The organism is Streptomyces sp. 3N207, from assembly GCF_052246355.1.
Classification (GTDB): Bacteria; Actinomycetota; Actinomycetes; order Streptomycetales; family Streptomycetaceae; genus Streptomyces.
The window spans coordinates 1-57233 of record NZ_JBQQBV010000035.1 but is presented as its reverse complement, the minus strand read 5'-3'; the positions used below and the strand labels follow the sequence as shown (position 1 = coordinate 57233).

At 69.5% G+C, this 57233-nt stretch carries 49 protein-coding genes, 2 rRNA genes, 1 pseudogene and 1 riboswitch (1 of these 53 running past the window's edge); of the genes and pseudogenes, 13 read left to right on the top strand and 39 right to left on the bottom strand.

Features of this window, described 5'->3' with window-relative positions:
• Positions 1 to 975, top strand: the 3' portion of a protein-coding gene (locus ACTWP9_RS34155; protein ID WP_443250216.1) for a cation:proton antiporter. 393 nt of this gene lie to the left of the window's left edge; only the last 975 of its 1368 coding nucleotides appear in the window; its start codon lies off the left edge, out of view; the stop codon is at positions 973 to 975.
• 87 nt (positions 976 to 1062) lie between these two features.
• Here ACTWP9_RS34155 and ACTWP9_RS34150 read toward each other — a convergent pair whose 3' ends face one another.
• The 5 genes and pseudogenes from ACTWP9_RS34150 to ACTWP9_RS34130 all read right to left on the bottom strand — a co-directional run bounded on the left by ACTWP9_RS34150 (position 1063) and on the right by ACTWP9_RS34130 (position 7913).
• A complete protein-coding gene (locus tag ACTWP9_RS34150) occupies positions 1063 to 1422 on the bottom strand; it encodes a DUF190 domain-containing protein (protein WP_443250215.1) in 360 nt (119 codons plus the stop codon).
• Between the two features lie 377 nt (positions 1423 to 1799).
• A pseudogene (locus tag ACTWP9_RS34145) lies at positions 1800 to 1991 on the bottom strand (SAM-dependent methyltransferase); the annotation flags it as partial.
• A gap of 188 nt (positions 1992 to 2179) precedes the next feature.
• A complete protein-coding gene (locus ACTWP9_RS34140) occupies positions 2180 to 3967 on the bottom strand; it encodes an alpha-L-fucosidase (protein WP_443250214.1) in 1788 nt (595 codons plus the stop codon).
• Positions 3968 to 4086: 119 nt separating this feature from the next.
• Positions 4087 to 5931 carry an alpha-L-fucosidase gene (locus ACTWP9_RS34135; protein WP_443250213.1) on the bottom strand — a complete coding sequence of 615 codons (1845 nt, stop codon included), beginning with the start codon at positions 5929 to 5931 and terminating at the stop codon, positions 4087 to 4089.
• A gap of 47 nt (positions 5932 to 5978) precedes the next feature.
• Positions 5979 to 7913: an alpha-L-fucosidase gene (locus tag ACTWP9_RS34130; protein ID WP_443250212.1), complete on the bottom strand. Its 1935-nt coding sequence runs from the start codon at positions 7911 to 7913 to the stop codon at positions 5979 to 5981.
• A 653-nt stretch (positions 7914 to 8566) separates the two neighbouring features.
• Here ACTWP9_RS34130 and ACTWP9_RS34125 point away from each other — a divergent pair.
• Positions 8567 to 10699 carry a beta-glucosidase family protein gene (locus ACTWP9_RS34125; RefSeq protein ID WP_443250211.1) on the top strand — a complete coding sequence of 711 codons (2133 nt, stop codon included), beginning with the start codon at positions 8567 to 8569 and terminating at the stop codon, positions 10697 to 10699.
• Between the two features lie 101 nt (positions 10700 to 10800).
• Here ACTWP9_RS34125 and ACTWP9_RS34120 read toward each other — a convergent pair whose 3' ends face one another.
• The 12 genes from ACTWP9_RS34120 to ACTWP9_RS34065 are packed head-to-tail and all read right to left on the bottom strand — an operon-like array spanning position 10801 to position 22448.
• A complete protein-coding gene (locus tag ACTWP9_RS34120) occupies positions 10801 to 11652 on the bottom strand; it encodes an amidohydrolase family protein (protein WP_443250210.1) in 852 nt (283 codons plus the stop codon).
• A 4-nt stretch (positions 11653 to 11656) separates the two neighbouring features.
• Positions 11657 to 11974 carry an L-rhamnose mutarotase gene (locus tag ACTWP9_RS34115; RefSeq protein ID WP_443250209.1) on the bottom strand — a complete coding sequence of 106 codons (318 nt, stop codon included), beginning with the start codon at positions 11972 to 11974 and terminating at the stop codon, positions 11657 to 11659.
• Positions 11971 to 12624 (bottom strand): LutC/YkgG family protein, encoded by a 654-nt coding sequence (locus ACTWP9_RS34110; RefSeq protein ID WP_443250208.1) that lies wholly within the window; start codon positions 12622 to 12624, stop codon positions 11971 to 11973. The genes ACTWP9_RS34115 and ACTWP9_RS34110 overlap by 4 nt, the downstream gene beginning before the upstream one ends.
• Positions 12621 to 14084: a lactate utilization protein B gene (locus tag ACTWP9_RS34105; RefSeq protein ID WP_443250207.1), complete on the bottom strand. Its 1464-nt coding sequence runs from the start codon at positions 14082 to 14084 to the stop codon at positions 12621 to 12623. The genes ACTWP9_RS34110 and ACTWP9_RS34105 overlap by 4 nt, the downstream gene beginning before the upstream one ends.
• Positions 14081 to 14821 carry a (Fe-S)-binding protein gene (locus tag ACTWP9_RS34100; RefSeq protein WP_443250206.1) on the bottom strand — a complete coding sequence of 247 codons (741 nt, stop codon included), beginning with the start codon at positions 14819 to 14821 and terminating at the stop codon, positions 14081 to 14083. Before ACTWP9_RS34100 ends, ACTWP9_RS34105 begins: the two co-directional genes overlap by 4 nt.
• Positions 14812 to 15831 carry an aldo/keto reductase gene (locus tag ACTWP9_RS34095; protein WP_443250205.1) on the bottom strand — a complete coding sequence of 340 codons (1020 nt, stop codon included), beginning with the start codon at positions 15829 to 15831 and terminating at the stop codon, positions 14812 to 14814. The genes ACTWP9_RS34100 and ACTWP9_RS34095 overlap by 10 nt, the downstream gene beginning before the upstream one ends.
• Before the next feature lie 5 nt (positions 15832 to 15836).
• Positions 15837 to 16604 (bottom strand): SDR family NAD(P)-dependent oxidoreductase, encoded by a 768-nt coding sequence (locus ACTWP9_RS34090; protein ID WP_443250204.1) that lies wholly within the window; start codon positions 16602 to 16604, stop codon positions 15837 to 15839.
• The gene (locus ACTWP9_RS34085; RefSeq protein ID WP_443250203.1) at positions 16601 to 17953 is read right to left on the bottom strand and encodes an L-fuconate dehydratase; all 1353 of its coding nucleotides are present in this window, start codon (positions 17951 to 17953) and stop codon (positions 16601 to 16603) included. The genes ACTWP9_RS34090 and ACTWP9_RS34085 overlap by 4 nt, the downstream gene beginning before the upstream one ends.
• An 11-nt stretch (positions 17954 to 17964) precedes the next feature.
• Positions 17965 to 18816 (bottom strand): fumarylacetoacetate hydrolase family protein, encoded by an 852-nt coding sequence (locus ACTWP9_RS34080; protein ID WP_443250202.1) that lies wholly within the window; start codon positions 18814 to 18816, stop codon positions 17965 to 17967.
• Positions 18817 to 18830: 14 nt separating this feature from the next.
• A complete protein-coding gene (locus ACTWP9_RS34075; protein WP_443250201.1) occupies positions 18831 to 19874 on the bottom strand; it encodes an ABC transporter permease in 1044 nt (347 codons plus the stop codon).
• Complete coding sequence (locus ACTWP9_RS34070; RefSeq protein WP_443250200.1) at positions 19867 to 21387, bottom strand: sugar ABC transporter ATP-binding protein; 1521 nt, start codon at positions 21385 to 21387, stop codon at positions 19867 to 19869. Before ACTWP9_RS34070 ends, ACTWP9_RS34075 begins: the two co-directional genes overlap by 8 nt.
• Positions 21384 to 22448, bottom strand: coding sequence for a sugar ABC transporter substrate-binding protein (locus ACTWP9_RS34065; RefSeq protein ID WP_443250199.1), 1065 nt, complete (start codon positions 22446 to 22448; stop codon positions 21384 to 21386). Before ACTWP9_RS34065 ends, ACTWP9_RS34070 begins: the two co-directional genes overlap by 4 nt.
• Positions 22449 to 22640: 192 nt before the next feature.
• On the opposite strand from ACTWP9_RS34065, the gene ACTWP9_RS34060 reads away from it, so the two are divergent.
• On the top strand, positions 22641 to 23351 hold the full coding sequence (locus ACTWP9_RS34060) for a FadR/GntR family transcriptional regulator (RefSeq protein ID WP_443250219.1): 711 nt from the start codon (positions 22641 to 22643) through the stop codon (positions 23349 to 23351).
• A gap of 68 nt (positions 23352 to 23419) precedes the next feature.
• On the opposite strand, the gene ACTWP9_RS34055 is transcribed toward ACTWP9_RS34060, so the two are convergent.
• Entirely contained in the window at positions 23420 to 24805 is a 1386-nt protein-coding gene (locus ACTWP9_RS34055) for a tetratricopeptide repeat protein (RefSeq protein WP_443250198.1), read from the bottom strand.
• 225 nt (positions 24806 to 25030) lie between these two features.
• Here ACTWP9_RS34055 and ACTWP9_RS34050 point away from each other — a divergent pair, with 225 nt between their 5' ends.
• Positions 25031 to 26383 (top strand): M64 family metallopeptidase, encoded by a 1353-nt coding sequence (locus ACTWP9_RS34050; RefSeq protein WP_443250197.1) that lies wholly within the window; start codon positions 25031 to 25033, stop codon positions 26381 to 26383.
• A 70-nt stretch (positions 26384 to 26453) separates the two neighbouring features.
• Here ACTWP9_RS34050 and ACTWP9_RS34045 read toward each other — a convergent pair whose 3' ends face one another.
• Positions 26454 to 28115 carry a sigma-70 family RNA polymerase sigma factor gene (locus ACTWP9_RS34045; RefSeq protein WP_443250196.1) on the bottom strand — a complete coding sequence of 554 codons (1662 nt, stop codon included), beginning with the start codon at positions 28113 to 28115 and terminating at the stop codon, positions 26454 to 26456.
• 299 nt (positions 28116 to 28414) lie between these two features.
• Between ACTWP9_RS34045 and ACTWP9_RS34040 the strand changes: the two genes are divergently transcribed.
• Complete coding sequence (locus tag ACTWP9_RS34040) at positions 28415 to 28582, top strand: hypothetical protein (RefSeq protein WP_443250195.1); 168 nt, start codon at positions 28415 to 28417, stop codon at positions 28580 to 28582.
• A 136-nt stretch (positions 28583 to 28718) separates the two neighbouring features.
• Here the strand turns inward: ACTWP9_RS34040 and ACTWP9_RS34035 are convergent, their stop codons facing one another.
• A complete protein-coding gene (locus ACTWP9_RS34035) occupies positions 28719 to 29348 on the bottom strand; it encodes a cysteine hydrolase (RefSeq protein WP_443250194.1) in 630 nt (209 codons plus the stop codon).
• A gap of 146 nt (positions 29349 to 29494) precedes the next feature.
• Here ACTWP9_RS34035 and ACTWP9_RS34030 point away from each other — a divergent pair, with 146 nt between their 5' ends.
• The gene (locus tag ACTWP9_RS34030) at positions 29495 to 29956 is read left to right on the top strand and encodes a pyridoxamine 5'-phosphate oxidase family protein (RefSeq protein ID WP_443250193.1); all 462 of its coding nucleotides are present in this window, start codon (positions 29495 to 29497) and stop codon (positions 29954 to 29956) included.
• A gap of 24 nt (positions 29957 to 29980) precedes the next feature.
• Here ACTWP9_RS34030 and ACTWP9_RS34025 read toward each other — a convergent pair whose 3' ends face one another.
• On the bottom strand, positions 29981 to 31312 hold the full coding sequence (locus tag ACTWP9_RS34025) for an aminotransferase class I/II-fold pyridoxal phosphate-dependent enzyme (RefSeq protein ID WP_443250192.1): 1332 nt from the start codon (positions 31310 to 31312) through the stop codon (positions 29981 to 29983).
• A gap of 35 nt (positions 31313 to 31347) precedes the next feature.
• On the opposite strand from ACTWP9_RS34025, the gene ACTWP9_RS34020 reads away from it, so the two are divergent.
• A complete protein-coding gene (locus ACTWP9_RS34020; RefSeq protein WP_443250191.1) occupies positions 31348 to 32022 on the top strand; it encodes a pyridoxamine 5'-phosphate oxidase family protein in 675 nt (224 codons plus the stop codon).
• Here ACTWP9_RS34020 and ACTWP9_RS34015 read toward each other — a convergent pair.
• From ACTWP9_RS34015 to ACTWP9_RS34005, 3 genes are all read right to left on the bottom strand, one after another.
• Positions 32009 to 33163, bottom strand: coding sequence for an EamA family transporter (locus ACTWP9_RS34015; protein ID WP_443250190.1), 1155 nt, complete (start codon positions 33161 to 33163; stop codon positions 32009 to 32011). The genes ACTWP9_RS34020 and ACTWP9_RS34015 overlap by 14 nt on opposite strands.
• An 89-nt stretch (positions 33164 to 33252) precedes the next feature.
• Positions 33253 to 33789, bottom strand: coding sequence for a Clp protease N-terminal domain-containing protein (locus ACTWP9_RS34010; protein WP_443250189.1), 537 nt, complete (start codon positions 33787 to 33789; stop codon positions 33253 to 33255).
• A gap of 199 nt (positions 33790 to 33988) precedes the next feature.
• The gene (locus ACTWP9_RS34005; protein ID WP_443250188.1) at positions 33989 to 34585 is read right to left on the bottom strand and encodes a PadR family transcriptional regulator; all 597 of its coding nucleotides are present in this window, start codon (positions 34583 to 34585) and stop codon (positions 33989 to 33991) included.
• 137 nt (positions 34586 to 34722) lie between these two features.
• Here ACTWP9_RS34005 and argG point away from each other — a divergent pair, with 137 nt between their 5' ends.
• The 3 genes from argG to ACTWP9_RS33990 all read left to right on the top strand — a co-directional run bounded on the left by argG (position 34723) and on the right by ACTWP9_RS33990 (position 38338).
• On the top strand, positions 34723 to 36180 hold the full coding sequence (argG, locus tag ACTWP9_RS34000) for an argininosuccinate synthase (protein ID WP_443250187.1): 1458 nt from the start codon (positions 34723 to 34725) through the stop codon (positions 36178 to 36180).
• A 243-nt stretch (positions 36181 to 36423) separates the two neighbouring features.
• Complete coding sequence (locus ACTWP9_RS33995; RefSeq protein ID WP_443250186.1) at positions 36424 to 37284, top strand: endo alpha-1,4 polygalactosaminidase; 861 nt, start codon at positions 36424 to 36426, stop codon at positions 37282 to 37284.
• Between the two features lie 211 nt (positions 37285 to 37495).
• Positions 37496 to 38338 carry a PhzF family phenazine biosynthesis protein gene (locus tag ACTWP9_RS33990; RefSeq protein WP_443250185.1) on the top strand — a complete coding sequence of 281 codons (843 nt, stop codon included), beginning with the start codon at positions 37496 to 37498 and terminating at the stop codon, positions 38336 to 38338.
• Positions 38339 to 38421: 83 nt separating this feature from the next.
• On the opposite strand, the gene ACTWP9_RS33985 is transcribed toward ACTWP9_RS33990, so the two are convergent.
• Both ACTWP9_RS33985 and ACTWP9_RS33980 read right to left on the bottom strand, forming a co-directional pair.
• On the bottom strand, positions 38422 to 39219 hold the full coding sequence (locus ACTWP9_RS33985) for a CPBP family intramembrane glutamic endopeptidase (RefSeq protein WP_443250184.1): 798 nt from the start codon (positions 39217 to 39219) through the stop codon (positions 38422 to 38424).
• A 231-nt stretch (positions 39220 to 39450) separates the two neighbouring features.
• A complete protein-coding gene (locus ACTWP9_RS33980; protein WP_443250183.1) occupies positions 39451 to 40947 on the bottom strand; it encodes a glutamate--cysteine ligase in 1497 nt (498 codons plus the stop codon).
• A gap of 500 nt (positions 40948 to 41447) precedes the next feature.
• Between ACTWP9_RS33980 and ACTWP9_RS33975 the strand changes: the two genes are divergently transcribed.
• Positions 41448 to 42191, top strand: a complete 744-nt coding sequence (locus tag ACTWP9_RS33975; RefSeq protein ID WP_443250182.1) for a hypothetical protein — start codon at positions 41448 to 41450, stop codon at positions 42189 to 42191.
• Positions 42192 to 42485: 294 nt separating this feature from the next.
• Positions 42486 to 42692: a DUF5999 family protein gene (locus ACTWP9_RS33970; protein WP_443250218.1), complete on the top strand. Its 207-nt coding sequence runs from the start codon at positions 42486 to 42488 to the stop codon at positions 42690 to 42692.
• A 114-nt stretch (positions 42693 to 42806) separates the two neighbouring features.
• On the opposite strand, the gene gcvP is transcribed toward ACTWP9_RS33970, so the two are convergent.
• Positions 42807 to 45737: an aminomethyl-transferring glycine dehydrogenase gene (gene gcvP, locus ACTWP9_RS33965; protein ID WP_443250181.1), complete on the bottom strand. Its 2931-nt coding sequence runs from the start codon at positions 45735 to 45737 to the stop codon at positions 42807 to 42809.
• 183 nt (positions 45738 to 45920) lie between these two features.
• Positions 45921 to 46018: riboswitch (glycine riboswitch) on the bottom strand.
• Positions 46019 to 46153: 135 nt separating this feature from the next.
• On the opposite strand from gcvP, the gene ACTWP9_RS33960 reads away from it, so the two are divergent.
• Positions 46154 to 46531, top strand: coding sequence for a PRC-barrel domain-containing protein (locus ACTWP9_RS33960; protein ID WP_443250180.1), 378 nt, complete (start codon positions 46154 to 46156; stop codon positions 46529 to 46531).
• On the opposite strand, the gene ACTWP9_RS33955 is transcribed toward ACTWP9_RS33960, so the two are convergent.
• The 12 genes from ACTWP9_RS33955 to ACTWP9_RS33900 form a co-directional block, all read right to left on the bottom strand.
• Positions 46447 to 48015, bottom strand: coding sequence for a DNA polymerase IV (locus ACTWP9_RS33955; protein ID WP_443250179.1), 1569 nt, complete (start codon positions 48013 to 48015; stop codon positions 46447 to 46449). The two genes, ACTWP9_RS33960 and ACTWP9_RS33955, sit on opposite strands and share 85 nt — an antisense overlap.
• Positions 48016 to 48107: 92 nt before the next feature.
• Complete coding sequence (locus tag ACTWP9_RS33950; protein ID WP_443250178.1) at positions 48108 to 48764, bottom strand: MerR family transcriptional regulator; 657 nt, start codon at positions 48762 to 48764, stop codon at positions 48108 to 48110.
• 247 nt (positions 48765 to 49011) lie between these two features.
• On the bottom strand, positions 49012 to 49485 hold the full coding sequence (locus ACTWP9_RS33945; RefSeq protein WP_026004895.1) for a bifunctional nuclease family protein: 474 nt from the start codon (positions 49483 to 49485) through the stop codon (positions 49012 to 49014).
• A gap of 74 nt (positions 49486 to 49559) precedes the next feature.
• Entirely contained in the window at positions 49560 to 50306 is a 747-nt protein-coding gene (ftsR, locus tag ACTWP9_RS33940) for a transcriptional regulator FtsR (RefSeq protein ID WP_443250177.1), read from the bottom strand.
• Positions 50307 to 50326: 20 nt separating this feature from the next.
• Positions 50327 to 50854 carry an FHA domain-containing protein gene (locus ACTWP9_RS33935; protein WP_443250176.1) on the bottom strand — a complete coding sequence of 176 codons (528 nt, stop codon included), beginning with the start codon at positions 50852 to 50854 and terminating at the stop codon, positions 50327 to 50329.
• A gap of 432 nt (positions 50855 to 51286) precedes the next feature.
• Positions 51287 to 52168, bottom strand: coding sequence for a DUF881 domain-containing protein (locus tag ACTWP9_RS33930; RefSeq protein ID WP_443250175.1), 882 nt, complete (start codon positions 52166 to 52168; stop codon positions 51287 to 51289).
• Between the two features lie 5 nt (positions 52169 to 52173).
• Positions 52174 to 52506: a small basic family protein gene (locus ACTWP9_RS33925; RefSeq protein WP_019358093.1), complete on the bottom strand. Its 333-nt coding sequence runs from the start codon at positions 52504 to 52506 to the stop codon at positions 52174 to 52176.
• Positions 52503 to 53411: a DUF881 domain-containing protein gene (locus tag ACTWP9_RS33920; protein WP_443250174.1), complete on the bottom strand. Its 909-nt coding sequence runs from the start codon at positions 53409 to 53411 to the stop codon at positions 52503 to 52505. The genes ACTWP9_RS33925 and ACTWP9_RS33920 overlap by 4 nt, the downstream gene beginning before the upstream one ends.
• Before the next feature lie 94 nt (positions 53412 to 53505).
• Positions 53506 to 56004, bottom strand: coding sequence for a sugar phosphate nucleotidyltransferase (locus tag ACTWP9_RS33915; protein WP_443250173.1), 2499 nt, complete (start codon positions 56002 to 56004; stop codon positions 53506 to 53508).
• A 113-nt stretch (positions 56005 to 56117) separates the two neighbouring features.
• A complete protein-coding gene (locus tag ACTWP9_RS33910; RefSeq protein WP_443250172.1) occupies positions 56118 to 56729 on the bottom strand; it encodes a CDP-alcohol phosphatidyltransferase family protein in 612 nt (203 codons plus the stop codon).
• 168 nt (positions 56730 to 56897) lie between these two features.
• A 5S ribosomal RNA gene (gene rrf, locus ACTWP9_RS33905) occupies positions 56898 to 57014 on the bottom strand.
• A 122-nt stretch (positions 57015 to 57136) separates the two neighbouring features.
• A 23S ribosomal RNA gene (locus ACTWP9_RS33900) occupies positions 57137 to 57233 on the bottom strand; the annotation flags it as partial.

Below are 57233 nucleotides of genomic sequence, written 5' to 3'. Positions count from 1 at the left end.
CTGGCCGGCCCGCACGGATCCGCTCTGAACATCTCCCTGGTCCTGAGCCTGGCCATCGCGGTGACCAGCATCCCGGTGATCTCACGGATCATGATCGACCTCGGCATCATGGGCAGCCTCTTCGCCCGGACGGTGCTCACGGTCGCCGTCGTCGAGGATGTCCTCCTCTACGTCGTCCTGGCCGTGATCCTCGGCCTCGCCCATGTCCAGGCGGACACCTCATACGGCCTGGCTGCCGTGCTTCCTCTCGATTCGATCGGCTGGGACGTGGCCTACTACGCGGCTGCGTCGCTGCTGTTCTTCGCTGTCTGTCTTGCCGGCGGGCGGTCGGCGTTCCGTTGGCTCGTCTCGGGCCCGGTGGGTGTGCTGGAGCGGCGCAGTCCGGCGGCGTTCCGGATGGTGTTCCTGTTCGCCCTCTGCCTGTGCTGCATCGGCCTGGGGATCGATCCGATCTTCGGCGCGCTCATGGCGGGCATCGCCATGGCCGAACAAGCGGAGGGCAAGGAGACCGATTCACCCGGGCTGAGCGCGGTGCGGGGATTCTCGCTGGCCTTCTTCGTGCCGATCTACTTCGCGCTCGTCGGCTTCCGTCTCGACCTTGTGCATGACCTGGATCCGCTCTTCTTCGGCTGGCTGTTCGTCCTGGCCTGCGTGGTCAAGTTCGGTAGCGTCTGGGCGGGGGCGCTCCTGGCCGGCAAGAGCCCGTCGTGGTCGGCCCACTTCGCGGTGGCGATGAACGCCCGCGGCGGCCCAGGAATCATTCTGGCGTCGGTGACCTATGGCGCCGGGATCATCAACGGCCAATTCTTCGTCGCTCTGATGCTGCTGTCCATCCTCACCTCTCAACTGGCCGGCGCGTGGCTGACCCGGGCCCTGACAAGGGATCCCGGATTCGTCTCAGAGGGTCGGCCGAAGGCACCGGCGAAAGGCGATGGCGGGACAACGACCGCGAAGGAGCTCCCAGTACGGGATTGATACCGGGGGCGGCGTTGAAGGCCCGTCGTTGAAAACCTCGTTAATGAGTACACCGGCCCAGGCGTTGACCAGCAGACGGTTCATCCGTCATCCCGCGCGACCCTCGTCGGCCGAGCGCATCACCTCGACCTCATCGAGGACGACCAGACCGTCGCCCACCACCTCACTCAACTCCGGCAGGAATGCCCGGACGCGACTTTCCTCATCGACGATCACCACCGCGACGGGCAGGTCGTCGCACAGCGACAGCAGCCGGGAGGTGTGGATCAGTGAGGAGGTCCCGAAACCCTCCATCCCCCGGAACACACTTGCCCCCGCCAGCCCTGCCTTGCGGGCCCGGCGGACGATCTCGCTGTACACCGGCTTGCGGTTCCACAGGTCATTCTCCCCGGTGAAGATCATCGCCCGCAGCCCGCTGCCAGTCGAGCGCATCGTCGAAGGGACCATGCCTGCCTCCAGTCGCAGTCGATCAGGCGGCACCAACCCCGCCCCGCGTCTACCAGGTGCGGGCGGGAACTCCCAGCGTAGGGGAGGAACTTGTCGAAAACGCCCAACAGGCCGATATCCAGGAACAGTCACACAAGTCGGCGCACCTACCCCGCATGGCCCTCAGCAGCCCCATGAACGCACCGATCAACAAGCGTCCGAGGGCCATCGGCAGCCCGCTGCTGCGCATCGCTCCGCCCAGGCGAACCAGGTCTGCGGCCAGCCCTGCTTCGGTCTCGCTGCTTCCGGTCCGGGGTGGCGGGGTGTCGCTGCGGCGACGGGGGCGGGAGGCGGTGGGCATGTTGGTCTCCTTCGTGGGGCGCGGACCTGGCGCCGGTTCAGGCGGTGCGGCGGATGATCAAGACGTGGTCGGTGACCTCGGCGGTGCGCCCAGCTGGTCCGGTCGCGATCCGACGGGGCGCGTCGGCCCGCTCGACCGTCCATGTCGCCGGGTCCGGACCAATCTCCGCGGCGACCTCCTGCGGGGTCGGGTACCGGGCGTCGGGTTCCTGGTTCCACGACCACGTCGCCCGGCGGCAGACCGGTGACCGTCTCGGTGAGTCGTACGGCACCGTCCTGGTGAAGGCTTCCGGGACGACGTCCTACGCCGTGCGGACCGAAGGGTGGACCGAGGGAGAGCGAGCAACGGCCGTGCCGTCCCGCGGCTTTGCGAAGCCGTGATACGACGCGGCCGTCACCCGATGCCGAGAGTGCTGGGCTAGGAGTGATCGTTGTGAAGGCTGAGGGTGGCGATCGCCGGGGGGAGGGCCCGGGACGAGGTGATCCGCAGCCGTATCTTGCTGGTCGTGACCGATTCCGACAGCTTCAGGATGCGGCGGTAGCCGATCGTGGTGGCGCTGCCGGCCTCCTTCCAGGACCGGCCGTCCCAGACATCGACGGCGAAGCCGGACGTCCGCTGGCCCACCTTGATGTTCTCCTTCAGGTTCACCGTGTTGAAGGTCCTGTCGGAGCCCAGGTCCAGGACGAGGTCACCGGTGGTGCCCGTGGGCTGCCACGCGGTGTCATCGGTGTTGTCCAGCACGTTGCCCGGGTCGTTCCCGGGGGTGTGCGAGGTGCCTGCGTCGTCCGCGGCGGTCGCACCCTTGGCGAGGTTCGTGTCGAAGGTTGACCGGATCCACCTGCCGAACTCCTGCATCCGCTTCTCCTCCGCCTCGGGGACCCTGCCGCGGTTGTCCGGAGCGACGTTCAGCAGGAGCTGGCAGTTCTTGCCCACCGAGTTGCGGTACATGTTCTGCAGAGTGGCCAGGGAACTGGGCTGCACGTCCTTGTTCCAGAACCAGTTCTTGCCCTGCAGCCGGCCGTCGCACTCGGCCGGGTGCCAGGCCAGGTAGTCCGAATCCGTGGTCAGCTTGTCGTCTCCGGCGATGTTGTCGTCCTGATGGCCGTACGTCGGATTGCGTTCACCGTCCGGATCGGCTTTGCCGGTCTGGGGGACGACGCTCCACTCGCTGGGACGCGTGGTGAGCCCGTCCTCGTTGCCGACCCAGCGGATGTCCGGGCCGCCGAACACGCCGGCCGACGGCTGGAGCGTGCGGATCATCTTGAACCAGTCGGTGAAGTTGTAGCTCTGGTTGAGACCCGCCTCCTTCCAGGGGTTGGCTCCGTCCAACCACACCTCGTCGAACTTGCCGTACTTGGTGAGCACCTCATACAGGGTGTTCATGTAGTAGCGGTTGTAGTCGTCGGCCTCGAAGGTGAACTTCGGGCCGGATCCGCCGTTGCTCGGGATCGTCGTGGTTTTCTTCTCGCTGCCGTTGCCGTACCTGCCCTGTCCCCCTGGAGTCCGGTCGCGGTCGTCATAGGTCGACTGCTCGATCGTGGACAAGCCCTGTCCCGCATCGTGCTTCTTGACGATGTCCGGGACCCACTTCTCCATCCACCACTTGTGGGGCAGCTCCGCACCGTCGGCCGGGGAAACATAGACACCCACCTTGAGACCGGCCTTGCGCGCGGAGTCGGCGAACTCCTTGAGGACGTCGCCCTGCCCGCTCCTCCAGGAACTGGAGGCCACCCCGTGGCTGGAGTACTCCGAGGGGTACAGCAGCATCCCGTCATGATGCTTGGCGGTGAGGATGACCTTCTTGAATCCCGCTTCCTTGAAGGTGCGCGCCCACTGATCGGTGTCGAGGCTGGAAGGAGCGAAGACATCCGGGTCCTCGGCTCCCGAGCCCCACTCCCTTCCGGTGAAGGTGTTCGGCCCGAAGTGGACGAACCCGGTCAGCTCCTCGTACTGCCAAGCCAGTTGCCTCGACGTCGGCGTCACCTTCGCGGCCTTCTCGCGGATCTGCTCCGGGGAGTCCGAGTCGTTGATGGTGACGACGGGATTCTCCGGCTCGGCCGCACGCGTTGCGCGATTCTCCTGCGCGGCCGACGAGCCGGCGGGCAGTACGCCGCTTCCGCACGCGGCGAGAACGACGAGAGCAGCGGTCGCGGTCCGCCGAGCCCGCCGTCTGGCTTGGCTCGTACCGCCTGTGGGTCCGGACATGAACCGTCTCCTTGTTTTTTGGGGGGGGCGAACGGTCAGAGCGCGGGCGGATCGGTTCGGTGTGCTGGTGCTTCGTGAGGGTCTCCCGCCCGCGCCCGGTGGAGGCGAAGCACGGTCACTCAGCCCTTGTTCGGCGAGAGCTGGCTCTTCGGCACGATCTGCTGAGGCGTGTTGGGGCTGGACCAGAGCAGCTTCATATATGCCTCGCCGGTCTGCTGGGTGTGCTCGACCTTGATGGAGTACTTCTTGCCCGCCTGGAGGTCGACGGCGGCCTTGTCGACCGCCTGGTTGTGCGGGGTCGTGTTGTCGATGACGAGCTTCCCGTCGATCCAGACCCGCGCGGTGTCGTCCGACACGGTCGTGAACTGGTACTTCTCGCTGTAGCGCGGCTCGATCGTGCCGGTCCAGCGGGTACTGAAGTGGTCATCGGGGATGTTCTCGGCGGGCGAGCCACGGAACCGCCAGGCGTAGTTGACGGTCGGGTCGGTGCGGGTGACCTTCGGGCTCCCGGACAGCTGGTCGTTGTCGAAGATCTCCGCCTTCAGGCCGGTGCCGCTGCCCTCGGTCGTGGGAGAGGCCGGGGTGATCGACAGCTTGATCACCGTGGCGGCCGGGTTCGTGGCGTCACCGGAGGGGGTGATGTCGTATCCGTCGCCCGATTTGGTGACCGTGACCTTTTGATCGCTGCCGAGCACGCTCGCACTGTCGACCTTGAAGGGTGTTCTGGCGGTGAGATGCAGCGGCTTGCCGGCCCCGGGCCACTGGTAGACCGAGGCGTACAGATCGTTGCCCGACCGGCTGACCACACCCCAGTCCGGCTCGGATACGACGCCGGGGAAGCCCGCGTTGGAGACCGCGGCACCCTGCCCGGCGTGGTTCTGCCAGTCGCCCATCGCCTTCAGCGCGTCAGTGGCCGGAGCGGGCACGCGCCCCAGCTTGTCCGGGCCGACGTTGAGCAGGTAGTTGCCGCTTCGGCTCGAGGTGTTCAGCAGATTGCGGGTCAGCTCGGTGCCCGACTTCCACTTGTCGTCCCAGCGTGCGTAGCCCCAGCTGCCGTTGATGGTCATGCAGCTCTCCCACAGCTGCCCGTCCACGGGCGCCTCGGGGATCTCCTGCTCCGGTGTGCCGTAGTCGCCGTCGGCGACCTGGCGCTTGCCGACCCGGTTGTTGATGACCAGGTCCGGGCTCAGGCCACGCAGAGAGGACTCCAGCTCCTCGCCGTCGCGCGAGGACCACCGGTTGGTGGGGTTGTCCGTGTCCCACTCGCCGTCGAACCACAGCAGGTCCGGGTCGTAGTTGTCGATCAGCTCCTTGAGCTGGGCGTGCATCCGCTTCTTGTACTGGGGGAACGTGTCGGCGTTCGGGAAGTCGGGGTCGTGCCAGTCCCATATCGAGTAGTAGAGCCCCAGCTTGATGCCTGCGGCGTCGGCGGCCTTCTTCAGCTCGGCGAGGATGTCGCGGTTCTTGTCGAAGGACGAGTGGTCCCGCAGGTTCCACTTGTTCTGCTTGGTCGGCCACATCGCGTAGCCGTCGTGGTGCTTGGCGGTGATGACGATGTACTTCTGGCCGGCGCTCTTGGCCGCCGCGACGAGGGCCTTCGCGTCGAAGTCCTTGGGGTTGAAGGTCGCGGCCTGCTTTTCGTACTCGTCCTTCGGGATCTTGCACTCGCGCATGATCCACTCCGCGTTCCTGCACACCGTTCCATCGGGGCGCTTGTACTCACCTTCGAGGTTCGAGTAGGCGCCGAAGTGGACGAACATGCCGAACCTGTCGTTGCGGAACCACGAGGTGCGCTCGGAGGTGAAGGGGTCGTCGGTCGCGTAGTTCGTCCCCGGGCCGGGCTCGGCGGCAGCTGCGGCTCCCCGCCTCGGCTCGGCGGACGACGCCGTTGCCGGGACGAGCGCCAGTGAACCGGTGGCGAGCGCGACGGTCAGGGCGATCGCTCTGCCTCTTGTGGAAACCATGGTCGTGTACCTCTCCTGTTGTGCTGTCCGTAGCGACGGTGCCCTCATCAGGGCGAGGTGGTCAGGCTGGTGCTGAAGGGCCGGTCGTAGACTTCCAGGCTGCGGATGGAGGCCCAGGTGCCCGAGGGGCCGGTGACCGTCACCCGTACGTACCGGGCTTGCGCCTTGAACTGGGCCGCCTGCACCTGACTTGTGCTGTCGGTGCCGGTCAGATCGGCCAGAGTGCTCCAGTTGGCGTTGTCGTTGGAGCCCTCGATCTTGTAGCGGTAGTTCGTCTTGTCGAGTTCCCAGATGATGCGTGTTCCCGTCAGGGACTTACGTGCGCCGAGGTCCACCGTGAGCCACTGCCCGGTGCTGTCGTCGGCCGCGGCCCAGCGGGTCGCCGTCGAGCCGTCGACGGCCTTCGCCGCGGTGTTGCCGTGGTTGACTTCCTCGCTGGCGGCCGTCGCCTTCGCCCCGACAGCGATGTTGGCAGGCTGTACGGAGCGGTCGAGCTCGACTCCCACCACGCTGTCCTCGGGGGTACGGCCGCGGTCGATCCCGGTGATCTTCACCTTGCCGTCCGCGTCGACGCTGAACCGCAGGTCGCCGCCCGATGCCACGTCAAAGACCCGCTTCACCTTTGCGTCACCGGTCGAGGGGGTGATGAACTCGGTGCCGCTGTGGCCGGGCAGCAGGTGGACGTAGAAGGTGTTCTCCTTGTAGGTGAAGCCGTATTTGCCGTCCTCCGGATTCCAGGGCCCGCCGCGGGTGCCGTACACGGCCTTGCCGTAGGTGCCCAGGAAGGAGCCGATCCTGCGGGCCAGGGCCACCTGGGAGGGGGGTACCTTCCCGGTGCGGTCCGGTCCGACATTGACGAGGCACGTCATGTTCCGCACCCAGCAGTTCACCAGGATGTTGACGGCCTGGCCGAAGTCCATCGCCTTGTCACCGGCGTAGCCCCAACGGTCGCCGAGGGAGAACGCCTTCTCCGACAGCTCGGTGGTCCGGACAGCGCCGGAGGGGACGCCCGGCCCCTCGTCACCGGGGTGGCTGGTGTAGTCGCCCATCCAGCCGGATCGCGTGTTGACGATGATGTCCGGCTGGTGCTTGCGGACCACGCCCATGAGGCCGAGCGGCCGGCCGGTCGCGGGATCGGTCTCGCTGAAGGCGTCGTCCACCTGCCAGTCGTTGGAGGTGTCCCGCAGCTTGCCGGGCTCCCAGAAGAAGGCGGAGTCCCGGTCGGTGCCCTGCTGGCCGAGCCAGCCGCCGTCCCACCAGATGTCGTCGATCTCGCCGTACTTGGTGACCAACTCGCGGACGGACTGGTACACCTCGTTCTTCATGACCCGCGCGTTCTCCTTGTGCGCGGGGTCTGTGGTGTAGCCCCAGGCGTTCTCCACCGCGCCGGTGCCGTTCCAGTCGTAGTAGCCGGGGTAGCGCCAGTTGATCGGGGAGTAGTACAGGCCGACCTTGAGCCCGGCGTTGCGAACGGCCTTGACGTACTCGTCGATGAAGTCCCGCTTGAGCGGCTCCTGCCCGGAGTGCCAGGCACGAGGGTGCCCGGTCGGCCACAGCGCGAAGCCGTCGTGGTGGCGGGTGGTCAGCACGGAGTACTTGGCGCCCATGTCCGTGGCCAACTGCGCCCAGTCGGCCGGGTTGTAGGCGCTCGCGGTGAACTGCGCATCCGATGCGTCGGTGAGGTACTTCTTGTAGTCGTCCGGCGTGATGGCGTCGTTCTCCATGTGCCACTCGCCTTTGGCCGGGCCGGCGTAGACACCCCAGTGGATGAACATGCCGAGCTTGGCGTCCTGCATCCACTGGATCTTCTCGTCGGACTGCTGCTGGATGCCCATGTCCCCTTGGGGAACACGCGGCGGCAGGATCGGCAACGGCTGAGTGGCGGCGAACGCGGGTGTCGCCGACGTCGGCGTGACAGCGGCGGCGGCCGTCATGGCAGCCATACCGGCCAGCACTCTTCTGCGCGTCATGTGCTCGGTCATCGTGGTCGCTCCTGTTTGCTTTTCGGGTCACAGCTCGCGCTGGGCGCTCTGGCTGCGGCCCGGTGACGAACAGATCGGGTGGGGGGACCCACGAGGGCGGGCGCGGGGAGAGCCACACGAGATACGCGCTCCGCCGAAGAGTCATCAGATGTATTAACGGGCATCGCGTCGTCCCCCGTCCAGAGGGAAGGCAAAATCCGTTGTTAATTAGCCGGTTACCTACCCGCACCCGGAGTGTCGTTCGCAGAGTGATCTGATGTCCTGTGCACTACGGCGGAGATCCGACGGACCCTCATCACTCCACCTCCCCACAACTTCCGGTCGCCTCTGAACCGTTGACGCAGGCGCGCTTCGGCTCCTACGGTCCCAACAGAGCCGCACACGATCCAACAGCGAGTCGCCGCGCGGATCGGCGATCGACGCGCCGACCCGGTCGGCATGCGCCCGTGCGCGGGGGCTCGACATGCGGGGCTGCCGACTGCGCCGGCCACCTGTCTCGCGGGGCGCCGCCACCTCTCTCGCGGGGCACCTGGTGCTCAAAAGCGCTCTTCCGGCGCTCACCGGCTCCGCCATTCGAGGCCGTTGTGCACGCGCGATGCCGGTGGGCCACGAGCACGTGCCACTCATTCATGCAACGGAGCACTGGAGGTTCCATGACCAGAACGCATCGGCGCGGAGTGACAACCCGACGCCTGCTCATCGGAGTGGCGAGCATGGCCGTCGCATCGGCCGGGCTGCTCGTCCCCGTGCACTCCGCGTCAGCCGACGCACACCCCTGGATGAACCAGGACCAGCCCCCTGAAGAGCGCGCGAACGACCTGCTCAAGGAGATGACCCTCGAAGAGAAAGTGCACATGCTGCACGGGGTCGAGCAGTTGGAGTCACCCATCCCCACCGTCGGCTACCTCCCGCCGATCCCGCGGCTGAAGGTCCCCGGCATCACCATGACCGACGGCCCGGCAGGCGTGCGGGACAGCAATTCCGTCGACAACCAGGACAGGGCCACCGCACTGCCCTCCCCGTCAGCCCTGGCTGCGAGCTTCGACACGGAGCTCGCCGAAGAGCACGGCTCTGTCCTCGGCTCCGAGGCACGGGCGCTCGGCCAGGCCCAGGTGTTCGCCCCCGGGCACAACATTCAGCGGGTGCCGGCCAACGGCCGCAACTTCGAGTACTACAGCGAGGACCCGTATCTCTCCGGCACCCTGGCGGGCGCGAGCACACGCGGCATCCAGGGCCAAGGGGTGATCGCCACCCTGAAGCACTACGCGGCCAACAACCAGGAGACCGACCGGATGACCGGGTCGTCGGAGATCGACGACCGAACGCTGCACGAGATCTACGAGAAGAACTTCGATGTGGCCATCGCCGACGGGAAGCCCGGCTCCGTGATGTGCTCGTACAACAAAATCAACAGCGTGCACGCCTGCGAGAACAACGAGACCCTCGGTGACCTGCGCTCGAAGCTGGGCTTCGACGGCTACGTCGTGTCCGACTACCCGGCCACCCACAGCACCAGGTCCGTCAAGGCCGGGCTGAACGTCGAGTTGCCGACCGGGGTGCACGCCACCCTGCCCAAGGTCCAGTCCGCGCTGAACGACGGCTCGATCACGATGCATGACGTCGACACCCGGGTACGCGAGACGCTCACCACGCTGTTCCGGTTCGGGATGTTCGACCGCGATCCCATGGCACGGGGTCAGATCGACGAAGGCAAGGACAGCGCGGCCGCCCGGAGGATCGCGGCCGAGAGCGCGGTCCTGATGAAGAACGACGATGCCGCTCTTCCCCTCAGCTCCTCGACGGACAGCATCGCGGTCATCGGCGGCCCGGCGAAGCAGACGGCGATCGGTGGCGGCAGCAGCGCGGTCAAGCCGCTGTCGATGGACAACGCCTACGACGCCATCGCCGGCCGTGCCGGATCCTCGACCAAGGTCTCGTACGCGGACGGGGCCGATCGGCGGAAGGCGGCGGAGGAAGCGAAGAATGCCGAGACCGCCGTGGTCTTCGTCAAGGACGAAGCGAAAGAGGGCGAGGACCGGAAGAACCTGAGCCTGCCGGGCAACCAGGACGCTCTGGTCAACGCGGTGGCGGAAGCCAATCCGAACACAGTGGTCGTACTCCAGACCGGTGCGCCCGTCCTGATGCCGTGGCTGCCCAAGGTCAAGAGCGTGCTCCAGACCTGGTACCCCGGCGCCCGGGGCGGTGCGGCCACCGCACAGCTGCTGTGGGGCGACGTCAATCCCGGCGGCAAGCTCCCGCAGACCTGGCCCAAGGCCGACGAGCAGACACCGGTGAGCACGCAGGAGCAGTTCCCGGGCGTCGACGGCAAGAGCAGGTACACCGAGGGCGTCTACGTCGGCTATCGGTGGTACGACAAGGAGAACCAGGCCCCGCTGTTCCCGTTCGGACACGGCCTGTCCTACACCGCCGGCTTCTCCTACCAGGACCTGAAGCTGGAGAAGCCCTCGGGCGGCCCCGATGATCCGGTGACCGTGTCGTTCAAGCTCACCAATGCCGGTGAGCGGGCGGGGGCTGAGGTTCCACAGCTCTACGTCGGCAAGCCGGACACGAAGGCACAGCCGCCGCCCAAGGAACTCGGCGCCTTCACCAAGGTCCACCTCGAACGTGGCGAGACGAAGACGGTCACTCTCAAGGTCGACCCGCGGGAGCTGTCGTACTGGGACAGCGAGGCGAAGGACTACCGCGTCCAGAGCGGTGAGTACGGGATCTCGATCGGCGGCTCCTCCCGGTGGCTGCCGCTGCACGGCACGTATCACGTGAAGTAGACCAAGAGCCAACAGCCGGTCCACGCAGCGGGCCTTGGGGCTGCGAAGAATGCGCTCGACAGCCCCAAGGTCTTCGCGCGGCTGCACCTCGAATCCGGTGTTCAGCTGCCGTACACCCGCCCCGCCGTGCCCGACCAGAGCCAGGCCTGCTCGGTGGGTGTGAGGCCCGCGATGAGCAGCATGGCTGTTTCGACCACCTCGGCGTAGGTGGCTGCCAACCGGCACACCGGCCAGTCCGAACCGAACATCAGCCGGTTCGGCCCGAAGGCATGCAGCACGGTGTCGGCGTAGGGGCGGAGGTCGCGCACCGACCAGGTGCCCCAGTCGGCCTCCGTCACCATGCCTGACAGCTTGCAGACCGTGTTGGGGAGGGCCGCGAGCTCCCGGACATGCCGGGCCCAGGGCTCCGGTGCGCCGGCGGCGATGGGCGGCTTGCCCAGGTGGTCGAGGACGAAGGTCAGGCCGGGCAGCTCGTTCGCGGCTTCGATCGCCGCGGGCAGTTGATGGGGCAGCACGACGAGGTCGTACACGAGGTCCGCGGCCTCGATGGCGCGCAGGCCACGCAGGACCTCGGGGCGGGTGAGCCACTGCGGATCGGGCTCGGCCTGGACCTGGTGGCGGATGCCGCGCAGCTGGTCGCCTCCGGGCAGCGCGGCGAGGCGTGCGAGCTCGTCGGCGATCCCGGGAGCGGTGAGGTCGGTCCAGCCCACGACACCGGCCACCAGCTCGCTGTGCGCCGCCAGTGCGAGGAGCTCGGGGGTCTCCTCCGGCACGGTGACCGTCTGGACCAGCACCGTGCGGGTGACGCCCGCCGCGCGGGCCTCCGGCTCCAGGTCGACGAGGGAGAAGTCACGGCGGATCGGGGCGAATTCGGGGCCGCTCAGCCAGTCCTGGTCGCGGACGGACAGGTCCCAGACGTGATGGTGCGCGTCAGTGATCGGCGGGCGTGACATCGGCTCACAGCTCCCAGACGACCGGGAGCGAGGCGTCCGCGCCCTCGGACGAGTAGTCGTGGACGACGTCGAGCAGCTCGGCCATGCGGGCCTGCCAGGCGATGTTCACCGGCAGCTCGTTCAGTTCGGCGATCATCTTCGGATAGTCCTCGACCTCGATCAGGTGGAAGAGGTCGGTGCCACTGCGCCAGATCGTCCACGACGTGGCCCCGGCCGCGCGAATGGCCTCCCGCAGCTCGGCGGGGACCTCACGGTGGGCGGCCTCGTACTCCTGGATGCGGTTGGCACGGACCTTGGTGTGCAGGGCGACTCGGGTACTCATGACGGCTCCTCGCTCGACGGCTCCTCGATGATGACGACGTCCAGGGTGCGTGGGCCGTGTACGCCTTCCACCCGGTCGAGTTCGATGTCGCTGGTGGCCGACGGGCCGGAAATGAACGTGAGCGGACGGGTCGGGTCCAGGCGGACCAGCGCCTCGGGGACGTCACCGGCGATCTGCGCCTCCCGCACGACGCACAGGTGGTGGTCGGGCAGCAGCGTCAGGGCCCGTCGTCCCTGCCCGGGACCGGCGTCCAGCACGAGGGTGCCGGTGACGGCGATGCCGACGGCGCAGGTGGTCAGCACTGCGTCCGCCATGTCCAGATGCTGTACGTCGAGCCGTGGCTCCTCGGCCAGCACCCTCCACTCCCCCGTCGGCAGCAGCTGCGGCGGGAAGCCTTCGGGCACCACCAGGGAGCCGACGCCGCGTCCGGACAGCGCCTCCGCGACGACGGCGCGTGCTCCGTCGGCGGAGGTGCGGGTGACCGTGGCGCGGTAGTCCGCGACGCGCTCGGCGAAGAGCGGTACAGGGTCGCGTCCGGCGTGGCTGGACATATATGCACGCGGCACCGGCACGTCGTCCGGTGTCTCCGACGCCGGTACGTCCGTCAGCGCGACCCGTATGCGCTGCAGAACGGTGTCGCGGGGGTTCACCGTTCGCCGCCTTGCGTGCTATGCGTGCGCCGCCACCACGCCCGGAAGGACTCCCGGGCCGGTGGCGCCGTGTCCCGGGTGTCCGACCAGCGGCGCAGCGGCCCCGGCAGCCTGCCGATCCGGTCGCGCCGCGCCAGCAGCCGACCGCCCATCGAGCCGAACCGCTGCGCCCAGGCCAACCGTCGCGGCGACCCGAGCGTCGCCGCTGCGGCCTTCATCACCATGGCCTCCGGGGTCGGTACGGGGCCGCGCTTCGCCTCGACCGCCTCGGCGCGCAGGTGGACCAGTACCTCCGGAATGTTGATCTTCACCGGGCAGGCGTCGTAGCAAGCCCCGCAGAGTGTGGAGGCGAAGGGCAGCGAGGCGGCGTGCTCGACACCCACCAGCTGCGGGGTGAGCACGGCCCCGATCGGCCCGGGGTACACCGAGCCGTACGCGTGACCGCCGGTCCGTTCGTACACCGGACAGACGTTGAGGCAGGCGGAGCAGCGGATGCAGCCGAGTGCCTGCCGGCCGACGGTGTCGCGCAGCGTGGCGGTGCGGCCGTTGTCGAGGAGGACGAGGTGGAAGTCCTGCGGCCCGTCGCCGGGCGTGGTGCCGGTCCACATGCTCGTGTACGGGTTCATGCGCTCCCCTGTGGACGAGCGCGGCAGGAGCTGGAGGAAGACCTCGAGGTCGGCGAAGGACGGCAGGACCTTCTCGATGCCCATGACCGTGATCAGCGTCTTCGGGAGGGTCAGGCACATCCGGCCGTTGCCCTCCGACTCGACGACCCCGACCGTTCCCGTGTCGGCGACCGCGAAGTTGGCCCCCGAGATCGCCACCTTTGCCCGCAGGAACTTTTCGCGCAGATGCAGCCGGGCCGCCTCCGCCAGGTCCTCCGGATCGTCGGTCAGTGCGTCGGGCGCCGGCCGCCCCCACTCGGCCATCACGTCCCGGAAGATCTCGCGGATCTCGGCCCGGTTGCGGTGGATGGCGGGGACCAGGATGTGGGACGGACGGTCGTCGCCGAGCTGCACGATGAGCTCGGCGAGGTCGGTCTCGTACGCGCGGATGTCCGCTGCCGCGAGGGCCGCGTTGAGTCCGATCTCCTGGGTTGCCATGGACTTGACCTTGACGGCCTCCCGCTCGCCCGTCGCCCGTACGAGATACGTCACGATGCGGTTTGCCTCGGCAGCGTCGGTGGCCCAGTGCACGGTGCCCCCGGCCTTGGTGACGGTCTCCTCCAGGCGGAGCAGATACGTGTCCAGGTGGCGTAGCGTGCGCCGCTTCAGCGCGGCCCCGGCCTCGCGCAACTGTTCCCAGTCGCCGAGTTCGCCGGTGGCAGCGAGGCGCTTGTCGCGGATGGTGCCGGTGGCCTTGCGCAGGTTGGCGCGCAGTTGGGTGTCGGCGAGGGCGGTGCGGGCGGCGTCGGGGAACGCGGGCGTCCCCAGCCAGGTGATGTTGTCGGCTCCGCTCACGGCAGTTCCCTTTCCGTGGCTGCGAGGATCTCCGCGAGGTGCCGCGTCCCGACGCCGGTACGCAGCCGGGTGAGGGCACCGGCGAGGTGCATCAGGCAGGAGTTGTCGCCCGCCGAGAGCACCTCGGCGCCGGTGCCCAGGACGTTGCACACCTTGTCGGCCAGCATGGCAGCCGAGGTGTCGGCGTTCTTCAGAGCGAAGGTGCCGCCGAAGCCGCAGCACGACTCGGCGTCCGGCAGCTCGACCAGATCGATCCCTTTGACCGCGCGCAGCAGTTGCAGCGGCCGGTCGCCGACGCGGAGCATCCTCAGCGCATGGCAGGTCGGGTGATAAGTGACGCGGTGCGGGAAGTACGCCCCGACGTCGCGGACGCCGAGGACGTCCACCAGCAGTTCGGAGAGCTCGAACACCGTCGGGGCCAGTTGTTCCACCGCCGCGGCGAGCGAAGCGTCGCCGTGCTGCTCGGCCAGCACGCGGTGATGGTCGCGCACCATCCCGGCGCACGAGGCGGAAGGCGTCACCACGGTGTCGTACGTCCTGAAGGCGTCCACGAAGCGGCGCACCATGGGAAGAGCCTCGCGGCGGTAGCCGGTGTTGAAGTGCATCTGCCCGCAGCAGGTCTGCTCCGGTGGGAACTCCACGGTGTGGCCGAGGCGTTCGAGGAGCTTGACGACTGCCTTGCCCGTGTCCGGGAACATCGTGTCGTTGAAGCAGGTGATGAAGAGCGCTATACGCATGGCTCCTCCGTGCCTCCGGCCGCCGGGACCGGCACTTCGCCGGGCAGTAGCCCCTCCGCCCGCAGTCCGTCCCACAGCCCGTCCGGTATCTCGAGGCGCAGCATGGCGGCCGCGTCCTGCACCTCGGCCGCCGACCGTGCCCCGGTCAGCACGCTTGCCACCGCCGGATGGCCGAAGGGGAAGCGCAGTGCGGCGGCGCGCAGCGGGACACCGTACGCCTCGGTGACGGTGCCCATGCGCAGGGCCCGGGCGCGTATCGCGTCGGGTACGGCCGTGTAGTCGTACGTGGCGTCCGGCCGGCCGGGGTCGGCGAGGAGACCGGAGTTGAACACGCCGCCGATCACGACGCGCTTGCCGCGCTCCGCCGCTGCGGGCAACAGCTTGCGGAGGCCGGTCTGTTCGAGCAGCGTGTAGCGGCCGGCGCAAAGCACCAGGTCCACATCCGTTTCGGTGACGAAGCGCGTCAGCATCCCGGCCTGGTTCATACCGGCGCCGATCGCCCGGACGATGCCCTGGTCGCGCAGCCGCTCCAGGGCGGGGTATGCCTCGCGCAGCGCCTGTTCCCCGTGGTCGTCGGGGTCGTGGAGACAGACGATGTCGATGTGGTCGAGGCCGAGTCGCTCCAGGCTCTGCTCCAGGCTGCGCCGCACGCCGTCCGCGCTGAAGTCCCAGACTCGGCGGTGCGTCGCCGGGACGGCGAAGCCGTTGGCGAGGTCGTCGCCGGGCCCTTCACCTGCGGCGTACGGCACGAGCAGCCGCCCGACCTTGGTGGAGAGGGTGTATGCGTCGCGTGGCTTGTCCCTCAGCGCGGCCCCGAGGCGGCGCTCCGCGAGGCCGAGGCCATAGTGCGGGGCGGTGTCGAAGTACCGCACGCCCGCGTCCCAGGCCGCCGCGACCGTGGCCGCGGCGGTGTCCTCGTCCACCGGCTCGTACAGGCCGCTGATCGAGGCGCTGCCGAAGCCCAGTTCCGTCACCTTCACGGATGCCGCCCCGATCGGGTGCGTACGCATACACATCACCGGTCCGTGCTGTCCGCCGACGGGCGCGGGCGCAGGCCCTGCATTCCGCCGTCGACCGCCAGCGCGGTGCCGGTGACGCTCCCCGCTGCGGGGCTCGCCAGATACGCGATGGCGGCGGCGACCTCGTCCGCGGTCACCAGGCGGCCCATCGGCTGGCGGGCGTTGAGGGCGGCCCGCTCCAGTGCGGGGTAGTCGGCGGCGGCGAGCAGCCTGCCGATCCAAGGAGTGTCGGCTGTGCCGGGGTTGACGCAGTTGACGCGGATGCCCTCGTGGATGTGGTCGGCCGCCATGGCCAAGGTGAGTGACTGCAAAGCACCCTTGCTGGCGCTGTACAGGGCGCGCTGCGGCAGGCCGGCGGTCGCGGCGATGGAGCAGGTGTTGACGATTGCGGCATGGGCGGAGCGGCGCAGATGGCTCAGGGCGGCGCGCGTCGTACGCACCACGCCGAGGACGTTGACATCGAGTACCCGGTGCCACTCGGCGTCGTCGTTGTCCTCGACCGTCCCGACGGCCCCGATGCCGGCGTTGTTGATCAGGATGTCCAGGCCCCCCAGGTCGTCGGCGGCCGTGCTGACGGCAGCCGCCACCGCAGCCCCGTCGGAGACGTCGGCGGTGTAGCCCTGCAGCGGCGCCTCGACATCGGGGTTCAGGTCGAGTACCGCGACGCCGGCGCCGCGCTCGGCCAGCAGCCGGGCCGTGGCCAGGCCGATGCCGCTTCCACCTCCGGTGACGAGCGCCTTCAGACCGTCCAGTTCGCCACTCATGCGGTTGCCTCCTCGTTGTCGGCGGCGTCAGCAGTCCAGTAGGTGCCGCCGGGGTAGCGGAAGGTGGTGATCGACTGCGTCTTCATCTGCGCGGAGAATCCGGGTGCAGTGGGTGTCGCGTAATGGCCGTGCTCCACGTGCACGGGGTGCTCGAAGTGCTCGTGCAGATGGTCGACGTACTCGATGGCCCGGTTCTTCGTGCTGCCGGACAGGGCCACGTAGTCGAACATCGACAGGTGCTGGACGAGTTCGCACAGGCCCACGCCGCCCGCGTGCGGGCAGACCGGAACGCCGAACTTGGCGGCGAGCAGCAGGATCGCAAGGTTCTCGTTGACGCCGCCCACCCGGGCCGCGTCCAGCTGGAGGATGTCGATGGCCCGTGCCTGGAGGAGCTGTTTGAACACGATGCGGTTCTGCACATGCTCGCCGGTGGCAACCTGCACCGGGAAGACACCTTCGCGGACGGCGGCGTGCCCGAGGACGTCGTCCGGGCTGGTCGGCTCCTCGATCCAGTACGGGTCGAACTCCGCCAGCGCCCGGACCCAGGCGATGGCCTCGTCCACGTTCCACCGTTGGTTGGCGTCGATGGCAATACGGATGTCAGGCCCCACGGCGGCGCGCGCGGTACGGCAGCGGCGGATGTCGTCGTCCAGGTCGGCACCGACCTTGAGCTTGATCTGTGTGAAGCCCTCGGCGACGGCCTCCTCGGCGAGCCGCTTGAGCTTGGCGTCGGAGTAGCCGAGCCAGCCGGGTGAGGTGGTGTATGCGGGATAGCCTCGCTCACGCAGCGCCGCTTCCCGTTCGGCGGCGCCCTCGCGCCCGTTCCTGAGCAGTGCGAGCGCTTCCTCGGGGCCGAGTACATCCGCGATGTAGCGGAAGTCGATCTGGTCGACCAGCCATTCCGGTTCGGCGTCTGCGAGCAGTTGCCACAGCGGTTTGGCCTGCTGCTTTGCCGCCAGGTCCCAGACGGCGTTGACGACAGCGCCGATCGCCATGTGCATCACGCCCTTCTCGGGACCGAGCCAGCGCAGTTGGCTGTCGCCGTTCAAATCTCGGCTGAGGGCGCCGGGGTCGGCGCACAGCTCGTCGGCGGACCGGCCGACGATGTGCGGCCGCAGGGCCTCGATGGCGGCGATCTGGACCTCGTTGCCGCGCCCGATGGTGAAGGTGAAGCCATGCCCCTCATGTCCGTCGCCAGCGTCGGTGCGCAGCACCACGTAGGCGGCGGAGTAGTCGGGGTCCGGATTCATCGCGTCGGAGCCGTCAAGCTCGCGAGAGGTGGGGAAGCGGATGTCGTACGTGTCGACGGCGATGATCCGCGTGGCCCGGGGGGCTGTGGATGCTGTCACTGTGGCGCCTCTCACGCTTGCGCAAAGGTCTGGCGCTGGCCGCCGAGCCCCGTGATGGTGAGCTCGGTGGTGTCGCCGGAGCGGAGGAAGGGGCTGTCGGGCCGGCCCAGGGCGACGCCGGCCGGGGTGCCGGTGTTGATGACGTCACCGGGCTCCAGCACCATGTACTGGCTCAGATAGGTCACGAGATGAGCGACGTCGAAGATCATGTCGCTGGTGCGGCCGTGCTGCCGCTCGATGCCGTTGACGGCCAGCCGCAGCGTGAGCTGCTGCGGGTCGGGCACCTCGTCAGCGGTGACGAGGAAGGGGCCGAGCGGGTTGAAGGTCTCGCAGGACTTGCCGAGGTCCCACTGGGGGGAGAAGTCCAGCTGGAACTCGCGCTCGGAGACGTCATGGCTGATCGCGTAACCGGCGACGTGGCGGAGGGCTTGCTGTGGTCCGGTCAGATAGCGGGCCCGCGCGCCGATGACGACGGCGAGCTCGACCTCCCAGTCGGTCCGGGTAGAGCCACGCGGGATGAGCACCTGGTCGTAGGGGCCGATGACGGTGCCGGGGTCCTTCATGAAAACCACGGGCCGCCCCGGGATGTCGGCGCCGGTCTCGGTTGCGTGGTCGACGTAGTTCAGGCCGATGCACACCACCTTGCCGGGGCGGACGACGGGCGCGCCGATGCGCAGCCCGGTCGGGTCCAGCTCCGGCAGTGTGCCGGCCTCGGCGGCGGCGCGGACCCGGTCGAGGCCGCCGCCTGCGAGAAGGGTGCCGTCGATGTCGGCGGTCAGGGAGGACAGGTCCAGCGTGCGGCCGTCTTCGGTGCGGAGGGCTGGGCGTTCGCAGCCCGGATCGCCCAGGCGCAGCAGCTTCATGGTGTTCCGTACTCCTAGTCCTGCGCGCGGCCGGTCGTCACCCGGGCGAGCATGAGGGCGATGAGGATGATTCCGCCGTAGATGGCCTGGATCCAGAAGGACGGCACCTGGGCAAGGGTGAGCAGGTTCTGTACGACGCCGAGCAGCAGGACACCGGTGAGGGCGCCGAACATCGTGCCCTTTCCGCCGTCCAGGCTGATGCCGCCGATGACCGCGGCCGCGAACACCGTGAAGATCATGTTCTGGCCTTGGTTGGCGTTGATGGCGCCGACGTAGCCGGTCTGCATGAGTCCGCCGATCGCGGCGAGCACACCGGCGACGACGAACACACCGAGCATCACCCGCTCGACGCGGATCCCGGCGGCACGCGCCGCTTCCGGATTGCCACCGATCGAGTACAGCGCGCGCCCCACGCGGTGGTACTTGAGGATGAAGCCCGCGATGCCGAACGCGGCCGCAGCGAGCCAGACCGACAGGGGAATGGTGAGAAAGGTGGAGGTGGCGAGGGTGTAGAAGGCGTCGGGCATCCCGAAGAGTGTCTTGCCCTTGGTGGCGCCGACGAGGAGACCGCGCAGCACGATCAGCATGGCGAGCGTCACGATGAACGCGTTGAGCTTGAACTTCACCACAAGCACGCCGTTGAACGCGCCGACTGCCGCCCCGGCTACGACGATGGCGAGCAGGCCGAGCGCCGTCGGCCACTCGGTACCGAACCCGGCATTCGCCGCCGGCAGTACCAGCAGCGCCCCCAGCGCGGGGGCAATGCCGAGGACCGACTCCAACGAGAGGTCGAACTTGCCGGTGATCAGCACCAGCGACTCGGCCAGCACCACCATGGCCAGCGCCGCCGAGGCGCCGAGGATGGAGATCAGGTTCCGCTCGGTGAGGAAGGAGTCGTTGACCACGGACCCCAGGACCAAAAGGACGAGCAGCGCCGGTACAAGGGCGAGTTCGCGAGCTCGGCGCAGCAGTACGTTCTTCGGGGCGCTGTGGGGCGCATCGGCGACGACCGGCCCGCGGGGGGCGGCCACGGCCGCCGAAGGCTTGGTGTCAGCCATGGTCCACTCCTTCTATCGACGCGATCAGTTCGTGGTCGTTCCAGCCCGCGGGGTACTCGGCCACCACCTGTCCGTGGAAGAGCACCAGCACGCGGTCGCACCGGCGCAGGTCGTCGAGTTCGTCCGAGACGACGAGCACCGCGGTGCCGTCCTCCCGGGCGCTGTCGAGGTGGGCGAGCAGCGACTCCTTCGACTTCACGTCCACGCCCGCGGTGGGGTTGATGAGGACGAGCAGCCCCGGGTCGGAGGCGAGGGCGCGGGCCATCACGACCTTCTGGGCGTTGCCGCCGGAGAGATCGGAGAGCGGCTGCTCGGGTCCCTCGGCGTGGATGTCGAGCCGCTCGATGAGCTCACCGGCGAAGGCCCGCTTCCGCTCGGTGCCGACGAACCCGTACCGCCCGAGCCGGCCGAGCACGCTCATGGTTGCGTTGTCCCCGATGGTCATCCCCGCGACCATGCCCTGCTCGTGCCGGTCCCGCGGAACACACCCGACGCCCGCCTCGAGGGCCGCGCCGACATCGCCGAACGGCAGTCTTTCCCCGTCGAGTTCCGCCTCGCCCCCGGCCGGGGTGTGCAGCCCGGCAAAGCTCTCGGCGAGCTCGATCTTCCCGCTGCCGCTGCTGCCTGCGAGGCCGACGACCTCGCCGCGGCGAATGGCGAGATCCACGTTCGTGAAGCTGCCGTCGGCCCCCGTCAGTCCGCGTGCCCGCAGCCGTACGGGGGCGTCGCCCGGCGGAGGCACCGTACGCCGGGCACCGCTCTCGGCGACCGCCTCCCCCGCCATGGCCTCGACCAGGGCAGCGCGCGGCAGTTCAGCGACGGGGGCGGTCGTGATCCAGCGGGCGTCGCGCAGGACGGTGACGGTCTGGCACACCTCGTACACCTCTTGGAGGTGGTGGGAGATGAACAGGAAGGTCACACCGGACTCCTGCAGCGTTCGCATCCGGGTGAAGAGTCGGTCGATCTCACGGTTGTCGAGTTGCGCGGTCGGCTCGTCGAGAACGATGAAGCGTGCCCCGAAGCTCAACGCCCGGGCGATCTCCACCATCTGGCGGTCCTCGACCTTGAGGTCACGGGTGGAGACCTCGGGGTCGACACGCACGTCCCAGGTGTCGAGGACATCGGTGGCCTCGGCGCGCAGCTTGCGCCAGCTGATGAAGCCGCCGCGTCCGCGGGGCTGCCGGTTGATGAAGAGGTTCTCGGCAACCGTCAACTCCGGTACAACAGTGGGCCTCTGGTAGACGCAGGCCACCTTGCGGCGCCAGGCATCACGGTCGGCCAGCGGCGGGGCCGGCGCGCCGTCGAACGCAACGGTGCCGGAGTCCGGTCCCTGCAGTCCGGTGAGGATGGACACGAGGGTCGACTTTCCGGCGCCATTACGTCCCACCAGGGCGTGGGACTCGCCCGGTAGTACGGTCAGCCGACCGTCGGCGAGGGCCACGGTGGGGCCGTAGCGCTTGGTGATGCCCTCGGCTGTCACGAGCGGCCGGGGCAGGGTGTCGGCGGTGCTCATTTGACGGTGTTCCCCCACAGGCTCTTGTCCCCGACGTTCTTCCTGGTCACCAGCGGGGCGGGGAGCTGGTCCTCGAGCATGCCGTTGGGCAGCTTCACGATCTCGGAGCCGTGGTCGGTCTTGCCCGGCTTGAACTTCTGCCCCTTCATCGCCGCCTTGATGTAGTGCATGCCGTACTTGGCGTAGGCGTCGGCCGGCTGCGAGACGGTCGCATCGATCTGGCCCTTGCGGATGGCGTTGAACTCTTGCGGGATGCCGTCGTTCGAGACGACGGTGATGTGCCCCTTGCCGCCCGCCTTCTTCAGCATCCCCTTGGACTTCAGGGTTTGCAGGGTGGGCGCGAGATACACCCCGCCCGCCTGCAGATAGATCCCCTTGATGTCGGGGTTGGAGTTGAGGAGCGTGTCGAGTTTGGAGGCGGCGGTGTCCGACTCCCACTTGGCGGGGATCTCCAGCACCTTCAGCTTCGGGTACTTCTTCTTCACACATGTGCGGAATGCCTGGGAGCGCTCACGCCCGTTGACGGAGGCGAGATCGCCCATGACTTGGACGACTTTGCCGCTCTTGACCTTTCCGCCGAGGTACTCGCATGCCTTCTGGCCGTACGCCACGTTGTCGGCCCGCACCACCATGGCGACCTTGCCCTCCTTGGGGGCGACGTCCACAGCGACGACCGGGACGCCCTTGCGCTCGGCCTGGTCGAGCCCGGCGGAGATGGCGGTGCTGTCGAGCGGGGCCACGACCAGGCCCTTCACACCCTGGTTGAGCTGGTTGTTGATGTCGGTGATCTGCTGCGCCGGGTCACTGTTGGAGTTGACGGTCTTACGTGCGTCGACGCCCTCGGACTTCGCCTTCTTCGGCACGTAGTCGTTGTACGCCTGCCAGAACGGCGAGGTCAGCAGCGGCAGAACCACGCCGACCTCGCCCTCGCCGCCGCTCTTGCCACCGGACGCGCCGGTGTCCTTCGTACTCCCGCACGCCGAAAGCGCCACGGCGGCGCCGACAGCAACCGCCGCTGCGCGCACGGCCTGTGATCTGGTTCCCGAAGTTCGTCCGGCCATGGCTCGGCTCCAAACAAGTGGTGAGGTGGAGGACCGACGTCCCAGCGTCGGCCGGACCCGAATATTCATCAGACCACTTATCCGCGTCAACGCCCATGCATGGCCAATTTTGCGTCATCCGGAGATACTCATCCGAGCACTTCCGAGGCTAGACTCCAGCGCACCGGACAGGGAGGAACTGCTGTGGAAGGTCTGCACGAACCCGTCGCGCCACAGAAGGGCACGGTGACGCAGCGCGCCATAGACCAGATCAAGGCGCTGATCGCCGAAGGCAGGCTGAATCCCGGCCAGCGGCTGCCCACCGAACGGGACCTGGCCGCCCAGCTGGGTGTCTCCCGCAGCTCGATGCGCGAGGCCGTACGCGCACTGACCTTCATGGGCGTGCTGGAGGCACGGCACGGATCAGGGGTTTACGTCACCCAGCTCGATGCCGGTGACCTGCTGGAATCCCTCGGGGTAGTCGCCGACCTCTCCCGCGGACCGCAGCTGGGCGAACTGCTGGAAGTGCGCAAGATCCTGGAGTCCACCGCGACCGCGCTGGCCGCCGCCCGCATCGACGCCGAGCAACTCGCCGAAGTCGAACGGCATTTGAGGGCCATGGACGCCACCGACGACATCGAGGCGATCCTCGCCCACGACCTCGCCTTCCACCGGGCCATCGCCCAAGCCGCGGGCAACGACACCATGGCAGCAGTCCTCGAGGGCCTGTCCTCCCGCACCTTCCGTGCCCGGGTATGGCGTGGCTTCCAGGAGGAGGGCGCCATCGACCGCACCCGCCGCGAACACGCCAGCATCTACCGCGCCCTCGTCGACCAGGACCCGGAGTCGGCCCGGACCACGGCCGCAGCACATGTCGGCGAAGTCGAGCGGTGGCTCCGCGAGAGGCTCGACACGAACGGATAGAGCCTCAGCCTCCGCCACCTCACCGGGCTTGCCGTCGGCCCGTGCGCCGTGGGCTCCGTACCTGATCGTCACATCGGCGGGCCGGCCGGCGCGGGCCCCAGGGTGGTCGTGCCGGGCGTGGCCCGGTGGCCGAGGCCGGTGCGATAGGTGTCCAGGGCCTCCTCCACGCGTCCGGTACGGCGCAGCAGATCGCCGAGGAGTCGGCACAGGTCGGCGACGTCACCGGCGGCGTCCGCTTGTTCGAGCAGCGGGAGGGCCGCGCGGTAGTGCTCCTCAGCGGCCGAGTCGGCACCGCGCTGCTCTTCGATGAGACCGAGCAGCCGGTGTGCGGCACCCGCATGCACCGCGCCGCGTCCGGGGCGCAGGATCCCGGTGTCCGGCTCTCCCGCGGTGAGCAGCGGTCGTAGCAGTTCCTCCGCCTCCTGGACCTTGCCGCGGCGGCGCAGTACGTCCGCCAGTTCGACCTCGACCTGTTCGGTGAAGAGCGCGGCCCGCTTCGAGGCGAGCATGGAGCGGGCGGTGCACAGTTCGCTCTCGGCGCGCTCCAGGTCGCCGTGCTGGGCGTGCACGTAACCGCGCATCCAGTGGCAGTGGGCGAGGTCGGTGCGGATGTGCAGTTGCTGGTAGAGCTCCTGGGCCTTGGCGAGTGAGAAGTCGGCCTCGGTGATGCGGCCCTGGGCGATGAGCGTGCGGGCCACGCCGCGGTGCATCCCGGCGAGCAACGCCGGGTCGTCCACCCGCGGCGCGAGCGCGAGCGCCAGCTCAGCGGCGCGCCCGGCCCGCGTCCGCGCGCCCATGTCCAGGTACGGCGCGATGGACGCCGTGTAGAGGAGCAGCAGCGAGTCGGGGTCGTGCAGCCCTGAAGCGTTGAGCTCGTCGAGGGTGGTCTCCAACAGATAGCAGGCATACCGGAGTTCCCCGCTGAGGCGGTGGGCAGCCGCACGTCCGCGCACGGCGGGGACCCGGCGGGTCAGCGGCTCGTCTGCCAGCAACTGCTCGACGGCACCGAAGCACTTGCGCGCCTCGGCGAGGTCGCCGGATTCGAGCAGGCAGTCGCCCAGGCCGAGGAGAGCGCCGGCCTCCTCGGCGGGGAGCCTGTGCTCGACGGCCTCGGTTCGCAGGGCCCGAAAGAGCGTGGCCGCGTCCTCGGGGGCCCCGGTGGCAAGGGCGTGCCGCGCATCGGTCAGGCGCAGTCGCAGATCGGCGGCGAGGTGCGCCGGGCGGCCGGTGGCGAGCTCCTCGGGAGTGGTGCCGAGCCGTGCCGCCACATGCCGCAGGGCCGCCTCGGAGGGGCGCACCTTGCCCGATTCCAGCGTGGAGATGTAGGCGGGCGTGTACGCGGGCTCGGCCAACTGCCGTTGGGTGAGGCCGCGCTCGGTCCGCAGGCGCAGCACCCGTTGCCCGATGGCGGTGGGCTCGTCAGGCCATACGCCGGCAGGTCCGTTCTTGGCCACCTCTATCTCCCCCGGCTCCCCGGCACTTGAGCCGCGTCCTTCGAAGTCCGGAGCGAAGGCCGCGGAACACCTGGCGCGAACTCGCCGTCCGCACAGTCACCTTATGCCCGACCGTTGCCCCGGGCTTCGGCACCGCCTATGTTAATCGACGCGTTAAGCGTGCTTATCCCCCCACTTAAATGCGCGCCGGTTCGACCAGGTCCGCGCAGCTCACGGAGGTCTCCCATGCCTGGACACGCTCCCCGCAGATCCCGCACCCGGCTGACCGTGGCCGCCGGCATCGCCGTCGTGGCGACGCTCGCCGCCACAGCACCGGTAGCCGCGAGCCAGGGCTGGGGCGACAGTGCCCCAGCCGCTCAGACCGACAACGACCGCGGCGGCTCCCCGTCCAGCGACCGCGTCGAAGTCGAATACTTCAGCGGCCCCGGCCGCCACCCCCGCCACACCCGCATCCCCGCCTCCGCTCCGCTCACCAAGAAGCAGCAGAACAAGATCGAAGACGACGGCGACGTGGTACCGATCGAGGAGACCGGACCGAGCGACGCCAAGGTCGACGTCGTCTTCATCGGCGACGGCTACACCGCCGGCCAGCAGGAGGACTTCCACGCCGACGTGCGCCGCAACTGGGAGCAGGTCGCCAAGGTCGAGCCGTACGCCCAGTACAAGGACCTCTTCAACGTCTGGGCGGTCGACGCGCACTCGAAGGATTCGGGTGTCTCCGGCGACCCGACCAGCGATGTCCGTAAGGACACCGCCCTGGGTTCACACTTCTTCTGCGACGGCATGGAACGGCTGCTGTGCGTCGACGAGAACAAGGTCGAGGCATACGCGAGCAAGGCCGCCGACCCCGACCTCGTCGTCGTCCTCAGCAATTCCACCAAGTACGGCGGCGCGGGCTACAACGACATCTCCTCGCCGTCCGGATACGACGGTATCGCCACCGCCTCGTCCGACAACGCCGAGGCCGTGCAGCTCGTCGTGCACGAATCGGGCCACTCGTTCGGCAAGCTCGCCGACGAGTACTGGTACAGCGAGAACGAGCACACCGGCCCCGAGCCGGGCGAACCCAACCTCTCCACGCTCAGCGCCGAGGAGATGGCCGCGCAGAAGACGAAGTGGCACCGCTGGCTCGGCCAAGCCTCGCCGGACGGCGGCACCGTGGGCACCTACGAGGGCGGCGGCTGCTGCGCCCGCGGCGTCAACCGGCCCACCGAGAACTCGATCATGCGCACGCTGGGCCGGGAGTTCAATCTCCCCGGGCGCGAGGCCATGATCGCGGGCTTCCACAAGCACGCACCAGCCGTCTCCAGCACCACACCCACCGGCCGACAGGTGCGCGGCGCAAAGCGCATACGCATCGAGGCATCCGAAAAGGCGCACGTGCGCTGGCTGGTCGACGGCCGCGAAGCCCGGAAGGCCCGTGGCGCTCGTTCCGTCACCCCTGGCACGCTCGGCGTCCCGGACGACGGTCGCGCGCACACCGTGAGCGTGCGCGCCACGGATCCGACCGACGCGGTACGCGATCCGCAGCTGCGCAAGCTCCTGAACGGCACGCTCCAGTGGAACGTCAAGCGCTGACACCCGGTATGCGACAGAGCGGGGCACCGCCTCGACATCGTTCGCCCGTCCACCCGGCCGTGCGCAAGGCTCAGAAGCCGAACAGCTGGGTCCAGGTCCGGTCGTCCTCGACCAGGCCGAGGCCCATGGTGGTCACGTCGCAGTTGAGGATGTTCGCGCGGTGGCCTTCTGATTTCATCCAGGCCGCCATCACGTCCTCCGGGGAGTTCTGTCCCCGGGCGATGTTCTCACCCCCGGGCGACTTGTAGCCCTGGGCCATGGCCCGGTCGCTGAAGCTGCGGCCGTCCTGGCTCGTGTGGTCGAAGTAGTTTTTCGCCGACATGTCCTCGCTGTGCAGTTGCGCAGCGCGGGTGAGGCGGTCGTCGAGCTTCAAGGAGCGGCACCCGGCCTTGGCCCGCTCCTTGTTGACGAGCGCCAGGACCTGCTCGGCCGGGGCGTCCGCGGGGTCGGCGGTGGTGGGAGTGGGAGTCGGCTTGGAGCGGGGCGGCGCCGACTTGGTCTTGGACGGTGCCGCCTTGGGCTTCGGCTTCTTGTGAGTCGCGCGCGGCTTGGGCGAGTGCGACGTGCTGGGTGAAGGCGAGGTCGAGGCCGTGGGTGAAGGCGATGTCGGGGACTCGGAGTCGGCCGCGGACCGCACCGTGTCCCCGTGCCCGTCCTCGTGCGACGGTAGCCCGTTCACGACCGCGATCGTCCCCCCAGCGAGCAGCGCGGCGATCCCGGCGGCCAGGCCGGTCGTCCGCCGCCGCCTGCGTATTCGCTCCTGTACGCGGCGGCTGCGCCGACTTCCCTCTTGTACACGGCTGCGCCGACCGTGCGAGTCAGCGCCGCGCGCAGCCCGTAGCACGGCCGTGTCATCACCGCCGCTCTCGAACGACTCGGCCGCGTCACCGTGTGCGCTGAACGCCATCGGCTCGACGGGATCCGCGGCGGCATAGAGGGCGGCCATCGCCCCCGTACCGGTCAGCGCGGCGGCCACGGGCACCAGGCCCAGGCCCACCAACAGCCCCTCGGCGGGCACCAGTCCGGCCTGGTACCCCGAGCAGACACCACACTCCCGGGCGTGCCGTGCGATGCGCTTGCGCCACAGCGCCGACGGGCGCCGGTTCCAGTTGTCCGTCACTTGGTCGAGGCGAGCACACATCGGTGTGGCGGACAGCGCACGCACCACCAGGCGTGCGGTCTCCAACTGCGCCTTCATCCGCTGCACACGCACCCCTGTGTGCTCCGCAGACAGCTCCAGAGCGGCGGCCACCTCGGCCCGGCTCAGCTCACCCGCCGCCTCCAGCCACCACAGCGAAAGCAGCGCACGGTCGTCGGTGTCCAGCCAGCGGGTGGCCTGCGCCACTTCCCGCCGCTGGCCTTCGAGTCCGAGACGGACGATCGTCAGGTCCACGAAGTCCGCCCCAGGGTCGGCCACCTCGTAGGCATCCTGCAGACCGAGATCGGACGGTGCGGCCTGCCGCTTGGACCAATAGGTACGGATCTGGTTCATCGTGATGGCCACCAGCCACGACCGGAAGCGGAGAGGGTCGCTCAGCGAACCGAGACCGCGCAGCGCACGGAGCATCGTTTCCTGCACGACATCATCGACGTCGGCATGCCCGTTCAGCGCCCGGCCGACGATGTTGTACACCAGGGGCAGATACGAGCTGACCAGCTCATCCTGTGCCCACAGCGCACCGCGCTGTGCCGCCTCGACCACTGCACGGTCGGTTTCCCCTGTCGCTGCCACGCCCGTCCACGTCCTTTCCCAGTCCCGACATTCTCTGTCCGACACAAGGGGGACCTCGGACCGGGGGCCGTCATAACAGAAACGCCCTGCAACGGATTCAGCGCTCGCAGAGTGATCTCCGCCGTAGCTCGGGGGTAACGGCCTTGCTGTCCTGGCGTCGGGCCAGGGATGCTGGGCCGGTGCCAGGACAGCGGAAGAGAAGACGCCGACAGCAGGAGGCGAGTCGCCGGGATACCGCTCGCACCGCTCCTGGCACGGGCCGCTGGGCAGTGTTGTTCGAAACCGAGAACGAGTCGGAATTGCGTGCTTACGTACGCCGTCTGCGCTCCGCGGAGGAGCGGATCGACTGGGCGATGACCCGGATCGACACGCTCTGTGGCCGACTGGTGCAACCGACCACCTACCGGCTGAGCCTGTTCGTGCCGACTCAGGAGCGCAATCCGAACCGGGATCACCCCGATCACTGATCTTGTTGTGGGCCGTTGAGTTGTAGTCCCCGGTGAGTAGCAGCGGGATCTTGTCCTCGTCCGCCACCATCGGCTCCGGCGCCGCCCCGACTCCCCCAGGCTCTGCCGGGAATGGCCACGGCCCGGGGCGGTTGGCTCAGCCCGCCCAGCGCTCGTGGATCTCGTCGGCCGTGGTGACCGTCGCGACGAGCGCCAGGGTGTGGCGGACCAGCGCGGGCGTGTAGTCGGCCGGTACTCCGGCGATGGCGTCGGCGGGCACCACGGCCGTGTAGCCCAGGTTGACGGCGTCGAAGACCGCGTTGGGCACCGCCACGTTCGCCGAGACACCGGTGACGACGAGCGTCCGGACGCCGAGGTTCCGCAGCAGGGCGTCCACGTCCGTACCGGCGAGCGGCGAGAGACCGTGCAGCCGTCGTACGACCAGGTCCTCGTCCGCGACCGGGATGGGCTCGGCGATCCGCACGGCGGACGAGCCCGTCAACTGCCTCACGGGCAGCCGTTCGGCGGCGTGGAAGAGCCGGGCGTTGCGGCTGGCTCCCCTGCCGTCGGGGCGGCGCTCGGCGACGGCGTGCACGACCTGGACGCCTGCCTGGTGCGCGGTGGCGGTCAGCCGCGCGATGCGGTCCAGCACTCCCGTGCTCCGTACCTGGTGGGCGAGTTCGGGCAGGGCGCCGTCCGCGCCGACCACGCCTCGCTGGCACTCGACCGTCAGCAGCGCGGTGGTTGCCGGATCGAGTTGAGCGGCGAGGCGGTCGAGCGGGGGCATGCGCGCTCCTTTCCGTCGTCGAGGCGCCCGCAGGATAGGGAGCATTGCGCAAGACAGGAAGAGCCTTCATGATTTCCTGACGGGTAGTCAGCAGACGTTGGCAAGCAACCCAGTCAGCAACGCCCGGCTCGGGAAAGCGGGGACGCATGGCCGACACACAGCAACGGCGGGGACGCCGGATCATGATGACGCCCGAGGAGCAGGACACCTTCCTGCGCACCCGGCGCACCTGCCGGGTCGCCACGGTGGGCCGACGGGGCGCACCCCACCTGGGCGCACTGTGGTTCTGCTGGGACGGCGCCGCGCTGTGGCTGTACTCGCTCACCCGCAGCAGGAGATGGGCGCAGCTGCGGCACGACCCACGGCTCGCAGTGCTGGTGGACGACGGCGAGGAGTACGGGGAACTGCGCGGCGTCGAGCTCTCCGGCCGGGCCGAGTTCGTCGGCGAGGCCCCACGCACGGGCGAGCCCTGCCCGGAGCTGGCCGAGGCGGAGCGGCTGTTCCCCGTCAAGTACTTCGGCCTGGAGCGGATGCCGTACGACGGACGGCACGCCTGGCTGAAGCTGGCCCCTGAGTCGGTGGTCTCCTGGGACTTCCGCAAGCTCTGAACCGGCCGCAGCCGCAACCCCGTATCAGTCGTACCGTCCGCCCTCGGCCGGGCGCAGCGCCGCCGCGAGGTCGTCGGCGAGGCGGTCGATGTCGGCCGCGGACAGCGGCGAGACGGTCAGCCGCAGTCCGGGCGGTGAGGCGAGCCGGAAGCGGGCGCCGGGAGCCGCCGCCCAGCCCGCCTGGAGCAGCCGCGCCACCGGGCCGGTCTCCTCCCGCACCGGCACCCATACGTTCATCCCGCTGCGCCCCCGAGCGGCGACGCCCCGGGCGGTGAGCGCTTCCAGCAGGGCAGTACGCCGCACACCGTACGAGGCAGCCACCCGGGCCGGGTCCGCCGCGCCGGTCTCCCACAGGTGTGCGACGGCACGCTGCAGCAGGTGACTGACCCAGCCTGGCCCCAGCCGCTGACGGCCGCGGACCCGGTCGACGGTGAGCGGGTCACCGGTCAGCACGGCGAGGCGCAGATCGGGCCCGTACGCCTTGGCGGTGGAGCGCACCAGCGCCCAGTGCCGGGTGGTGCCCGCCAGTGGGCGCAGGGGGAGGTCGGCGATGCCGTGCCCGTGGTCGTCCTCGATCAGCAGCGTTGCCGGGTGGTCCGACAGCACGGCGCGCAACTGGCGGGCGCGTGCAGCCGAGACGGCCGCGCCCGTCGGGTTCTGCGCGCGGTCGGTGACGATCGCCGCCCGCGCGCCCTGCCCGAGGGCACGCTCCAGCTCTGCGGGCTGCGGCCCGTCGTCGTCCACGGCGACGGGCAACGGGCGCAGCCCGAGCGCGGGTACGAGGTCGAGCAGGCTGCCCCAGCCGGGGTCCTCCACGGCCACGGCGTCGCCGGGGCGCAGATGCGCCGCCAGCACGCGCTCGATGGCGTCGAGCGCGCCGGACGTGACGGCGAGCGGCCCGGCGGGCACCCCGTCGGCATCCAGCGCCGCGCGGGCCGTCGCCGCGAACCCGGGGTCGACGTCCGCCGCGCCGTACAGCACGGGATCGCGTACGGCGCGGTTGGCCGAGACGGCGAAGGCGGCGGCGAGCGGCGGGAGCAGCGCGGGGTCGGGGTTCCCTGTCGAGATGTCCACTCCGCCTGCGGGCGGCTCGACCCGCAGGGACTCGCGGGGTGCGGTGGCGGGCCGCTGCCGTACCCGGCTGCCTCGTCGGCCGGCTGTCTCGATGACGCCGCGGTCGCGCAGCGTGCGGTACGCCGCCGCCACGGTGTTCGGGTTCACTCCCAGTTCGGCCGCCAACTCCCGCAGCGGCGGCAGCAAGTCACCCGGCGCGAGGGCGCCGTTGCCGACGCCGCGTTCCACGCTGTTCGCGATCTCCGCTGCTCCCCGGCCTTCGATCCGGTAGCCTCCTAGCACAAACGCAATTATGCACTAGTGCAATAGGGAGCGCAATGACCGGCTCACCGTCCACCCCGACGACCTACGCCCCGACCCCACGCACCACCGGCAGCCGGGCGCGCGAGCGCATGGCCTACGACCGGGAGCTGGTGCACGCCATCCTCGACGAGGGCTATCTGTGTCACCTCGGCTTCGTCCGCGACGGCGCACCCGTCGTCCTGCCCACGCTGTACGCGCGGGTGGGGGAACGGCTGTATGTGCACGGCTCCACGGGCTCCCGTCCGCTGCGCGAGGCGGGCCGGGACGACGGTGGGATGCCGGTGTGTGTGACGGTGACCCACGTGGACGGGCTGGTGCTGGCCAAGTCCGCCTTCCACCACTCCGTCAACTACCGCTCGGTGGTGGCACACGGCCTCGCGTACCAGGTGACGGAGCACGAGGAGCGGCTGATGGCGCTCGACGCGATCGTGGAGAACGCCGTCCCGGGCCGGGCCGAGGACTCACGCAGGGCCAACCCGAAGGAGCTGGCCGCGACCGCAGTCGTCCGGGTGGACCTGGAGGAGGTGTCGGCGAAGGTCCGCTCGGGCGGACCCAGCGAGGAGCCGGAAGACCTCGACCTGCCGTACTGGAGCGGTGTGCTGCCCGTCTCCCCCGCCTACGGCGCCCCGATACCGGCGGACGACCTCGCGCCGGGCACCCCCGTCCCCGGCTACCTCACCGCGCGCTGACATCGACGGCCGCGTCGGCGGACCCGGACCCGGCCGTCCCGGTGGACCCGGCGACCGGCGCGGCATCGTCGGCCTGCGCCTTGGGGGTGGAGCGCTGAGCGATGAAGGCGCCCAGCAGCACGACGGCACCGCCCGCGAGCTGGACCGCGCTCAGGTGCTCCCCGAGCAGCACCCAGGCGAGCACGGTTGCGATGACCGCCTCCAGGCAGGCCACCACGCCCGCGACCGGCGGTGAGAGCCGCCGTACCGAGACCACCCCGGTCAGATACGCGGTCGCGGTGGCCACCAGCACGATCCAGACCAGCAACACCAGTCCGTGCACCGCGGTGCCCTGCAGCTGGGCACTCCGGCCGAGAACTGACCAGTCGGTATGCCAGGGCCTGGCGACGACGGTCAGCGCCAGCGCACCGATCAGCAGTCCGTAAGCGATGACGCCCATCGGGTCGGCCGGCGGCCTGGCCGCGGCCCGCTGCTCGCCCGTGCCGTCGCCGCGCCCGGCGCTGTTGCCACGCTCGGCGCTGTTGCCACGCTCGGCGCCGTTGCCGCCCGTTCCGGCCGTACCGTCGGCCTCCTCGGCCGTGCTGCCGTGGTCCGAGAGTACGAAGTAGCCCACCTGGCAGCAGGCGGCCCCCAGGGCGAGTGCCAGACCGAGCCCGTCCAGCCGTAGCCCTGACCACACCTCCACGACACAGCTGAGCCCGCCCACCGCCAGCACCATGCCGACCGCGGCGGCCCGGGTCACCGCACGGCGCTGGACGAACCGCACCCACAGCAGCACCAGCGCGGGCGCCAGATACTCGATCAGCAGCGCGACGCCGACGGGGATGCGGGAGAGCGCGGTGAAGTAGAAAGCCTGCACACCCGCGACCGCGAGCAGCCCGAAACCCACCAGCAGCCACGGCCGTTGCCGCACCAGCGCGCGGTGCCGCCAGGCGAGCGGCAGCAGCACGAGCGCTCCGCCCGCGGCGCGCAGCCAGGTGACATGGAGCGGTTCGAGCCCGGCCTCGATCAGCGGTTTCGCCGCGACACCCGAGCTGCCGAACGCGCACGCGGAGACCAGAGCGAGGACGAGACCCGAGGTCCGGGCCCGGGAGATGTCCGTGGCAGCGGACGCGGCGGAGCGGGAGGACTGGGTAGGCATCGCCGCATCATCTCAAGCACCGACAGGAGTGTCACCCCCGATACCCCTGTCATCCCCGGCTCCGCGATCGGCGCCCGGCCGCCCACGGGTCAGGCGTCGTCGGCCACTCCCAGCCGGTCGGCCAGCTGCGCCACATCCACTCCCGCGCGGCGCAGCACCTCCACCCCCCGGCACTCCGGGTCGGCGACCACACCGGCGAACAGGTCCACTCCCTCGGTGCGCTCCTTCGCCAGCCGCCGGGCGCGGCGAGCGGCCAGCTCCAGGGCGGCCTGCGCGCTGGGCGACCAGCCGGGCACGCCACCGGGCTGCTCGGAGACGGCCGGTACGGCGCCGGAGTCCTCCACGGTGCTCTGCCAGCGCAGGCCGTAGCCGATGCTGCGCTGGACGAGATAGCCGAGCAGCTTGCCGAGCTGCGGGCCGCCGCCCTCCAGCAACTCCCAGGTGCCCCCGTCGGACTCCAGCAGGCTGTGCAACAGATGCGCCGTGTCGATCTGCCGGTCCCCGTCCCGCGCCGCGCGCCGGCGCGCGGTCGCGATCACGTCGGCCAGCGCAGCACTGACCTGCGGATCGACGGCGACGTCGACTCCCGCTTCGGCGGAGGGGCTGGGCCGTGTAGAGCTGTGCACCGAACCACCACATCACACGCACCTGTGAGAAATCATCAGCGTGCCGTGGCATATGCCGGTCCCCCCATGGTTGGGGAGGGATGTCGGACGTCTCCTCCTTGGGAAGGAGGCAGAACGCACCAATCCCCGCCGGGCTCCCATGGAAGCGCGCCCGTCCACGATCGACCCGCGCGGGAGCGCGCCGGGCGCCCCCGCGGGCTCAGTCCCCGTCGGCGAGGATCAGATAGAGGCTCTTCCTGGCGTCGTTGACCACCCGGAGCGCCTTCTCCCGCTGCTCCTCCGTGCCGGTCGCCCACACCTGCTGGAAGGCCGCCGCCAGCCCGCCGGCCGCGGTACGGGCCTCCTGCATGGCCTCCCAGTCGACGCCGCGCCCGGCTTCCTCCCAGGGTGCCTCGGCGCCGGCCTCGGCTTCGGTCCTGCCCTCGTCCGTGAGCGAGAAGTGCTTCTTGCCGCCCTCGCTCTCGCTGGCGATCAGCCCCTCGTCCTCCAGCAGCTGCAGCGTCGGATAGACGGAGCCGGGGCTGGGCTTCCAGGCACCGCCGCTGCGTTCGGCGATCTCCTGGATCATCTCGTAGCCGTGCATCGGGCGCTCCTTGAGCAGCGCCAGGATCGAGGCCCTGACGTCGCCGCGCCGGGCCCTGCCCCGAGGGCCGCCCCTGCCGCGCCCACGGCCACCGAAGGGGCCGCCGCCGAAGGGCGGCCCGAAGGGACCGAAGGCCGCACGCCCGCGGCCGGAACCGGGACCGTACTGCCGAGCGCCCCGCTCCATCCCGTGTTCCATTCCATGGGGATACATCGCTGACTCCTTTCGCATCACATCTTTGATCAGTCGCGATGCTTCAACGATATATCGGGAGCCATCGTATGGCAACCCCGGGGTGGAAGCTCCGTATCGATATTGCATAGACATACGCAATGAGACATACTCTTCCTATGTCTAAGGTCCTCACCTCCCTTCCCGCCGGCGAGCGCGTCGGCATCGCCTTCTCGGGCGGCCTCGACACCTCCGTCGCGGTCGCGTGGATGCGTGACAAGGGCGCCATCCCGTGCACCTACACCGCCGACATCGGCCAGTACGACGAGCCCGACATCGCCTCGGTGCCCGGCCGTGCGAAGACCTACGGCGCCGAGATCTCACGCCTGGTCGACTGTCGCGCGGCGCTGGTCGAGGAGGGCCTGGCCGCGCTCACCTGCGGCGCTTTCCACATCCGCTCGGGCGGGCGCGCCTATTTCAACACCACGCCGCTCGGCCGTGCGGTCACCGGCACCCTCCTGGTCCGGGCGATGCTCGAGGACAACGTCCAGATCTGGGGCGACGGCTCGACCTTCAAGGGCAACGACATCGAGCGGTTCTACCGGTACGGCCTGCTCGCCAACCCGCAGCTGCGGATCTACAAGCCCTGGCTGGACTCGGACTTCGTGAGCGAGCTCGGCGGCCGTAAGGAAATGTCGGAGTGGCTGCTCGCCCACGACCTGCCATACCGCGACAGCACCGAGAAGGCGTACTCCACCGACGCCAACATCTGGGGCGCCACCCACGAGGCCAAGACGCTGGAGCACCTGGACACCGGCGTGGAGACCGTGGAGCCGATCATGGGCGTGCGGTTCTGGGACCCCTCGGTCGAGATCGCCACCGAGGACGTGACGATCGGCTTCGACCAGGGCCGTCCGGTGACGATCAACGGCAAGGAGTTCGCCTCCTCCGTCGACCTGGTGATGGAGGCGAACGCCATCGGCGGCCGGCACGGCATGGGCATGTCGGACCAGATCGAGAACCGGATCATCGAGGCCAAGAGCCGCGGCATCTACGAGGCACCCGGCATGGCCCTGCTGCACGCGGCGTACGAGCGCCTGGTCAACGCGATCCACAACGAGGACACCCTCGCGCAGTACCACAACGAGGGGCGGCGCCTCGGCAGGCTGATGTACGAGGGCCGCTGGCTGGACCCGCAGGCGCTGATGGTGCGGGAGTCGCTCCAGCGCTGGGTCGGTGCGGCGGTCACCGGCGAGGTGACGCTGCGGCTGCGGCGTGGTGAGGACTACTCGATCCTGGACACCACAGGCCCGGCGTTCAGCTACCACCCGGACAAGCTGTCGATGGAGCGCACCGAGGACTCGGCATTCGGCCCGGTGGACCGGATCGGCCAGCTCACGATGCGCAACCTCGACATCGCCGACTCGCGGGCCAAGCTGGAGCAGTACGCCGGGCTCGGCCTGATCGGCACCGCCGCAGCGACATTCGGGGGCGCCATCGGTGCCGCCCAGGCGGCCGCGACCGGGCTGATCGGCACCATGCCGGAGGGCGGCGCCGAGGCCATCGCCTCCCGCGGTGAGATCTCCGGCGACGACGAGCTGCTGGACCGCGCCGCCATGGAGTCCGGCACGGACTGACCGGCCCGCCAGCCCCGTCGACGCGGAAGGGCCGACAGCCGAGGGGACGCACCACGGGAGAGGCCGGCTGGGCACCGAAAGCGCCGAGCCGGCCTCTCCCGTTTCCGCTACCGGAACCGATGCCGGGGCCGGCGATCAGGAGGGAGCCCACGCAGACCAGCGGCTGAACCGCGCGGCGCTCTCCGTACGCTGGGCACGGCAGCGCGGTCGGCGCCGTCCCACACAGCGTCAGGAGCCGCCCCTATGCAGAGCGCCGCCGCGTCGGCCCGCAGCCACCGGGTCCCGGTGCTGGTCGCCGCGCTCCTCGCGGTCGCCTCCCTCGCCGGGTGCGGCGCAGGCCCGGGCGGCGGTACCCTGGACCGCGGCCGCACCTCGACGGCGGCCCGGCCCACTCCGCCGCCGGTCCATGCGGGCTTCGACTACCAGATCGGCGGCGCCTACCCGCCGCCCGACGGGGTGCGGGTGATCTCCCGGGACCGCGGGCACTCCCCCGCTTCCGGGCAGTACAGCATCTGCTACGTCAACGCCTTCCAGGCCCAGCCCGACGCCCTGGACCGGTGGCAGCGGCACCACCCCGAACTGGTGCTGCGTACCAAGGGCGGCAAACCCGTGCTGGACACCGACTGGAACGAGGCGCTGCTCGACACCTCCACCGCCGCACACCGCAAGGCGCTCGCCCGGATCGTCGGACGCTGGATCGACGGCTGCGCCAAGAAGGGGTTCCAGGCCGTCGAACTGGACAACCTCGACTCCTACGAGCGCTCCGGCGGACGCCTCACCGAGGCCGACAACGTGGCGTTCGCCGCGCTGCTGACCCGGCGCGCCCACCGGAGCGGACTGGCAGCCGGACAGAAGAACGCCCAGGAACTGCCGGCGCGGCGTAGCACGATGGGGTTCGACTTCGCGGTGACCGAGGAGTGCGGGCAGTACAAGGAGTGCGGACAGTACGCGAAGGCGTACGACGACCGCGTGCTGGACGTCGAGTACACGGCCAAGGGGCTGGCGGCGGCCTGCCGTACGTGGGGCAAACGGCTCTCCGTCGTCCGACGGGACCTGGACGTCCGGCCCGCGGGAGAGGACGGGTACGTCCACGAGCGGTGCTGAGCCGGTCCGCAGGCGACTGATCGACCGCACGCGCCGAATTGGCCGCACGCGACGAACCGACCGCACCGCCGAATTGGCCCCCGCACCACCCCGTTCACCACCTCGCCCTCCGCTTCTCTCGCCGCCGCACCGAGCCAACCGCGCGATTTCCGAGCCACCTGCCGCGAATTGGCCATGCACAGATCCATTCCGAAGCCGTACTGTCCAGGCCATGAGACTCCGCACCGTTGACGCCTTCGCCGCCGCCCCCTACACCGGCAACCCCGCCGCTGTCGTGCTCCTGGACGCGAACGCCTTTCCGGAGGACTCCCGCCTCCAGGCCCTCGCCGGGGAGCTGAACCTGTCCGAGACCGCCTACGCACACCCCCTCCCCGACGACCCGGAAGCCGACTGGGCGCTGCGCTGGTTCACGCCGACGACCGAGGTCGATATGTGCGGCCACGCCACGCTTGCCACCGCGCACGTACTCGCCGACGACGGCCTGCTGGGCGAGGGTGAGCGGGTGCGCTTCCGTACCCGCAGCGGGGTGCTCAGCGCCTCCCGCGAGCCGGACGGCACACTCACCCTGGACTTCCCCACCGCCGAGCTGACACCGGTGCCGGTGCCGGACGGCGTCGGGCAGGCGTTCGGCACCGACGCCGTGGCCGCCTGGGACACCGGCACGCTGGGGATGCTGGTGCTGGAGCTCGCCGACGAGAAGACGCTGCGCGAGCTGGCCCCCGCACCCGACGACGTGGCCGCGCTTCCGGCGCCGGTTGTGGTGGTGACAGCCGCAGCGGCATCCGCGTCGGGCTCCGCGTCCGGCGAGCCGGGACACGACTTCGTCTCCCGGGTGTTCGCCCCCTCCCAGGGCATCCCGGAGGACCCCGTCACCGGCAGCGCACACACCGCGCTCGCCCCGCTGTGGTCACGCCGGCTCGGCCGCGACACCCTGACGGGCCTTCAGGCGTCGCGGCGCACCGGCTATGTCCGCACCACACTGCGCGGCGACCGCACCCTGCTGGGCGGCCAGGCCATCACCGTGCTGGACGCGGCGCTGCGCACGCGGCTGTAGCCGCCACCAGCGCCGCGGGCAGGGCGTGAGGCGTCATCGACCACCCGCACCCGCACCCGCTTTCACGGCTGCCCGCGTCCGCGTCAGGGCGTGGGCAGCCAGTCCACCCGTCCCGCGAGCAGCGCGTACCCGACGAAGGCGACGATGTCGATCAGCGCGTGAGCCGCCACCAGCGGGCCCACACGCCCCCAACGCCGGTAGAGGACGCCGAAGACGAGGCCCATCGCCAGGTTGCCGAAGAAGCCCCCGATGCCCTGGTACAGGTGGTAGGAGCCGCGCAGTACGGCGCTGGCGGAGAGCGAGGCGAGCGGCGACCAGCCGAGCTGATCGAGCCGGCGCAGGAGATAGCCGACGACGATCACCTCCTCCAGCACGGAGTTCTGCACGGCGGACAGGACCAGCACCGGGTACTTCCACCACACGCCGGGCAGCGACTCCGGCTCCACGGTGAGGTTGAAGCCGCCGGACTGCGCCAGCAGATAGAGCCCGATCCCGCAGCCGCCGATACCCGCCGCCACCGCGGCGCCCCGGCCCAGGTCGAAGGCGGGCCGGCGGCGGTCGAAGCCCAGCACCCGCAGCCCGCCCGCGCCCTCGCGGGCCAAGAGGTGCGCGACCAGCGCGACGGGCACCAGCGCGGTCGCGATCCCGAACAGCTGCCAGGCCAGATCGAGCCACGGCCGCCCGGGCGCCTGCGAGGAGTTGAGCCGCGCCGCCTGGTCCGCCAGCCCGCCCGGCCTCGTCAGCGCGCCGAGGAAACTGATCAGCGACGAGACGGCGCTGGCCCCCAGCGAGAGGGCGAGCACAAGCAGCAACTCGGTGCGGAGCGGCTGCCGCGGCAGCCCGTCGCCGGAAGCCGCCACCTCAGGCGCCTGTACGCGCACTCGACCCTCCAGCTGTGAACGCCGTACCCATCCCGCTCCCTCCTGTCCCACCGCGACCCCCTCACGCTAGAGCCCCAGCTTGCCCGGCGGCTCTTGCGTACCCGACATGGGGGTCTGTGCCCCAACAGGGGCGCGGGGAACTGCGCGCCCAGCCGCAACCCACCCGCAGTCCGCGAACGACGGACAGGGGCACCCCCCACGGGAACACCCGAGGGGCACCGCAACGTCCGCCTACGGCCCCTCGGCCCACGTGTGCACCGGGGCACCATCCGCCGCACGCTCACAGTACGCGCGAGTAACGGCAGCCAGCGCCTTCTCCCGGTCGAGGCCGGACTCGACGGCACGGCGGCAGGCCGCCGCCTGCCAGGAGGCGCCGTTGACCCGCAGCCGACAGCGCTCCTCGATGATCGAGAGATACCGGTCGCGGTCCGCGGGCTCCACCCCCCATGCGTCGAGCCCGGCGGCAGCCAACGGCAGCAGTTCGTTGCGCACCAGCCGGGTGGCGGGCTGCCGTACCAGCCCGGTGCCCCGGCCCGAGCGCGGCCACCACAGCTCGGCCTCGATCCCGTACCGGCACGCCGCGTCGAAGTTCCGCTCGGCGTACTCGAACGGCATCCGGTTCCACACCGGCCGCGGATCGTCGGCCAGCGCGCGGACCAGCCCGTAGTAGAAGGCGGTGTTGGCCAGCACATCGGCCACCGTCGGACCGGCCGGCAGCACCCTGTTCTCCACCCGCAGGTGGGGAGCGCCCTCCATCACCCCGTACACCGGCCGGTTCCAGCGGTAGATGGTGCCGTTGTGCAGCGTCAGTTCCGGCAGCGCGGGCACCTCGCCTGCGGCCAGCACCCGCTGTGTGTCCTCCTCGTCGCAGATCGGCAGCAGCGCGGGGAAGTAGCGCAGATTCTCCTCGAACAGGTCGTACGCGGAAGAGATCCAGCGCTCCCCGAACCAGGTGCGCGGGCGCACGCCCTGGGCACTCAGCTCCGGCGGGCGCGTATCGGTGGCCTGGAGGAACAGCGGGACCCGCGACTCACGCCACAGTTCCTGCCCGAACAGGAACGGCGAATTGGCCCCCATGGCGATCTGCGCGCCGCTGACGGCCTGCGCGGCGTTCCATACGTCGGCGAACCGTCCGGGCGTCACCTGAAGATGGAGTTGTACGGAGGTGCAGGCCGACTCCGGCGCTATCGACTCCGAGGTGCTCACAAGGTGTTCGACGCCGTCGATATCGAGGGAGATCTCCTCGCCCCGCGCGGCCATGATCTGATCGTTCAGCAGCCGGTAACGGTCGTCCTCGGTGAGATTGGCCAGGGTCAGATCGCGGGCCGTGAGCGTCGGGAGGGTTCCGATCATGACAATGCGCGCGTCCACCTCACGGGCCTGCCGGTCGGCGTATGCCAGCCCGGTGCGGAGTTCTTCGGCGAGCTGATCGAGAACTCTTCCGGAGAGCGCATGCGGCACGATATTCACTTCGAGATTGAACTGGCCCAGTTCCGTCTGGAAATCCGAGCTCGCGATGTGCTGGAGAACCTCTGCATTCACCATGAGCGGCTGGCCCTGCGCGTCCGCGAGATTCAGCTCGAGCTCCAGCCCCATGAGATTCCTGGGCCGGTCGAACCTCTTCTCCTCCAGCAGTTGCCACAGTCCCTCGAGGCACTTGTGCAGCTTCTGCCGGTACCGCCGTCGGTCGGACAGGTCGAACCTGTCGGCGACGACCTTCTCTCCCATTGGAGGCTTCCTCCCTGCTGGTGGATGCTGCCGGGGCCCCGGCCGAGCGTGCACCGATGATGCCCTGCCGAGCTACGGATAACGCCTGGCAGGGCTGACGGGGCAGTTGACTGCCGCTAGGCTGGCGGATGCCGGACGGCACATTCCCACGGCATACGGCGGCGTCCAGCCCGCGCGGCACACTTCCCCCGGAAAACACCGACGCCATCAGGCCGACCGCGTTTCCTCCGGAATCCGAGGTCATCGGCGTACCTTCGGCATCACTGCAGGTGAAAAGGCCGCCGATTCGACCTGTTATGGCCTTACAGGAAACAGCCGGGCACGTTAGCTGAAACACTTCTCGAACACATCTCGTATAAACTACGCGAACGAGGCAGAGACTTGGCGACCCCGGCCCGCCCCCGTCGACCCCTCCCAGCCGCTTCCGCGGCCATCCCCGCGCCGACACAGCCGTCGCGCCCCCGCCAGCACCATGTGTCTCCCAAGAGAGGCGACCCGCCATGCCGCTGCACGTATCCCCGGCCCCGGCCCCAGCCTTGCGCAGTGTCCTGACCGCCCTCGGCTCCCCGAACGCGGTCCGAGGCTCCCGAGCCCCCATGGCACTGCGCACGGCTCAGGGCCCCCTGCGTCCCGAACTCCCGCTCCCGGCGTACGAGATGGCGCGCGTTGCGCCGCGCACCGCCGAACGCGCCGTGGAGCGCGCCTCCGGACGCTCCGCCGCACGCACCGGCGAACCCGCGGACGCCTCGCCGCGCACTCGGCTGACCGGCTGGCGCTTCCTGCTCTCCGACGAGGGAGCCGAGGCCGGCGTCGGCGGCTCCGGCGGTGATGCGGCCCAGGGCGGGGCGTACGTCGGCACCGCGGAGGCGGTACTGACCGCGGACGGCTGGACGTTCGGACAGTTCCGACAGGGCCCCTATGTCCTCTCGACGGTGCGGGCGATACGGCAGGCCGAGCTGCTGCCGGCCCCGTACCAGCCGCGCCTGCTGTCGGTACCGGAGCTGTACATGCTCACCCTGTGGCTGCACGCCGACGTCACGGCCGACCCGTGCGGTGGCGTACCGGACCCGGCCGACCTGCTGATCCCGCTGGCCCCCGCGCCGCCCGGCATCGCCCCGCACACCGCGCACCGCGTGGACGCACTGCTGCCCGTACTGACCCGCAGGCTGATCGCTTCCGCGGCTACGACGGTGGCGCCCGGAACGGATCCGCAGGTGGCTTCGCTGCTGCGTACGCCCGCGTGATCCGGCTTCTGTCCTACGGCACCACCTGCGCTGCTGTCCGCCCGTCCGGATGGGCTAGTCTTCCCGACTACCCGAACCCCCCGAAATGACCGGGCAGTTGGGCGCAACCGCCCGCCAGGGTGATGCGTCTGAGCGGTTGGGTACGAGCTGACGCGAAATCCCTGCGGATTCGAGCCAGCAGCGGAACACTGTGAGATGGACCGGAACGTACGCACGTACGTGATCACGGGGGGAACGGCCATGCAGAACAAGAGCCGCAGGACAGACGCCACAACACGACGGAAGACACCGACAATGTGCCAGCACCAGCCACCGTGCCCGACAGCGGATTCAGCAGACAGGGAGGCCGCGCAGCCCGTGGCCCACCACCCGGAGCAGGGCTGGAGCCTGCTCTGCAACGGAGTTCTGCTCTTCGAGGACACGGGAGAGCTGCTGCCGGACGGCCAGATCATCGCCCCGCACAAGCCGCTCGGCACCCGCCACATCATCACCGCCGCCTAGCCACACGCGACGGCGGGCCGGCCGAACGCCGGGGCCTGAGGGCGCAGCCCCCAGGCCCCTGTCCGCAGCAACTGCGGAACATCGACGAGCTCCGCCACAGCATTCCGCCCCGGGCTACCCCGCGTCGTACTCCCCGATCGGCGGGCAGGAGCAGACGAGGTTGCGGTCACCGTAGGCGCCGTCGATCCGGCGTACGGGGGGCCAGTACTTGTCGGACGGCCGCACGCCGGCCGGGAAGACGGCCTCCTCGCGCCCGTAGCCCTGCTCCCACTCGCGGCCGAGCATGGCGGCGGTGTGCGGGGCGTTGCGCAGCGGATTGTCCGCCGCGTCCCACTCCCCGGTACCGACCTTCTCGATCTCCGCACGGATGGCGATCATCGCCTCGCAGAACCGGTCGACCTCGGTCAGATCCTCGCTCTCCGTCGGCTCGATCATCAGCGTCCCGGCGACGGGGAAGGACATCGTCGGCGCGTGGAAGCCGTAGTCGATCAGCCGCTTGGCGACGTCGTCGATGCTCACGCCCGTCTGCTTGGTCAGCGGCCGTACGTCGATGATGCACTCGTGCGCCACCAGCCCGTTCGGGCCCGTGTAGAGCACGGGGTAGTGCGGCTCGAGCCGCTTGGCGATGTAGTTGGCGCTCAACACCGCCACCTGCGTCGCCTTGCGCAGCCCCTCGGCGCCCATCAGCCGCACGTACGCCCACGAGATCGGCAGGATCCCGGCCGAGCCCCACGGTGCACCGGAGACCGGGCCGATGCCCGTTTCCGGCCCGGCGGCGGGCTGGAGCGGGTGGTTGGGCAGGTACGGCGCCAGGTGGTCCCGTACGCCGATCGGACCGACGCCGGGGCCGCCCCCGCCGTGCGGGATGCAGAACGTCTTGTGCAGGTTGAGGTGCGAGACGTCGGCACCGAAGCGGCCGGGTCGGGCCAGCCCCAGCAGCGCGTTGAGGTTGGCACCATCCACGTACACCTGGCCGCCCGCGTCGTGCACGGCGGCGCAGACCTCGGTGATGTGCTCCTCGAACACGCCGTGCGTCGAGGGGTAGGTGACCATCAGCACGGCAAGCTCGTCGCCGTGCTGCTCGATCTTGGCGTGCAGGTCGGCCACGTCCACGTCACCGTTGTCGCTGGTCTTGACGACGACGACCTTCATCCCCGCCATCACGGCGCTGGCCGCGTTGGTGCCGTGCGCCGAGGAGGGGATGAGGCAGACGGTGCGCTGTGCCTCGCCGTTGGCGCGGTGGTAGGCGCGTACGGCCAGCAGTCCCGCCAGCTCGCCCTGGGAGCCCGCGTTCGGCTGGAGGGAGACCTTGTCGTAGCCGGTGACCTCGGCCAGCCGCTCCTCCAGTTCGCGGATCAGCGTCAGATAGCCCTCGGCCTGCTCGGCGGGCGCGAAGGGGTGCAGTGCACCGAATTCGGGCCAGGTGACCGGCTCCATCTCGGTGGTGGCATTGAGCTTCATCGTGCAGGAACCGAGCGGGATCATGCCGCGGTCCAGCGCGTAGTCCCGGTCGGCGAGGCGGCGCAGATAACGCAGCATCGCCGTCTCGGAGCGGTGCTCGTGGAAGACCGGGTGCGTGAGGTACTCGTCGCTGCGCAGCAGGTCAGCGGGGAGTGCCTCTCCGCCGGCCTCCGGCCGGGAGGTAGCCCCTATCGCGGCGTCCAGCGCGTCCAGGTCGCCGGGCGCTGCCACCCCGAACGCCTGCCACACGGCGGCGAGCTGCTCGCGCCCGGTGGTCTCGTCGCAGGCGATACCGATGTGGTCGGCGTCCACCTGCCGCAGGTTGATCCCGGCTTCGCGGGCCCGGCCGGTGATCTCGGCCGCGCGGCCCGGCACACGCGCGGTGACCGTGTCGAAGAACCGCTCATACAGGACCTCGACGCCGCCGTCCCGCAGCCCGGCGGCGAGCAGTGTCGCGTAGCGGTGGGTACGGCGGGCGATGGCGGCCAGCCCGTCGGGCCCGTGGTAGGCGGCGTACATCCCGGCCATCACGGCGAGCAGCACCTGCGCGGTGCAGATGTTGCTGGTGGCCTTCTCGCGGCGGATGTGCTGCTCACGGGTTTGCAGGGCGAGGCGGTACGCCTGCTCGCCGTCCGCGTCCTTGGAGACGCCGACGAGCCGTCCGGGCAGGCTGCGGGCGAACTTGTCGCGGACGGACATATAGCCCGCGTGCGGCCCGCCGAAGCCCATCGGCACGCCGAAGCGCTGGCTGGAGCCGACGGCGATGTCCGCACCCAGCTCGCCGGGTGAGGTCAGCAGGGTGAGCGCCAGCAGGTCGGCCGCGACGGTGACGACCGCGCCCAGTTCGTGCGCCCGCTCGATCACCGGGCGCAGATCGCGCACCGCACCGGAGGCGCCGGGGTACTGCAGCAGCACGCCGAAGATGCCGCCGCGCTCGGCAAGCTCGTCGGGGATGCCCTCACTCAGGTCGGCAACCAGGACCTCCACCCCGGTGGGCTCGGCGCGGGTCCGCAGCACCGCGACGGTCTGCGGCAGACAGTCGGCGTCGACCAGGAAGGTGCCGCCGTTCTTGCCGGCCTTGCCGACCCGGCGCGAGAGCGCCATCGCCTCGGCGGCGGCCGTGGGCTCGTCCAGCAGCGATGCACCGGCGGTGGGCAGCCCGGTCAGATCGGAGACGACGGTCTGGAAGTTGAGCAGCGCCTCCAGCCGGCCCTGGGAGATCTCCGGCTGGTAGGGCGTGTAGGCGGTGTACCAGGCGGGGTTCTCCATGACATTGCGCAGGATCACCGGCGGTGTGACAGTGCCGTGGTAGCCGAGGCCGATCATGGAGTGCAGCACCTGGTTGCGCTGCGCGAGGGAGCGCAGCTCGGCCAGTACCTCCGCCTCGCTCCGCGCCTCGGGCAGCTCCAGCCGCTCGGTGCTTCTGATCACGTCGGGCACCGCCGCCGCGGTCAGCTCGTCGAGCGACCCGTAGCCGACCTGCGCGAGCATCTTGGCCTGCGCACCGGCGTCGGGTCCGATATGGCGGCTCTCGAAGGGAGTGCCGTTCTCCAGTGCGGAGAGCGGGGTCCGGTGGGAAGTCATCTGCGGGGGCCTCCTGGTCTGTGCGACCTGCGAGGGGCACCTTTACGGGTGCCCGGACGGCCTCCCCCTCTGTCATCTCGACCTGAGAGTTTCACCGGGCCCCAGGTGCGGGGCCTCGGCTTACACCGTCGGTGAGGAGGGGCTTCGGCGCTGGTCCGGGCCCGCCCTGCTTTCCAGAGTGACCTCGTCCGCGCGGTACGTGGGCCTGAGAGATTCCGGGGAGGAGTTGCTCCTTCGGCGCCTCCGGAAAGTTCACCGGAGGACTCTCCCGCACGGGGTCGACAGCCACCTTGAGCGTATCAGCGCCCCCTTGAGTGGTAACCCGGAGTGCGCTCAAGTAGCCAACAGTCGAAAAGTGCCGTTTCGTGGTGAGTACGAGCGTGAACAGCACGTTGCGACCCCGTGGGAGGAGACTCGTGCAGACCTACATAGATCCGCGGAGCCTGATCGGCCGCAAGGCGTTCGACAGCGAGGGTGTCAAGATCGGCACGGTCGACGAGGTGTATCTCGACGACGCCACGGGCGAACCGGAGTGGGCGGCGCTGCGCACCGGCATCTTCAGCCGCGACGCCTTCGTGCCGCTGGAGCCCTCGAGCCTGGACGAGACCGGGCTGCGTGTCCCGTTCGAGCGCGCCCTGATCAAGGAGGCCCCCGACTTCGGCGTCGGCCGTCACCTCTCCCCGCAGCAGGAGCTCCAGCTCTACCGCCACTACGGGCTCGACGTCCCGGCAGGCGAGGAGGCGCCCACGCCCCCGGACCGCGATTTCGGACGGATCGCCGGCGCCGGGGACTGAGCCGCCAGCGCCCGGGCGATGTCCGCGTCCAGCATTCTCGGCTCGGCGGGCTCCAGCTCCGGGTCGTCGACGGAGAAGGTCCGCACCCGGCCGGGCGGAGTGTCCGGTTCCTCGAAACGGACGGTGACCTTCCCGATGCCGCTGCCCTGCACCCAGCCTCTGCCGTACTCGGCATGGCACACATCCAGGCCGGGGGTCCATCGCCGATCGGCGGACACGGCCGCGCCGGGCTCCTCGGCGGCGGCGCCCGCTTCCATCGCCGCCCGGGCCGTCCGCAGCGGCCCCTCGGCACCCGCCGGTCTGCTCTCGGCCTCCGCCGGACTGCCTTCGGCCTCCGCCGCTCCCGCCCCGCCTTCGGGGTGGTCTCTGTCGGACGGTTCGTGCTCCTGGCTCAGCGCGGCCTGGGCCTGCGCGAACAGGTCCTCCTGTGTGAAGTCGGCGAGCCCGCTGACCCCGACTCCCAGCAGCCGCACCCCGGCCGTGGTGTCCACCCCGTCCAGCAGCCGCAGCGCTGCCTCCTTGACGACACCCAGGTCGTCGGTGGGCCCACGCAGGGTCTCGGATCTGGTGAGGGTCGAGAAGTCGTAGCTGCGTACCTTGATGACCACGGTGCGTCCGGACCGCCCGGCCGCGCGCAGCCGCGTCACACAGCGCTCGGCGAGCCGCTCCAGCTCCAGCCGCACCCTGGTGCGGTCGGTGAGGTCCACATCGTAGGTGTCCTCGACGGAGACCGACTTGGCGTCCCGCTCGGCCACCACCGGACGGTCGTCGATGCCGTGGGCCATCGCATGGACCGAGGTCCCGTGTGACTTACCGAGCAGCCGCAGCAGCTCGTCCTCACCCGCCTCCACGATCTCTCCGACAGTGGTGATCCCGGCTCTGCGCAGCACCTCCGCCGTGGCAGGCCCCACCCCGGGCAGCGTCCGCACCGACAGCGGTGCCAGCATCTCGCGCTCGGTGCCCACCGGGATGAGTACCAGGCCGTCCGGCTTCGCCTGCTCCGAGGCGATCTTGGCCAGCATCTTCGATCCCGCCAGCCCCACCGAGCCGGTCAGCCCCGTCGCCGCTCTGATGTCCCGCCGCAGCCGCTCACCGACCTGTTGCGCCCCCTCAGCGCCGCCCTGCGTCCCTTCCAGCGCCTCCCCGGCCTCCAGGTCCACGAACGCCTCGTCGAGGCTCAGGGGCTCCACCAGTGGCGACAGTTGGTGCAGCAGCTCCATCACCACCTCGCTGACCGCACGGTAGAGCCCGAAGCGCGCGCCCAGATACGCAGCGTTCGGCGCCAGCCGCCTGGCCTGCGCCGTGGGCATCGCCGAGTGCACCCCGAAGCGCCTGGCCTCGTACGAGGCCGTCGAAACGACCCCGCGCGGCCCGAGGCCGCCGACCACGACCGGCTTCCCGCGCAGACTGGGCTTCGACGCCTGCTCCACAGCAGCGAAGAAGGCATCCATGTCCAGATGCAGGATGGTCGGCTGGGTCCTCACATCTTCCGATGCTGCCGCATCCCACTGACAATCCCGCCGGTGTGCGGCCCCGGTACGGCGCCAACACCGGCGGCCTCAGCCCCGACGCCCGGCTACCCCGCCCGATTGCGGCGGCGGGCCAGCTCGTCCTCCGGATGGTCCCTGACCAGCGTCTCGCCGGTGTCGACGCGCTCCCCGTGCAGCTGGGAGAGAGCGCCCTCGACGTCCTTCCAGACGACGCCGACGGCGATACCGAAGACGCCCTGGCCCCCCTGCAGGAGATCCACCACCTCGTCGGGCGAAGAGCATTCGTAGACCGTGGCCCCGTCGCTCATCAACGTCATCCGTGCCAGGTCGGTCCGGCCCCTGGACCGCAGATGCCGTACGGCGGCGCGAATGTTCTGGAGCGATACACCGGTGTCCAGCAGCCGCTTGACGATCTTGAGGACGACGATGTCCTGAAAGCTGTAGAGGCGCTGGGTTCCCGAACCGTAGGCGGGGCGGATGCTGGGCTCGACCAGCCCGGTACGGGCCCAGTAGTCGAGCTGGCGGTAGGTGATCCCGGCCGCGGAGCAGGCGGTCGGACCGCGGTAGCCGACCTGCTCGGCCGGGGTCTCGGCCGACGGCCCTGAGACGCCGCCCGGCCGCAGTCCTGGGGGCGGTGCGGGGGACGGCCGATCTGCGGGCACCTCCCGGCCGGAAGCCGGGGGCGGGCCGTCGGGTAGGGACGAGTCGCCAGCCGCCGTACCTTCGCCGCCGGTGCTTGTCACGCCGACCTCCGTCCTTCACATCCCGGGTTACCCCCGGAACCTGCCCACATGAAGGTAGGCAGTCACTCCGAGTGCGTCAACGATCGCCACACTCGGCACGGCGAGTGATAATGCCCCAGAGAGTGGTTTCGCGTGCCCACAACCGGGGAATTGCTGGCCGGATGGTCACCCCGGCAGGCAGCACCACGCACCTCTTCCTGGCCTCCGGCCAGAAGTGCCCGGTCCGGGGGCGGCTGACGGCGGAGCGTCACTGGCTGCTGGTGCCGAAGTCCTCCGGGGAGATCTGGTCGAGGAACTCGCGGAACTTCTCCACCTCGTCCTCCTGCTCGTCCGGGATCGCGATCCCCGCGTCGTCCAGCACACCGTCACTGCCGTAGATCGGCGTACCGGTGCGCAGTGCGAGCGCTATGGCGTCGGACGGACGGGCACTGACTTCCACGCCACTGGCGAAGACAAGCTCCGCATAGAACACGCCTTCCCGCAGATCCACGATGCGGACCGCGGTCAGCTCCTGACCCACTGCTTCCAGGACGTCCTTGAACAGGTCATGGGTGAGTGGGCGTGCGGGGGTCATGCCCTGCTGGGCGAAGGCGATCGCGGTCGCCTCCCCGGGGCCGATCCAGATGGGGAGGTAGCGGTCGCCTCCCACTTCTCGCAGGAGCACGATCGGTTGGTTGGTGGGCATTTCCACCCGGACACCCACGACGTCGAGCTCATTCACACAGCAACCCTAGGCCGTGCTGCGCCTGTTTGGGTAGTCGGGCAGCCGTCCGGCACCGGCATCCGTGTGCTGATTCAGTCACCCCGCGTGCGGGCCGCACGTACCGCGGACTCCACAAAGGCCCCGTAGAGCCGCACGGAGAGGTCCGTGAGTTCGTCCGCCGTGGTCTCGGCGTGCGTTCTGGTCCGCTGGTCCGGATGGTGCCGAAGGGGCGCGACAAGCTGCTCGACGAGATCCAGCTGGCGGTCGGCGGCCGCCTTCACAGTGCGTAGATGACGTGCCGCCACTCCGTAGCGGCCGAGCTCCGCCACCAGCTGGGCCACGGTCACATCGGTCAGCCGGTAGGTACCGTCCTCGGCGGGGCCGAGCAGCCCGTACTCCTCCCACTCGGCCAGTTCCTGCTCCTGCGCACCGACGAGCCCGAGGAGTTCCTTGCGTCCGGTACGGATGGCAGGGACCGCACCCGCCACGTTCGGCTCCTCGGGGTCACGAGGCGGAACCATCGGCAGGGCCGGGTAGGGAGCGCCCTCGCCGAACGCTTCCAGATGCTCTCTGATGACCTTCAGCGGCAGATAGTGGTCCCGCTGCATCCGCAGCACATAGCTCAACCGCTCGACGTCCTCGGCCCGGAACTTCCGGTACCCCGACGGGGAACGCGCCGGCTCGACGAGCCCCTCGGCCTCCAGAAAGCGGATCTTGGAGACGGTGACCTCGGGAAACTCCGCACGGAGTGCCTCAAGGACGGCGCCGATACTCATCGGACCGCTCTTCTGCCCGGCGGCGGTGCCCGCACGGGCACCGCCGGACGGCGTGTGCAGCATGAGCCTCCCTGCCGGGACTGTCAGTGGGTGCGCTGGCTCGCGAAGAAGACCAGCCGGTACTTCCCGATCTGCACCTCGTCGCCGTTCCCGAGCGGCACTCCGGCCTCGATCCGCTCGCGGTTGACGTAGGTGCCGTTCAGGCTGCCGACGTCGGAAACCGTGAAGGTGCCGTCCGGGCCGCGCCGGAACTCGACGTGGCGGCGGGAGACGGTCACGTCGTCCAGGAAGATGTCGCTCTCCGGGTGGCGCCCGGCGGTGGTCAGATCACCGTCGAGCAGGAACCGGCTGCCCGAGTTGGGGCCGCGCCGCACGATCAGCAGCGCCGAGCCCATGGGCAGGGCGTCGACGGCTGCCTGCGCTTCGGGCGGCAGCACCGGAGAGGCATGCTGGCCGGTGGTTTCGGAGTCGTACGCCTCCAGACCGGAGATGGAGATCGTGGACGTCGTCTCGGACGCCCCTTCCGCGGGCGCGCCGCCCCGCAGGGGAGCACCGCAGTTGGAGCAGAACCGGCTCGCTTCCGCGACGCGGGCTCCACACCTGTTACACACCGGCAAGGCAGAACCTCCACCCGAATTTGAGGTTGGCGGTGCCTGGGAACCTATGCGCCCCTGAGCGCCAGGGTCAACAGAAACCGCGCCGCGACCACCCGAATTGTCCCCTCCGGGCCCGGCCACCTCGTCACGGAACAGCGGGCGCTCGGTACTGCCCTCCGGCGCCCCTCCGGTCGTCTCCGCACCTTGGGGAGCACGGTGCCGTGCGGTACCCGTGTCGCCGCCCCGACGGCCCTTGCCGAACAACTTCGCAAAAAAACTCACGGGCGATTCCCCTCGCACGAAACAGACCCGCCCGTGGGGCAGGACAGACCCTCGATGCTCTCACTGGCCACTCTTGACGCTGTAATAACGTCCGTGACCCGTAGACAGTTTCCACCACGCGGTGCCCAACTTGCCCTCCGACCCCCCGAAACTCCTATCACCATCTCAGCGCGATGACGACCGAGCGTAGTCAGGCCGCTTCGCCTGTCGCAAGGCGTCCACGGTGATCTTCCCCGAGCGGGTCACATCCACTGTGGCCTGCTTGTTCTTCAGCGTCTGCACAACGCCGCCGGGGATGTTGAGTGCCGGTTCCAGATCGGCGGGCTTGCCGATGACCTCGAAACGGTAAGGCTGGTCGATCCTATGCCCGTCGACGTCGACCCCGCCGCCGCTGTCGGTGAAATGCGTGCCGGCCACCACCCGCACACCGTTGACCTGCATGGCCTCGGCGCCGGCGGCCCGCAGTTCCTGAACCGCGTCCAGCAGCGTGTCGGAATCCGCCGCTCCGGCCCGGTCCTTGATCGTCATATGGATACCGGGCCCCTCGGCCGCCACCGTACCGGCGAGCACACCGAGCTGGGCCTCCTTCTCCTTGGTCTGCTTACGCGCCTCCTCGGCCTGGTCCGAGGACGTCTCAAGCTGAGTGCGCTGCCCGTCCAGCTTGCGCTTCTCGTCCTCCAGCCGCTTGGTGCGGTCGTCGAGCTCGTCGAGGATGCGGACCAGATCCTCACGCCTGGCACCGCGCAGCGCGCTGTTCTCACTGGTTGAGCGCACCTGGATCGCCAGCCCGAGGCCGAGGACGAAAAGCAGGAGCGCGACGATGAGTTGGGCGCGCGTCACCCGGGGTGGCCAGACGGCCTTGACGAGCCGTTGCCGTCCCGTCAGCTGCGGGCCGCTGTTCTCACCCTGTGTGCCCGTCGTCTCCGGCCGCTCCTGGGGGAGTTCGCGTTCCGGTTCGCGCTCCGGCGGAAGCTCGCGCTGCGGGTCGCTGCCGTTCCCCGGCCTGCTGCCGTTCTCCGGCCTGTTGTCGTTGCTGTCGTCACTCATCGACCTCACGCCCTGAACACGTGCCGACGGATGGCGGCTGCGTTGGAGAAGATCCGGATACCCAGGACGACGACCACACCGGTGGACAGCTGGGCACCCACCCCGAGCTTGTCGCCCAGGAAGACGATCAGCGCGGCCACCACCACGTTGGAGAGGAACGAGACCACGAAGACCTTGTCGTCGAAGATGCCGTCCAGCATGGCGCGCAGGCCCCCGAAGACCGCGTCCAGCGCGGCGACGACGGCGATGGGCAGATACGGTTCGACCGCCAGCGGCACCACGGGCCGGACGACAAGTCCGGCCACGACTCCCACGACGAGGCCCAGTACGGCGATCACGATGTGCTGCCCTTCCCTGTCCGCACAGGTTTCGCTGTTCTCAGAATCAGACTCGGCGCAGCAGGCAGCCGCACCTTGTCCTGGACGGAAATGCTGGTTCTGGCACCGTAGTCCTTGTGCAGGACGTACAGGTACTGGCCGTCGACACTGTCCTGGAAGGTCCGGGAGAACTGCTTCCCGGGACCGATCGCCAGCAGCGTGTACGGCGGAACCAGCGGCTTGTTGTCGACCAGGATCGCGTCACCCGCCGCGCGGATGGCGGACCGTGACGTGAGGCGCTGGCCGTTGATCGAGACGGCTTCGGCGCCGGCCGCCCACAATCCGTTGACGACCCGCTGGAGATCGCGGTCGCGGATCCGGCCCGTGTCGGAGAACCCGTCGGTGTTACGGGGCCCGTCACCGTCGCCGGACTCGGCGTCCTCGGCGTCGTCCACCACGAGCTTGAGGCCGGGACCCTCGACAGCGGTGGCGCCGGAGAGCAGGGCGGTGGTCCTGCCCCGCTCGTCGCCGTGCTTCTGCAGAGCTTTCCGCTGCTGACGCTCCACCGAGGACCGCAGCTTGTCCACGTCCCCCTGAAGCTCGTCGGCCCGGTGACCGCCGGACTCGATCCGCTCGATGAGCTCCTGCTTCTCCTTGGCGACGCTCGGCGCGGAGATCTGCGCCTGGGCGGCACCCACAGTTACCACCAGGGCCGCCAGCACCAGCCCTACCGCCAGCCCCACCTTGGCCCGCAGCGTGCGGGGCATCCTCGAGCGGCCCACCTCGCCCCGCCGGGCGGCAGCTTCCGCGTAGCCGTCGTCGAGGCTGTGCTCCATCGCATTGGTCAGCAGCGACATGGAAGCGTCGGGCCGCGGGGTCCGCGCCGGGGTGCTCCGAGTGGGGTGCTGCTGCGACATGCCGCACATCGTCGCACGTCGAGACCCGTGCCGCCGAATGCACCCACCCCTGTTCCGTACGGCGGGACTTGCCCTTGGAGAAGGGCGAGCCCCGCCGCGGCACTCAGTGTCCCGCGCTGTCGACCACTGCCGCCCACTCGTCCAGCAGGGCCTGCGCGGATGCCTCGTCGGGCCCCTCCGCCCACAGATGCGTGACGGCCTCCGCCGGGTCGGGCAGCACCATCACCCAGCGGCCGTCGGACTCGACCACCCGCACCCCGTCGGTGGTGTCGACGGACCGGTCCCCCGCCGCCTCCACGACAGTACGCATCACAAGTCCCTTGACCGCCCAAGGCGTTGCCAGGTCCCGCCGGCTCACATGGGCCCGCGGGATACGTGCGTCGATCTGACTGAGCGTCAACTGTGTACGTGCCACGAGACCGATGAGCCGCACAAACGCAGCCGCGCCGTCGAAGACCGAACTGAACTCCGGGACGATGAATCCGCCTCTGCCGTCACCACCGAAGACGGTGCCGTCGTCATCCCTGCTGACCCGGGTGAGGTCGTCGGGAGACGTCGTCGTCCACTCGACCTGCGTGCCGTGGTAGGCGGCGACCTGCTCGGCGATCCGGGTCGTGGTCACCGGCAGCGCCACCCGACCGCTGCGCCGCTCGGCCGCGACCAGGTCGAGCATCACCAGCAGCGCCCGGTCGTCCTCCACGATCCTGCCGTGCTCGTCCACCAGCGAGATGCGCTCCCCCACCGGGTCGAAACGCACCCCGAACGCCGCGCGGGCCGACGCGACGATCTCCCCGAGCCGCACTAGCCCGGCGCGCCGACTCTCCGCCGACTCCGTCGGCCGCGACTCGTCCAGGCCCGGGTTGATCGTCAGCGCGTCCACGCCCAGCCGGCCCAGCAGACTCGGCAGCACCAGCCCCGCGCTGCCGTTGGAAGCGTCGACCACGACCTTCAGGCCCGCCTCCGCGACCCCGGTGGTGTCCACGGCGCGCAGCAGCGAGCCCGTGTACGAGTCGTAGACGCTGGAGGGGAAGCTGAGATCACCGATCTCACCGGGGAAGGCACGGCGGTACTCCTGCCGCGCATAGACCCGGTCGAGCTTGCGCTGCCCGGCCTGGGAGAGGTCGGCTCCCCGCTCGTCGAAGAACATGATGTCCACGGAGTCCGGAACCCCGGGCGTCGTACGGATCATGATGCCGCCGGCACTGCCCCGCGCCGTCTGCTGCCGGGCCACCGGAAGCGGCACGTTCTCCAGATCCCGTACGTCGATCGCGCTGGCCTGCAGCGCGGAGATGATCGCCCGCTTGAGGGCACGCGCGCCTCGCGAGTGGTCCCGGGCGGTACAGACGGTGGAGCCCTTCTTGAGCGTCGTCGCATACGCGCCCGCCAGCCGTACCGCCAGCTCCGGCGTGATCTCCACATTCAGGATCCCGGAGACGCCACGCGCACCGAACAGATGCGCCTGCCCGCGGGACTCCCAGATGACGGACGTATTGACGAACGCGCCGGCCTCGATCGTCTTGAAGGGGTAGATACGGACGTTCCCCTGGACGATCGACTCCTCGCCGATCAAGCACTCGTCGCCGACGACAGCACCGTCCTCGATCCGCGACGCCCGCATGATGTCGGTGTTCTTACCGATGACGCAGCCTCGCAGATTGCTCTGCGGACCGATGTAGACGTTGTCGTGCACGACGGCACGGTGCAGGAAAGCACCGCTCTTGACCACGACGTTCGAGCCGATGACAGAGTGTTCACGGATCTCCGCGCCGGCCTCGACCTTCGCGTAGTCACCGATGTAGAGGGGGCCACGCAGTACGGCGTCGGGATGCACCTCGGCGCCCTCGGCGACCCAGACACCGGGCGAGATCTCGAAGCCGTCCCGCTCCGCGTCGACCTTGCCCTCGAGTACATCCGCCTGGGCCTTCACATAACTCTCGTGGGTGCCGACGTCCTCCCAGTACCCCTCGGCAATATAGCCGTAGATCGGCTTGCCTTCCTTCATGAGTTGCGGGAAGACATCACCGGACCAGTCGACGGGCACATCGGGTTCGACGTAGTCGAAGACCTCGGGCTCCATCACATAAATGCCGGTGTTCACCGTGTCCGAGAAGACCTGTCCCCAGGTCGGCTTCTCCAGGAACCTTTCGACCTTGCCGTCCTCGTCCACGATGGTGATACCGAATTCCAGCGGATTCGGCACCCGGGTCAGACAGACGGTGACCATCGCACCGCGTTCCCGGTGAAAGCGGATGAGGTCGGTGAGGTCGAAGTCGGTGAGAGCGTCGCCGGAGATGACGAGAAATGCGTCGTCCCGCAGGGCTTCCTCGGCGTTCTTGACGCTGCCGGCCGTCCCCAGTGGCTTCTCTTCGTTGGCGTAGGTGAGCTCCATGCCGAGCTCCTCACCGTCACCGAAGTAATTCTTGACCAGCGAGGCCAGGAATTGCACGGTCACGACGGTCTCGGTGAGCCCGTGACGCTTGAGCAGCCGCAGCACGTGCTCCATGATCGGCTTGTTCTCCACCGGCAGGAGCGGCTTGGGCATGCTCGCGGTCATCGGCCGAAGGCGCGTGCCTTCGCCGCCAGCCATCACGACGGCCTTCATATCGGAAGCGTCCTCCTCGTACAGACGACGGTCATCCCGACCATGACCCCTCCAGGATGACCTACAAAGGCGTAATCAGGGCAACCGGCCCCCGGAGCGAGGAGAGGCGGGTATCAGTCGGTCGTCTCGGTGTCCGCCCTGATCAGACGGCGAACCTGGACCACATAGAGGATCCCTGCCCACCAATAGAGAGCAGTACCCCAACCTGCGAAGGCCCATCCGAAAATCGCTGCGAGTGACGAGACCCAGCCACTTCCGTCACTGAGCAGCAGCAGCGGGAAGGCATACATCAGGTTGAAGGTCGCAGCCTTGCCCAGGAAGTTGACCTGCGGCGGCGCATAGCCATGGCGGTCCAGGATCCACACCATGACCAGCAGCAGCAGTTCGCGGGCCAGCAGAGTGATGGTGAGCCAGAGCGGCAGAATCTCCCGCCAGGTCAGGCCCACAAGAGTGGAGAGGATGTACAACCGGTCCGCGGCCGGGTCGAGAATACGGCCGAGGTTGCTGATCTGATTCCACCGACGGGCCAGTTTGCCGTCGAGGTAGTCGCTCACTCCGCTCGCAGCCAGCACGAACAGCGCCCACAGATCGCAGTTCGGACCACCGAACTCGGGCCAGAGAATCAGCCATAGGAACACCGGCACACCGACCAGGCGGGCCATGCTGAGGATGTTCGGGATGGTGAGGACCCGATCCGTCTGGACCCGCGTCTCCTGGACCTCCACCCGTGGGCCTCCTGAGTAACCGTGCCGACGCTACCCCCTGACCCTACCCGGCGCCGCTCACCCAGCGTGCACGGGGTCGCCGATGGGCGGAGAAAAGAGGCGCGATTGGGCATGAAAAAACGAAAGGGCCCTGTTGGCGTCAGCCAACAGGGCCCTTTCTCAAGAATTGTTCGGCGGTGTCCTACTCTCCCACACGCTCCCGCATGCAGTACCATCGGCGCTGAAAGGCTTAGCTTCCGGGTTCGGAATGTAACCGGGCGTTTCCCTCACGCTATGACCACCGAAACTCTGTTCAGGAATCACCGGATCAACAGAATCCGGGACCTGGAGTCTCTTAGCGAACAAGCACACTCTTCAATTGAAGTGCGGTTGTTGTCTCAGAACCAACACAGTGGACGCGAGCATCTATGGACAAGCCCTCGGCCTATTAGTACCGGTCACCTCCACACGTTACCGTGCTTCCAGACCCGGCCTATCAACCCCGTCATCTCCAGGGAGCCTTAC

Bases quoted from the DNA above. Each gene is read 5' to 3' on its own strand.
- ACTWP9_RS34080 (WP_443250202.1), bottom strand. From the start codon at position 18,816: ATGAAGCTGCTGCGCCTGGGCGATCCGGGCTGCGAACGCCCAGCCCTC.
- ACTWP9_RS34065 (WP_443250199.1), bottom strand. From the start codon at position 22,448: ATGGCCGGACGAACTTCGGGAACCAGATCACAGGCCGTGCGCGCAGCG.
- ACTWP9_RS33995 (WP_443250186.1), top strand. From the start codon at position 36,424: ATGCAGAGCGCCGCCGCGTCGGCCCGCAGCCACCGGGTCCCGGTGCTG.
- ACTWP9_RS33930 (WP_443250175.1), bottom strand. From the start codon at position 52,168: ATGAGTGACGACAGCAACGACAACAGGCCGGAGAACGGCAGCAGGCCG.
- ACTWP9_RS34020 (WP_443250191.1), top strand. From the start codon at position 31,348: ATGACCGGCTCACCGTCCACCCCGACGACCTACGCCCCGACCCCACGC.
- ftsR (WP_443250177.1), bottom strand. From the start codon at position 50,306: ATGCTGCACACGCCGTCCGGCGGTGCCCGTGCGGGCACCGCCGCCGGG.
- ACTWP9_RS34120 (WP_443250210.1), bottom strand. From the start codon at position 11,652: ATGTCACGCCCGCCGATCACTGACGCGCACCATCACGTCTGGGACCTG.
- ACTWP9_RS34135 (WP_443250213.1), bottom strand. From the start codon at position 5,931: ATGGTTTCCACAAGAGGCAGAGCGATCGCCCTGACCGTCGCGCTCGCC.
- ACTWP9_RS34100 (WP_443250206.1), bottom strand. From the start codon at position 14,821: ATGCGTATAGCGCTCTTCATCACCTGCTTCAACGACACGATGTTCCCG.
- ACTWP9_RS34130 (WP_443250212.1), bottom strand. From the start codon at position 7,913: ATGACCGAGCACATGACGCGCAGAAGAGTGCTGGCCGGTATGGCTGCC.
- gcvP (WP_443250181.1), bottom strand. From the start codon at position 45,737: ATGACTTCCCACCGGACCCCGCTCTCCGCACTGGAGAACGGCACTCCC.
- ACTWP9_RS34150 (WP_443250215.1), bottom strand. From the start codon at position 1,422: ATGGTCCCTTCGACGATGCGCTCGACTGGCAGCGGGCTGCGGGCGATG.
- argG (WP_443250187.1), top strand. From the start codon at position 34,723: ATGTCTAAGGTCCTCACCTCCCTTCCCGCCGGCGAGCGCGTCGGCATC.
- ACTWP9_RS34115 (WP_443250209.1), bottom strand. From the start codon at position 11,974: ATGAGTACCCGAGTCGCCCTGCACACCAAGGTCCGTGCCAACCGCATC.
- ACTWP9_RS33975 (WP_443250182.1), top strand. From the start codon at position 41,448: ATGCCGCTGCACGTATCCCCGGCCCCGGCCCCAGCCTTGCGCAGTGTC.
- ACTWP9_RS33980 (WP_443250183.1), bottom strand. From the start codon at position 40,947: ATGGGAGAGAAGGTCGTCGCCGACAGGTTCGACCTGTCCGACCGACGG.
- ACTWP9_RS34035 (WP_443250194.1), bottom strand. From the start codon at position 29,348: ATGCCCCCGCTCGACCGCCTCGCCGCTCAACTCGATCCGGCAACCACC.
- ACTWP9_RS33920 (WP_443250174.1), bottom strand. From the start codon at position 53,411: ATGTGCGGCATGTCGCAGCAGCACCCCACTCGGAGCACCCCGGCGCGG.
- ACTWP9_RS33970 (WP_443250218.1), top strand. From the start codon at position 42,486: ATGTGCCAGCACCAGCCACCGTGCCCGACAGCGGATTCAGCAGACAGG.
- ACTWP9_RS34015 (WP_443250190.1), bottom strand. From the start codon at position 33,163: ATGCCTACCCAGTCCTCCCGCTCCGCCGCGTCCGCTGCCACGGACATC.
- ACTWP9_RS34090 (WP_443250204.1), bottom strand. From the start codon at position 16,604: ATGAGTGGCGAACTGGACGGTCTGAAGGCGCTCGTCACCGGAGGTGGA.
- ACTWP9_RS33915 (WP_443250173.1), bottom strand. From the start codon at position 56,004: ATGAAGGCCGTCGTGATGGCTGGCGGCGAAGGCACGCGCCTTCGGCCG.
- ACTWP9_RS34095 (WP_443250205.1), bottom strand. From the start codon at position 15,831: ATGCGTACGCACCCGATCGGGGCGGCATCCGTGAAGGTGACGGAACTG.
- ACTWP9_RS34030 (WP_443250193.1), top strand. From the start codon at position 29,495: ATGGCCGACACACAGCAACGGCGGGGACGCCGGATCATGATGACGCCC.
- ACTWP9_RS34005 (WP_443250188.1), bottom strand. From the start codon at position 34,585: ATGTATCCCCATGGAATGGAACACGGGATGGAGCGGGGCGCTCGGCAG.
- ACTWP9_RS33990 (WP_443250185.1), top strand. From the start codon at position 37,496: ATGAGACTCCGCACCGTTGACGCCTTCGCCGCCGCCCCCTACACCGGC.
- ACTWP9_RS34075 (WP_443250201.1), bottom strand. From the start codon at position 19,874: ATGGCTGACACCAAGCCTTCGGCGGCCGTGGCCGCCCCCCGCGGGCCG.
- ACTWP9_RS34140 (WP_443250214.1), bottom strand. From the start codon at position 3,967: ATGTCCGGACCCACAGGCGGTACGAGCCAAGCCAGACGGCGGGCTCGG.
- ACTWP9_RS34125 (WP_443250211.1), top strand. From the start codon at position 8,567: ATGACCAGAACGCATCGGCGCGGAGTGACAACCCGACGCCTGCTCATC.
- ACTWP9_RS34050 (WP_443250197.1), top strand. From the start codon at position 25,031: ATGCCTGGACACGCTCCCCGCAGATCCCGCACCCGGCTGACCGTGGCC.
- ACTWP9_RS34070 (WP_443250200.1), bottom strand. From the start codon at position 21,387: ATGAGCACCGCCGACACCCTGCCCCGGCCGCTCGTGACAGCCGAGGGC.